Origin of the sequence: Mesorhizobium sp. M1C.F.Ca.ET.210.01.1.1 (assembly GCF_004791585.1) — a bacterium.
Lineage (GTDB): Bacteria > Pseudomonadota > Alphaproteobacteria > Rhizobiales > Rhizobiaceae > Mesorhizobium.
In genome coordinates this window covers 1-48,973 of the sequence record NZ_SRUU01000037.1, presented here as the reverse complement: position 1 = coordinate 48,973, position 48,973 = coordinate 1, and the positions used below count along the sequence as shown (strand labels likewise).

The 48,973-nt window shown below is 64.2% G+C and carries 48 protein-coding genes, 1 tRNA gene and 1 pseudogene; 21 read left to right on the top strand and 29 right to left on the bottom strand.

Annotation, left to right across the window (positions count from 1 at the left end; all coding sequences use genetic code 11):
* Positions 1-117 (top strand): annotated as a pseudogene (locus EN853_RS28910) (IS630 family transposase); the annotation flags it as partial.
* Between the two features lie 6 nt (positions 118-123).
* Here the strand turns inward: EN853_RS28910 and EN853_RS28905 are convergent.
* Positions 124-1,455, bottom strand: coding sequence for a dihydroorotase (locus EN853_RS28905; protein WP_127862413.1), 1,332 nt, complete (start codon positions 1,453-1,455; stop codon positions 124-126).
* A gap of 77 nt (positions 1,456-1,532) precedes the next feature.
* Here EN853_RS28905 and EN853_RS28900 point away from each other — a divergent pair, with 77 nt between their 5' ends.
* The 6 genes from EN853_RS28900 (at position 1,533) to EN853_RS28875 (ending at position 8,216) form a co-directional block, all read left to right on the top strand.
* Positions 1,533-2,408, top strand: coding sequence for a folate-binding protein YgfZ (locus EN853_RS28900; protein ID WP_127862414.1), 876 nt, complete (start codon positions 1,533-1,535; stop codon positions 2,406-2,408).
* Positions 2,408-3,046 carry an HD family hydrolase gene (locus tag EN853_RS28895; RefSeq protein ID WP_127862415.1) on the top strand — a complete coding sequence of 213 codons (639 nt, stop codon included), beginning with the start codon at positions 2,408-2,410 and terminating at the stop codon, positions 3,044-3,046. The genes EN853_RS28900 and EN853_RS28895 overlap by 1 nt, the downstream gene beginning before the upstream one ends.
* 170 nt (positions 3,047-3,216) lie before the next feature.
* Complete coding sequence (locus EN853_RS28890) at positions 3,217-4,047, top strand: oxidoreductase (protein ID WP_127862416.1); 831 nt, start codon at positions 3,217-3,219, stop codon at positions 4,045-4,047.
* Between the two features lie 64 nt (positions 4,048-4,111).
* Positions 4,112-5,155, top strand: coding sequence for an AraC family transcriptional regulator (locus tag EN853_RS28885; RefSeq protein WP_127862417.1), 1,044 nt, complete (start codon positions 4,112-4,114; stop codon positions 5,153-5,155).
* 167 nt (positions 5,156-5,322) lie between these two features.
* Positions 5,323-5,901, top strand: a complete 579-nt coding sequence (locus EN853_RS28880; protein ID WP_127862418.1) for a methyltransferase domain-containing protein — start codon at positions 5,323-5,325, stop codon at positions 5,899-5,901.
* A gap of 173 nt (positions 5,902-6,074) precedes the next feature.
* On the top strand, positions 6,075-8,216 hold the full coding sequence (locus EN853_RS28875; protein ID WP_127862419.1) for an EAL domain-containing protein: 2,142 nt from the start codon (positions 6,075-6,077) through the stop codon (positions 8,214-8,216).
* On the opposite strand, the gene EN853_RS28870 is transcribed toward EN853_RS28875, so the two are convergent.
* Positions 8,200-9,153: a LysR family transcriptional regulator gene (locus EN853_RS28870; RefSeq protein WP_127862420.1), complete on the bottom strand. Its 954-nt coding sequence runs from the start codon at positions 9,151-9,153 to the stop codon at positions 8,200-8,202. The two genes, EN853_RS28875 and EN853_RS28870, sit on opposite strands and share 17 nt — an antisense overlap.
* A 93-nt stretch (positions 9,154-9,246) precedes the next feature.
* Here EN853_RS28870 and EN853_RS28865 point away from each other — a divergent pair, with 93 nt between their 5' ends.
* Positions 9,247-10,002 (top strand): SDR family oxidoreductase, encoded by a 756-nt coding sequence (locus tag EN853_RS28865; RefSeq protein ID WP_127862421.1) that lies wholly within the window; start codon positions 9,247-9,249, stop codon positions 10,000-10,002.
* A gap of 56 nt (positions 10,003-10,058) precedes the next feature.
* On the opposite strand, the gene EN853_RS28860 is transcribed toward EN853_RS28865, so the two are convergent.
* The gene (locus tag EN853_RS28860; protein ID WP_127862454.1) at positions 10,059-10,949 is read right to left on the bottom strand and encodes a fatty acid desaturase family protein; all 891 of its coding nucleotides are present in this window, start codon (positions 10,947-10,949) and stop codon (positions 10,059-10,061) included.
* A gap of 113 nt (positions 10,950-11,062) precedes the next feature.
* On the opposite strand from EN853_RS28860, the gene EN853_RS28855 reads away from it, so the two are divergent.
* On the top strand, positions 11,063-11,986 hold the full coding sequence (locus EN853_RS28855; protein WP_127862422.1) for a LysR substrate-binding domain-containing protein: 924 nt from the start codon (positions 11,063-11,065) through the stop codon (positions 11,984-11,986).
* A 16-nt stretch (positions 11,987-12,002) separates the two neighbouring features.
* On the opposite strand, the gene EN853_RS28850 is transcribed toward EN853_RS28855, so the two are convergent.
* From EN853_RS28850 to EN853_RS28825, 6 genes are all read right to left on the bottom strand, one after another.
* Positions 12,003-12,275 carry a DUF3303 family protein gene (locus EN853_RS28850; RefSeq protein WP_127862423.1) on the bottom strand — a complete coding sequence of 91 codons (273 nt, stop codon included), beginning with the start codon at positions 12,273-12,275 and terminating at the stop codon, positions 12,003-12,005.
* An 18-nt stretch (positions 12,276-12,293) separates the two neighbouring features.
* Positions 12,294-13,757: a RimK family protein gene (locus EN853_RS28845; RefSeq protein ID WP_127862424.1), complete on the bottom strand. Its 1,464-nt coding sequence runs from the start codon at positions 13,755-13,757 to the stop codon at positions 12,294-12,296.
* Positions 13,758-13,761: 4 nt separating this feature from the next.
* Positions 13,762-14,859, bottom strand: a complete 1,098-nt coding sequence (locus EN853_RS28840; protein ID WP_127862425.1) for a peptidase C39 family protein — start codon at positions 14,857-14,859, stop codon at positions 13,762-13,764.
* Between the two features lie 207 nt (positions 14,860-15,066).
* Positions 15,067-15,861 carry an anti-sigma factor gene (locus EN853_RS28835; protein ID WP_127862426.1) on the bottom strand — a complete coding sequence of 265 codons (795 nt, stop codon included), beginning with the start codon at positions 15,859-15,861 and terminating at the stop codon, positions 15,067-15,069.
* Complete coding sequence (locus tag EN853_RS28830; protein WP_127862427.1) at positions 15,858-16,376, bottom strand: RNA polymerase sigma factor; 519 nt, start codon at positions 16,374-16,376, stop codon at positions 15,858-15,860. The genes EN853_RS28835 and EN853_RS28830 overlap by 4 nt, the downstream gene beginning before the upstream one ends.
* 129 nt (positions 16,377-16,505) lie before the next feature.
* Positions 16,506-19,280: a DUF2339 domain-containing protein gene (locus EN853_RS28825; RefSeq protein ID WP_127862428.1), complete on the bottom strand. Its 2,775-nt coding sequence runs from the start codon at positions 19,278-19,280 to the stop codon at positions 16,506-16,508.
* Positions 19,281-19,526: 246 nt separating this feature from the next.
* Here EN853_RS28825 and EN853_RS28820 point away from each other — a divergent pair, with 246 nt between their 5' ends.
* Positions 19,527-19,991 carry an NUDIX domain-containing protein gene (locus tag EN853_RS28820; RefSeq protein ID WP_127862429.1) on the top strand — a complete coding sequence of 155 codons (465 nt, stop codon included), beginning with the start codon at positions 19,527-19,529 and terminating at the stop codon, positions 19,989-19,991.
* A gap of 8 nt (positions 19,992-19,999) precedes the next feature.
* Here EN853_RS28820 and recO read toward each other — a convergent pair whose 3' ends face one another.
* Both recO and EN853_RS28810 read right to left on the bottom strand, forming a co-directional pair.
* A complete protein-coding gene (gene recO, locus EN853_RS28815; RefSeq protein WP_127862430.1) occupies positions 20,000-20,752 on the bottom strand; it encodes a DNA repair protein RecO in 753 nt (250 codons plus the stop codon).
* Positions 20,753-20,900: 148 nt separating this feature from the next.
* A complete protein-coding gene (locus EN853_RS28810; RefSeq protein WP_127862431.1) occupies positions 20,901-21,365 on the bottom strand; it encodes a MarR family transcriptional regulator in 465 nt (154 codons plus the stop codon).
* A gap of 268 nt (positions 21,366-21,633) precedes the next feature.
* On the opposite strand from EN853_RS28810, the gene EN853_RS28805 reads away from it, so the two are divergent.
* From EN853_RS28805 to EN853_RS28790, 4 genes are read left to right on the top strand one after another with little or no spacing between them, the layout of a single operon-like run.
* A complete protein-coding gene (locus tag EN853_RS28805; RefSeq protein WP_127862432.1) occupies positions 21,634-22,470 on the top strand; it encodes a p-hydroxycinnamoyl CoA hydratase/lyase in 837 nt (278 codons plus the stop codon).
* Positions 22,471-22,487: 17 nt separating this feature from the next.
* A complete protein-coding gene (locus EN853_RS28800; RefSeq protein WP_127862433.1) occupies positions 22,488-24,059 on the top strand; it encodes an AMP-binding protein in 1,572 nt (523 codons plus the stop codon).
* Positions 24,056-25,534 carry a benzaldehyde dehydrogenase gene (locus EN853_RS28795; RefSeq protein WP_210234819.1) on the top strand — a complete coding sequence of 493 codons (1,479 nt, stop codon included), beginning with the start codon at positions 24,056-24,058 and terminating at the stop codon, positions 25,532-25,534. Before EN853_RS28800 ends, EN853_RS28795 begins: the two co-directional genes overlap by 4 nt.
* A gap of 17 nt (positions 25,535-25,551) precedes the next feature.
* Entirely contained in the window at positions 25,552-26,322 is a 771-nt protein-coding gene (locus EN853_RS28790; RefSeq protein ID WP_210234818.1) for a coniferyl-alcohol dehydrogenase, read from the top strand.
* Between the two features lie 12 nt (positions 26,323-26,334).
* Here the strand turns inward: EN853_RS28790 and EN853_RS28785 are convergent, their stop codons facing one another.
* The 6 genes from EN853_RS28785 to EN853_RS28760 all read right to left on the bottom strand — a co-directional run bounded on the left by EN853_RS28785 (position 26,335) and on the right by EN853_RS28760 (position 30,735).
* Positions 26,335-27,228 (bottom strand): aminoglycoside phosphotransferase family protein, encoded by an 894-nt coding sequence (locus EN853_RS28785; protein ID WP_127862435.1) that lies wholly within the window; start codon positions 27,226-27,228, stop codon positions 26,335-26,337.
* A gap of 44 nt (positions 27,229-27,272) precedes the next feature.
* The gene (era, locus tag EN853_RS28780) at positions 27,273-28,205 is read right to left on the bottom strand and encodes a GTPase Era (protein ID WP_127862436.1); all 933 of its coding nucleotides are present in this window, start codon (positions 28,203-28,205) and stop codon (positions 27,273-27,275) included.
* Positions 28,190-28,906, bottom strand: a complete 717-nt coding sequence (rnc, locus tag EN853_RS28775) for a ribonuclease III (protein WP_127862437.1) — start codon at positions 28,904-28,906, stop codon at positions 28,190-28,192. Before rnc ends, era begins: the two co-directional genes overlap by 16 nt.
* Positions 28,907-28,910: 4 nt before the next feature.
* Entirely contained in the window at positions 28,911-29,660 is a 750-nt protein-coding gene (gene lepB, locus EN853_RS28770) for a signal peptidase I (RefSeq protein ID WP_127862438.1), read from the bottom strand.
* 80 nt (positions 29,661-29,740) lie between these two features.
* Positions 29,741-30,154 (bottom strand): holo-ACP synthase, encoded by a 414-nt coding sequence (gene acpS, locus EN853_RS28765; RefSeq protein ID WP_127862439.1) that lies wholly within the window; start codon positions 30,152-30,154, stop codon positions 29,741-29,743.
* Complete coding sequence (locus EN853_RS28760; protein WP_127862440.1) at positions 30,151-30,735, bottom strand: DUF2062 domain-containing protein; 585 nt, start codon at positions 30,733-30,735, stop codon at positions 30,151-30,153. The genes acpS and EN853_RS28760 overlap by 4 nt, the downstream gene beginning before the upstream one ends.
* Positions 30,736-30,945: 210 nt before the next feature.
* Here EN853_RS28760 and EN853_RS28755 point away from each other — a divergent pair, with 210 nt between their 5' ends.
* Positions 30,946-31,461, top strand: coding sequence for a GNAT family N-acetyltransferase (locus EN853_RS28755; RefSeq protein WP_127862441.1), 516 nt, complete (start codon positions 30,946-30,948; stop codon positions 31,459-31,461).
* A gap of 12 nt (positions 31,462-31,473) precedes the next feature.
* On the opposite strand, the gene EN853_RS28750 is transcribed toward EN853_RS28755, so the two are convergent.
* From EN853_RS28750 to rpoZ, 4 genes are all read right to left on the bottom strand, one after another.
* The gene (locus EN853_RS28750) at positions 31,474-31,854 is read right to left on the bottom strand and encodes a VOC family protein (protein WP_127862442.1); all 381 of its coding nucleotides are present in this window, start codon (positions 31,852-31,854) and stop codon (positions 31,474-31,476) included.
* Positions 31,855-31,934: 80 nt separating this feature from the next.
* Positions 31,935-32,513 (bottom strand): orotate phosphoribosyltransferase, encoded by a 579-nt coding sequence (pyrE, locus tag EN853_RS28745; RefSeq protein WP_127862443.1) that lies wholly within the window; start codon positions 32,511-32,513, stop codon positions 31,935-31,937.
* 133 nt (positions 32,514-32,646) lie between these two features.
* On the bottom strand, positions 32,647-34,875 hold the full coding sequence (locus EN853_RS28740) for a bifunctional (p)ppGpp synthetase/guanosine-3',5'-bis(diphosphate) 3'-pyrophosphohydrolase (protein WP_127862444.1): 2,229 nt from the start codon (positions 34,873-34,875) through the stop codon (positions 32,647-32,649).
* Between the two features lie 172 nt (positions 34,876-35,047).
* Entirely contained in the window at positions 35,048-35,452 is a 405-nt protein-coding gene (gene rpoZ, locus EN853_RS28735) for a DNA-directed RNA polymerase subunit omega (RefSeq protein ID WP_127862445.1), read from the bottom strand.
* A 294-nt stretch (positions 35,453-35,746) separates the two neighbouring features.
* Between rpoZ and EN853_RS28730 the strand changes: the two genes are divergently transcribed.
* Positions 35,747-36,328 (top strand): NYN domain-containing protein, encoded by a 582-nt coding sequence (locus tag EN853_RS28730; protein WP_059189095.1) that lies wholly within the window; start codon positions 35,747-35,749, stop codon positions 36,326-36,328.
* A gap of 11 nt (positions 36,329-36,339) precedes the next feature.
* Positions 36,340-36,996 (top strand): uracil-DNA glycosylase, encoded by a 657-nt coding sequence (locus EN853_RS28725; protein WP_127862446.1) that lies wholly within the window; start codon positions 36,340-36,342, stop codon positions 36,994-36,996.
* 18 nt (positions 36,997-37,014) lie between these two features.
* Here EN853_RS28725 and EN853_RS28720 read toward each other — a convergent pair whose 3' ends face one another.
* The gene (locus EN853_RS28720) at positions 37,015-37,503 is read right to left on the bottom strand and encodes an Lrp/AsnC ligand binding domain-containing protein (RefSeq protein ID WP_127862447.1); all 489 of its coding nucleotides are present in this window, start codon (positions 37,501-37,503) and stop codon (positions 37,015-37,017) included.
* On the opposite strand from EN853_RS28720, the gene EN853_RS28715 reads away from it, so the two are divergent.
* Positions 37,460-38,536, top strand: a complete 1,077-nt coding sequence (locus EN853_RS28715; RefSeq protein WP_245517219.1) for a DMT family transporter — start codon at positions 37,460-37,462, stop codon at positions 38,534-38,536. The two genes, EN853_RS28720 and EN853_RS28715, sit on opposite strands and share 44 nt — an antisense overlap.
* Positions 38,537-38,557: 21 nt before the next feature.
* Here EN853_RS28715 and EN853_RS28710 read toward each other — a convergent pair whose 3' ends face one another.
* From EN853_RS28710 to dapA, 3 genes are all read right to left on the bottom strand, one after another.
* Positions 38,558-39,292 carry a glycoside hydrolase family 25 protein gene (locus tag EN853_RS28710; RefSeq protein WP_245517218.1) on the bottom strand — a complete coding sequence of 245 codons (735 nt, stop codon included), beginning with the start codon at positions 39,290-39,292 and terminating at the stop codon, positions 38,558-38,560.
* 91 nt (positions 39,293-39,383) lie between these two features.
* A complete protein-coding gene (smpB, locus tag EN853_RS28705; protein ID WP_041002108.1) occupies positions 39,384-39,863 on the bottom strand; it encodes an SsrA-binding protein SmpB in 480 nt (159 codons plus the stop codon).
* Positions 39,864-39,888: 25 nt separating this feature from the next.
* Positions 39,889-40,770, bottom strand: a complete 882-nt coding sequence (gene dapA, locus EN853_RS28700; protein ID WP_127862448.1) for a 4-hydroxy-tetrahydrodipicolinate synthase — start codon at positions 40,768-40,770, stop codon at positions 39,889-39,891.
* Positions 40,771-41,026: 256 nt separating this feature from the next.
* Here dapA and EN853_RS28695 point away from each other — a divergent pair, with 256 nt between their 5' ends.
* Entirely contained in the window at positions 41,027-43,069 is a 2,043-nt protein-coding gene (locus EN853_RS28695; RefSeq protein ID WP_127862449.1) for a lytic transglycosylase domain-containing protein, read from the top strand.
* Positions 43,070-43,226: 157 nt separating this feature from the next.
* Complete coding sequence (locus EN853_RS28690; protein WP_127862450.1) at positions 43,227-44,120, top strand: alpha/beta hydrolase; 894 nt, start codon at positions 43,227-43,229, stop codon at positions 44,118-44,120.
* Positions 44,121-44,201: 81 nt separating this feature from the next.
* Here the strand turns inward: EN853_RS28690 and EN853_RS28685 are convergent, their stop codons facing one another.
* The 4 genes from EN853_RS28685 to EN853_RS35155 form a co-directional block, all read right to left on the bottom strand.
* Positions 44,202-45,275, bottom strand: a complete 1,074-nt coding sequence (locus EN853_RS28685; protein ID WP_127862451.1) for a site-specific integrase — start codon at positions 45,273-45,275, stop codon at positions 44,202-44,204.
* A 242-nt stretch (positions 45,276-45,517) separates the two neighbouring features.
* A complete protein-coding gene (locus EN853_RS28680) occupies positions 45,518-46,588 on the bottom strand; it encodes a porin (protein WP_127862452.1) in 1,071 nt (356 codons plus the stop codon).
* A 358-nt stretch (positions 46,589-46,946) separates the two neighbouring features.
* Positions 46,947-47,037 (bottom strand) — tRNA-Ser (locus tag EN853_RS28670).
* The gene (locus EN853_RS35155; RefSeq protein WP_281061515.1) at positions 46,999-47,133 is read right to left on the bottom strand and encodes a hypothetical protein; all 135 of its coding nucleotides are present in this window, start codon (positions 47,131-47,133) and stop codon (positions 46,999-47,001) included. The genes EN853_RS28670 and EN853_RS35155 overlap by 39 nt, the downstream gene beginning before the upstream one ends.
* 354 nt (positions 47,134-47,487) lie before the next feature.
* Here EN853_RS35155 and EN853_RS28665 point away from each other — a divergent pair, with 354 nt between their 5' ends.
* Positions 47,488-48,648 carry a porin gene (locus EN853_RS28665; protein WP_127862453.1) on the top strand — a complete coding sequence of 387 codons (1,161 nt, stop codon included), beginning with the start codon at positions 47,488-47,490 and terminating at the stop codon, positions 48,646-48,648.
* Positions 48,649-48,973 lie beyond the last annotated feature (325 nt).

The following is a 48,973-nucleotide window of genomic DNA, read 5'->3' as shown; positions in this document are numbered from 1 at the left end:
CAGAAGCGAACCATCGACGACACCTGGCGACACATCGGACACCTCGTCGCCACCATAGAACCCGACGAATGCTCAAACTACTTCAACAACGCCGGATACGCTTCCGTCAAAACCTGAAGCGCTCTAGGCCGGCAGCGCCTCGGAAAACTCCACCGCCCTACCCTGGGCGGGCGTAACGATCTCGCCTTCCCACATGACGCGCGTGCCGCGCAGGATGGTGCCGACCGGCCAGCCGGTGACCTCTTTGCCGTCATAGGGCGTCCAGCCGGCCCTTGAACCGGCCTGCGCGTTGGTGATGGTCTCGCGGCGCTTGAGATCGACGACAGTGAAGTCGGCATCGTAGCCGGCAGCGATGCGGCCCTTTCTCGCCATGCCGAAGATGCGTTGCGGGCCATGGCTGGAGAGATCGACGAAACGCTGCAAGGTGAGCCGGCCGGCATTGACGTGGTCGAGCATGATCGGCACCAGCGTCTGCACGCCGGTCATGCCGGACGGCGAGGCGGGATAAGGCTTTGCCTTCTCGGCCAGCGTGTGCGGCGCGTGGTCGGAGCCGAGCACGTCGACGATGCCCTGCGAAATGCCGTGCCAGACGCCGTCGCGGTGGCGCGGAGCCCGCACCGGCGGGTTCATCTGGATCAGCGTACCGAGCCGCGCGTAGTCGTCGGCCGAGAGCGTCAGGTGGTGCGGCGTCGCCTCGCAGGTGGCGACATCCTTGTGCTGTTCGACGAAGAGTATCTCCTCGGCCGTCGAGATGTGCAACACATGGATGCGGGCGCGTGTCTGTCTCGCGATGCGCACCAGGCGCTCGGTGCAGCGAAGGGCTGCGATCTCGTCGCGCCAGACCGGATGGGATGAGGGATCGCCCTCGACGCGCAGCCCAAGCCGCTCGCGCAGGCGGAACTCGTCCTCCGAATGGAAAGCGGCGCGGCGCCGTGTGTTGCGCAGGATCGAGGCGACGCCTTCGTCGTCCTCGACCAGCAGATCACCAGTGGACGAGCCCATGAAAACCTTGATCCCGGCGGCGCCCGGCAGCCGCTCCAGATCGCCGACATCGCCGGCATTGTCGCGCGTGCCGCCGACCCAGAAGGCGAAATCGCAATGCATGCGGCCCGTGGCGCGCCGCACCTTGTCGGCAAGGGCCGCCTCGCTGGTGGTCAGCGGATTGGTGTTGGGCATTTCGAAGACGGCGGTGACGCCGCCCAGCACCGCCGCGCGCGAACCGGTCTCGAGATCTTCCTTGTGCTCCAGCCCCGGCTCGCGGAAATGCACCTGGCTGTCGACGACGCCCGGCAGGATGTGCAGGCCCTTGCAGTCGATCGTTTCGCCGGCGGAAGCCTGGCCGAGATCGCCTATCGCGGCGATGCGCCCGGCCTTCACGCCGACGTCGCACCTTCCCTCGCCGTCATGGTTGACAACCGTGCCACCTGTCAGGATGAGGTCGAAGGTGGTTGCCATGGACGGGTCCAATCTCTTGCGGGGGGAGTGTGGCCGGCTTACGTAATGACCGAACATTTTGCAAGATCAGGCCGCTCATGCCCTTTGCCCTGCTGAAAGACCGCGCGCTCATTTCCGTGTCTCGCCCGGACGCCGAGCATTTCCTGCAGAATATCCTCACCACCGATCTCGATACGCTCGACCCGGGCGAGGCAAAGCCCGGCGCGCTGCTTTCGCCGCAGGGCAAGATCCTGTTCGACTTCCTGGTCTCTCGCGCCGGCGACGATGGCTTCCGCCTCGAATGCCGGGCCGATATCGCCGACGATTTCGTGCGCCGGCTGATGCTCTACCGGCTAAGGGCGAAGGCCGATATCACCAAGCACGATCAGCCGCTTGTCACGATCATGTGGGGCGATGATTCAACCGCTTCACATTTTGATTCAATCGGGGCTGATTCAACATCCCTTGTCGACGCCCGTTTCCGCGACGTGGCGGTTAGGCGATTCTACGGCGGTTCGGCTGAGGACGGCGACCTCGATGCATGGCTGGGTTTGCGCATCGCCAACGGCATTGCCGAGAGCGGCAGCGACTACGCGCTCGGCGACGCTTTCCCGCATGACGTCTTGCTCGACGAGACCGGCGGCGTCGGCTTCAAGAAAGGCTGCTATGTCGGACAGGAAGTGGTCTCGCGCATGCAGCATCGCGGCACCGCGCGGCGCCGCGTGCTGATCGCATCGGCCGATAGTCCCCTGCCCGCTCCGGGCACCGAACTCACCGTCGCCGGCCGGCCCGTCGGTGCGCTCGGCTCGGTCAGCGGCGGGCGCGGCCTCGCCATCGCTCGCATCGACCGCGTCAAGGCGGCATCCGACGCGGGCGAAATGATCATGGCCGGCGACGTCCCGGTGACGCTCGCGATTCCCGCCTGGGCTAGATTCTCCTTCCCGCAGGATGCGGTCAGCGCGGAGGAGGCCTGATGGCGGCCGACCGCGCCGGGGCGCCGCCGCGCGCCTGGCAGCGCATGCTGTCGGGGCGCCGGCTCGACCTGCTCGACCCCTCGCCGCTCGATATCGAGATTGCCGACATCGCCCACGGGCTTGCCCGCGTCGCCCGCTGGAATGGCCAGACCAGCGGCGATCACGCTTTTTCGGTGGCGCAGCATTCGCTGCTGGTCGAGGCGCTGTACGGCGAGCTGGTGCCGGCGGCTTCGGCCGAGGCGCGGCTCGCCGCGCTGCTGCACGATGCGCCCGAATATGTCATCGGCGACATGATCTCGCCGTTCAAGTCGGTGATGGGCGGCTCCTACAAGGACTGCGAACTGCGGCTGCAGCGGGCCATCCATCTGCGTTTCTCGCTGCCGGCCGAGCTCGGCGCGACATTGCGCAGGGACATCAAGCGCGCCGACCAGATCGCCGCTTATTACGAAGCAACCCTGCTCGCCGGCTTCTCGACGCCGGAAGCGACCGAGTATTTTGGAAGGCCGCGCGGCTTTTCCGCCGACCGCTTCGACTTCACGCCGCGCTCGGTGACCTGGGCGCAGGCGGCGTTTCTCAAGCGTTTCACCGCGCTCGAAGCAAAGCGCCAGTCGTTTGTTGCCGCCAACTCCACTGCGTAAAAAGCGCTAACTGATGGCGATCTCGCCGAGCGCGCGCATCAACTGTTTTTGCGGTCGCAGGCAGACCGGCGGCGCGTTTTGGCGTAATCTGCTACTGACATGGCGCGCTTCGTCAATGAATAGGCAGGGCTCCGATCCTAGATTCCGGTCAAGCAAGATGAGAGGCAATCATGTTTGACCGACAGAAAAAGACAGCCCTCGTGACCGGCGCATCGTCCGGCATGGGCAAGGAAATCGCGAAGCGCCTAATCCGGGACGGATATCAGGTCTATGTCGCCGCGCGCCAGATGGAGAAAATGGAAGATCTGGCGGCGCTGGGGGCACGTCCGCTGCGCATGGATATTTCCAAAAGCGAAGAGATCGACGCGGCCGTCGCCAGAATCCTCGCCGAAGCCGACGGTGTCGATGTCCTCGTCAACAATGCGGGTTACGGACTCTATGGGCCGGTCGAGGATATCGGCATCGATGAGGCACGTTATCAGTTCGAGGTGAACGTTTTCGGCCCGGCCCGACTGACGCAGCTCCTGCTGCCGGCGATGCGCAGGAAGAAGGCGGGCACAATCGTCAACATCACCTCGATGGGCGGCAAGATCTATACGCTGCTCGGCGCCTGGTACCATGCGACAAAGCACGCGTTGGAGGGCTGGTCGGACAGCCTCCGGCTCGAACTCGCTCCCTTCGGGATCAAGGTCGTGGTCGTCGAGCCGGGCCACATCGAAACCGGATTTGGCGATGTCGTCGCGGACGGGCTCTCGAGGCGATCCGGAAGCGGCGCCTACGCGAAGGTAACGCAGATTGTCGCGAAGACGACCCGAGCGAGCTACGGCCACGGTCGCGGCAGCGATCCGCGCGTGATCGCGGATGTGGTTTCGACTGCCGTGGGGTCGGCCAAGCCGCGGACGCGCTACGCCGCCGGCAAATATGCGAAAATGATGATCGGCGTCAGGAAGTGGTTCGGCGACCGCATGTTCGATCGCCTCATCCTGAGCATGATGAGATGATCGGCGCAAACGCAGGCGGGGAAGCGCTTCAACGGGCCGTTCAAGGACAGCGAGGGAAACCTGCATGAGCGGGGTTCCGGGCGACAAATGCAAGGTGCCACGCGCATTCTGGCGTGCCGTGGAGGGCATCGGCCTGCCGCCGCCTGCCGTGTTGCGGCAGGCCCGGCTTCCCGCCGCCCTTCATATCAACGAACACGCCTTTGTCACGACCGTTCAGTATTTCGCTCTCTGGAAGGCTCTCGAAGAACTGTCCACGGAACCGGCTCCAGGTATAAAGCTGGTCCAAGCCGCCGACACCGCGATCCATCCACCGTCGACTCTCGCCGCCTTTCACGCGCGCGACTATCGCGACGGCATCGCCCGGGTCGCACGCTTCAAGCGACTCTGCACGCCTGAGCAGCTGAATGTCGCCGAGGCGAACGGCGAATGCACGATAAGCTCCGAATGGCTTTACGCCACCGAGCCGGCTCCCGCGATCGCCACCGATGTCGCCTTTGCCTTTCTCCTCGAACTGGGCCGGCGGGGGACGGGACGGCATCTTACCCCTCGCCGCGTCGAATTCGCGCGCGCCGATCCGAAGAGCGACGTGCACCGGGACTATTTCGGATGTCCGGTCCGCTACGGAGCACCGCGCGACCTGCTCGTCCTGAGGTCCGCCGACCTCGATCGGCCGTTTCCAGGTCACAACCCCGAGCTACTCGACATCCTCACGCCCGCCCTCGCGGCCGCGCTCGGTGAACTCAACGCGCAAAGCTCGACCAGCGAACAGGTCAAGGTCGTTCTCAAGAGAAGCCTGGCGAGCGGAAGGCCAGAGCTTTCCGGCGTCGCGCGCGAGCTTGGGATGAGCGAACGCACGCTGCAGCGGCGGATAACGGAAGACGGAACGAGCTTCCGCGAGCTTCTCGTCAACGCGCGACAGGAACTCGGCCGGCAGCTCTTGTCGGATCCTTCTGCCGATATCGACGAAGTGGCCTGCCTGCTCGGTTACCAGGACGCGAGTTCCTTCTATCGTGCTTTCCGCGAGTGGGAGGGCACGACCCCCAATCGTTGGCGGGAACTCAATTTCGATGGCTTCAAGCCGGCGGCTTCAGGCAGCTTCCTGCAATAGCCAAGGCTGGCCAGCGCCGTCTCGCAAGTCCGCTCGCAATCCTGAAATGCGTTACGCCATTGGCGTTCTCCGCAAGTTCGTTGGCGCCCGCCGTTACTGCGACGCACCCTTCCCAAGCGCTATCCAAATCCCGTCGAATGCTCACTGGCCTTCTTTCGAGGAGAACGATGCAAAGCGATTTCTGGATGTTCTTTCGGTCCTGGATGACCGCGCCGCTCCGTGTGGCGGCGATCGCGCCGTCCGGCAACGCGCTGGCGAGGATCATTACACAGGACATCACGTCCAGGACGGGACATGTGATCGAGTTGGGGCCTGGTACCGGCGTCTTCACGGCAAAACTGCTTGAGCGCGGCGTGCGGCCGGAAGATCTCACCTTGGTTGAATACGGCGCGAATTTTGCGCGGCATCTCGAGCTTCGCTTTCCGCAGTCGCGCGTGATTCGAATGGACGCCGCCCGCTTAGGCGATATCGAATTCAGAAATGACGCCGAGGTCGGAGCGGTGATCAGCGGGTTGCCATTGCTCAGCATGCCCGACCAGAAGGTGACGGCGATCCTCGACGGGGCGTTCGCGCATCTGCGGCCCGGAGGGGCATTTTTCCAATTCACCTATGGTCCACGGTGTCCGGTCGCGCGGCCGATCCTTGAAGAACTGGACCTCAGCGCAACGCACATAGGGCGCACGATGCTCAATGTCCCGCCTGCGGCGGTGTACCGTATTTCGCGGCGTGAGGCGTTGCGCCGATAGCAGGATCGCTGCGGCGATAAATCGAACCAAAGGATCGGCGTTGCCGGCCGCGTGAAGGCATTCGAGTCCAAACGGCAAGCTTTTCTTGCCACAAATTCCACAATGTAAAAGAACGCTAAATTAACCGCCGGCCGCGACAGTAACGTGTTCAGTCACGGTCAGCAGGCGCGCTCATGCCCGTCGCTCATGTCAAGGCTGGTTCGGCCGCAGGCAAGCGGAAAGCAATCGGTATTGGCCCCGCCCGGCGAATAGCGGAGGAACTGCGCGCGCAAAACGATCGCTTTTCGGCCGCCGTCGAGAACATGTCGCATGGCCTGTGCATGTTCGACGCCGAAGAGCGGATGATCATCTGCAACCGGAATTACATCGACCTCTTCCGTCTCGACGCCAAGGTGATGAAACCCGGCATCCGCTTCTTCGACATCCTGCAGCACAGTGTCGACATCGGCATCGCCTCGCAAACCGCCGAGCAGCTCTATGCCGTCCGCAAGCCCTATATCGACGGCGCGAAGCCCTCGACCTATGAGGAGACGCTGGCGGACGGGCGCATCATCGTCATCTCGCACCGGCCGCTTTCTTCCGGCGGCTGGGTGTCGATCTACGAGGACGTGACGGAGCAGCGGCGCGCCGAAGGCGAATTGAAGGAACAGCACCGCCGCTTCGACGCCGCTTTGGCCAACATGTCGCAAGGGCTGCTGATGTACGACGCCGACGGCAAGATGATCGTACGCAACCAGCGTTTTCTGGAGCTCTACAAGGTCGCCGAGGCGGACTTCCCGTTTGGAACGACGCATCGCGACGCGCTCGAACGGTTGCTGGACCTCGGCATCTACACCAAGATCGACGTCGACAGCGAAGTCGCCAAGACCGAAGCCGCCCGTCGGGCGGGCATGATGCATTCGGCTTATCGATATCTTTCCGACGGCAGGACGTTTCTCGTTGTGCGCCAGCCAATGCGCGGCGGTGGCTGGGTGGTGACCTTCGACGATGTCACCGAACGGCGCCGCACCGAGGAGCGCATGACGCATCTTGCGCATCACGACACGCTGACCAACCTGCCCAACCGCTCGATGTTCCGCGAGCGGCTCGACCAGGCGCTGAGCGAGGCCAAGGCCGCGCCGCTGGCGATCCTCTCGCTCGACCTCGACCGCTTCAAGGCCGTCAACGACACCTTCGGGCACCCGGCCGGCGACTGGCTGCTGAAATGCGTGGCCGAGCGCTTGCAGCGCTGCCTGCGCGGCGAAAAGGACGTGGTGGCCCGCTTCGGCGGCGACGAATTCGCCATCATCCAGTCCAATGTCAAAGGCGCGGCCGACGCCGAAAGGCTGGCCAAGCGCATTATCGAGGTGATCGGCAGGCCCTATCGCGACAAGAGCCGTGAGATGCATATCGGGGTGAGTCTCGGCATCGCCCTCTATCCCGATGACGGGCAGGATGCCGACACGCTTTTGACCAGCGCCGACATGGCGCTCTACCGGGGCAAGAGCGAAGGGCGGAACGTCTACCGCTTCTTCGAGCCCGGCATGGACGCCATGGTGCGTGAACGACGCGCACTTGAGGTCGATCTCGAGGCGGCGCTGCCCAAACGCGAGTTCGAGCTGGACTATCAGCCGATCCTCGACATCGCTTCCGGCGACATCGTCGGCGCCGAAGCGCTGATGCGCTGGCGCTCGCCGTCGCGCGGGCGGGTATCGCCGGAGGATTTCATCGCGGCGGCCGAGGAGACAGGCCTGATCGTGCAGCTCGGCGACTGGGCGCTGCGCAAGGCCTGTGGCGTGGCGGCGGGCTGGCCGCAGGAGATGCGCATGGCGGTCAATGTCTCGGCAGCCCAGATCAAGAGCGGCGGCTTCGCCCGCAGCGTGATCTCGGCGCTAGCATTTTCCGGCCTGCCGGCCAGCCGGCTGGAGCTCGAAATCACCGAAACGGTGATGATGGATGAGAGCGATACGGTGCTGAGGACGCTCAGCCAGTTGCGCGAGCTCGGCATTCGCATCGCGCTCGACGATTTCGGCACCGGCTATTCCTCGCTCGGCTATCTGCGGCGCTTCCCGGTCGACAAGATCAAGATCGACCGTTCCTTCATCCGCGACCTCGACAGGCGCGACACGGCGGCGATCGTGCGCACGGTGATCGGGCTTGGGATCGAACTCGGCATCACCGTCACCGCCGAAGGCGTCGAGACGGAAGCGCAGCTCGATATGCTGCGCAAGGCCGGCTGCGGCGAGGCGCAAGGCTACCTGATCGGCGTGCCGGCCAAGGCATCCGATATGGGCCGACTGCTGAAAACGACCGCCGCCGTCAGGCAATCCGGTTAGGCTCAGCAGGGGTATCGCCGCTATTTGGGGGCAGCCAACCTGGGTGTGATAGATGTGCGGCCATAAAACTGGCAACCGCTTCGACCTTTGCGGGGCGCGAACGCGCCGATGGCGTGACGAAGTACAGCGCGCCCCTTGGCAAAGTCCAGTCGGTCAGGACCGCCTCCAGGCGCCCGTCGACAAGGTATTCGCTGGCAATGAATTCCGGCAGCTCGGCGATCGCGGTTCCGGCCAGCACGGTCGGAACAAGGGCGTCGGAATTGGTAACCCGCAACGGCCCCGACGGTGTGACAACCTCTTCATCACCAGCGGCATTGCTGAAACGCCAGACGTCCTGCCGTGGCCGATAGGCATAGCCAAGGCAGTGATGCGCGTCGAGGTCACGCGGCCTGCCCGGCCGGCCATTCCTAGCGAGATAGGACGGCGCCGCAACGATGAAGGGAGCGATGCCGCACAGGCGCCGGGCCACCAGCGAGGAATCCGGCAACACGGCAATCCGCAGGGCGGCATCGAACCCCTCACCGATCAGATCGACGACCGCGTCGCTCAGATGCTTATCGATCGACACGTCAGGATAGAGCTTGAAGAAATCTGGAAGCAACGGCGCCACCCACCGCAGCCCGAACGACATTGGAACGGCCAGACGTACAAGCCCGCGCGGGCTGGCGGACAGTTCTCGCGCCGCGTTCTCGGCATCCTCCGCATCGCGGTAGAGGCGCGACGCGCGCTCGGCGAGACGCTGACCAAAATCAGTGAGGGCCAGGCGCCGCGACGTCCGATTAAAAAGCCGCGCGCCAAGCCGCTCCTCCAGTCGGCTGACCCCACGTGACACCGTCGCCACCGACAGGCCGAGCACACGTGCGGCGGCGGCGAAGGATCGCTCTTCAGCGACCTTGGCGAACATGGCCAAACCTTCGAAATCCGGCACTTTTGACATCGTCAATCCTGCAATGGTTGTTTGCAAATATTGCTATTTTGAAGGGAGACGCCTGTCCATATGTCTCTGTCGCCCACAACAGGAGTGACGAAAATGACAAGGAAACTCGAAGGAAAGATCGCCTTGGTGACTGGTGCCAGCAGCGGCATCGGCCTCGGCATCGCCAAACGCTTCGCCGCCGAGGGCGCGCATGTCTATATTACCGGACGACGCAAGGCCGAGATCGACAGAGCCGTCGCTGCAATCGGGAAGAACGCCACCGGCATTCAGGCCGACTCGACCAGTTTTGCCGATCTCGACCGCCTCTATGCCCAGGTGAAAGCGGAAAGCGGCCGCATCGATGTGCTCTCGGTCAATGCGGGCGGTGGTTCCATGTTGCCGCTTGGCCAGATAGCCGAACAGCACTTTGACGAAACGTTCGACCGCAACGTCAAGGCCGTCTTGTTCACGGTGCAGAAAGCGCTCGCATTGTTGACCGACGGTGCCTCGGTGATCCTGACCGGTTCAACCGCCGGCTCCACCGGCACGGCGGCGTTCAGCGTCTACGGCGCTTCAAAAGCGGCGCTGCGTAATTTTGCCCGCAGCTGGATCATCGACCTGAAGGAGCGACAGATCCGTGTCAACATCCTTAGCCCCGGTCCAACCCGTACAACGGGCCTCGCTGAGCTTGCCGGACCCGAAGCCGAACACCAGAAGGGTTTGCTTGATTTCCTTGCTGCCCAAGTACCGATGGGCCGGCTTGGCGATCCCGACGAGATCGGCAAGGCGGCAGTGTTCCTGGCGTCGGACGATTCAAGCTTCGTCACAGGCGCCGAGCTGTTCGTCGACGGCGGCATTGCTCAGGTCTAACCATCGCACCGGTCGCCTCCTCAAGCGGAGGCGGCCGATGTGCCGACCGCGCACCGTCAGCGCAGCGTCTCGATGTATTTCTCGTGGAAGCTCACATAGCCGGGCTCGACGACCTTGAGATGGCGCTCGATCAGTCGATGGAACGCCGGCAACTGATGGAACGGCACGCCAGGATAGGCGTGGTGCTCGGCATGGTAGGGCATGTTCCAGGCGAGCTTGCGCACCAGCCAGTTGGTCAGCGTCGTCCTGGAGTTTTCCAGCATGTTGGCGACGAAAGGGCAGCGGCCGTGCTCGGCCAGCAGATAGAGCCTGAGGAACGGCTGCCCGAGCAGCGCCGGCACGATCCAGACATAAAGCAGCACGCTTGCCTTGAACCAGAGAGCGAGCGCCAGGACCACGGCATAGAAGGCGATCATCGCCCGCGCCTCGGCCTGGACTTTCGGCAGGCCTTTCGGCGGCACATAGCTGTCCCGGCAGCGGCCAATCGCATTGGTGTAGAGCGTCTTGAAGTGACCCCACCAGACCGGCAGGCCCGAGACATGGACGATGTATTGCCGCAAGGTCTCGGGCTTCGGGAAAGCCAGTTCCGGATCGTTCTCCGGATCCTGGGTGAAGCGGTGATGGGCGAAATGAAAATAACGGAACCAGTCGGCGGGCAGCGCAATCGCCAGGCTGCAGAGCCGCGCGACGGCGTCGTTCAGCCACTGCGTTTCGAAAGCCGTCCTGTGCACGGTCTCATGCAGGAGAGTGAACAGGAACACGATCAATATGCCCTGGGGCAGCATCAGAACCGGCCAGAACGGCACCTTGGCCGCAATCAGCGCGCCGAGAACGATGATGGCGCCGAGGTGGAAGGCCAACTGGATAAGGCCCGGCCCATCCGACTTGCCGGTCAGCCGGCCCCGCTCCTCATTGCCCAGCGAGGCGATGACGTCGCGGTGGCCCAGGGGTTCGGTGCGATCGATTGCGTTCATGGGATCAAAGCTACTCCGGCAAGAAACCTTTCGAAAAACGAGGATTTCTGTAAAATAGATAAGCGCAACTTATCTTTCGGGCTGCCATGGTCGCACTTCCCTCCCTGCGTGGACTTCAGGCCTTCGAGGCCGCGGCTCGCACCGGCAGCTTCGCCGCGGCCGCGGAGGAGCTGTCGGTCTCGGCGGCGGCCGTCAGCCAGCTCATCCGCACCGTGGAGGAGCAGATGGGCCGCAAGCTGTTCCACCGCGTCAACCGGCGGGTCGTGCTCACAGAGGCCGGCGTGGAAATGCTCCCCAGGCTCACCATGGCCTTCCAGGAGATCGGCAGCGTCGCGCGCGGCGGCGACGCGTTCCGGCCGAGGCTCGTCATCTCGGTGCCGCCATCGATGGCGATGGGCTGGCTCTCCGAGCGCCTCGCCGGCTTTGTCGCGAGCCACGGCGCCGCGGACATCTCGCTCAGAGGCGACGACGACCCGGTGCCGTTCGACCATGAGCTGATCGACATCCGGCTTTCCTACGGCCCGCATTATCGCGAGCACCCGACCGAGGAGATCGTCCGGGACGCCGTCTATCCCGTCTGCGCGCCGGGCCTCGCCGGCGCGATCAGGTCCGAAGACCTTGCCGGCCTGCCGCTGATCCATACCGACTGGGGACCGACCGGCGCCTCCTTTCCGTCCTGGCGCAACTGGTTCGAGGCGGCGGGCGCCGAGCCGGGGCGGGCCGGACGGCGCGGCCTCTCCGCCAACTCGTCGCGGGCAGCACTCGACCTCGCCATATCGGGACTGGGCGTGGCGCTCGCCCAAGGCATCTATTGCGCCCAGGCGCTGGAAGACGGCAGGCTGGTGCGGCCCCTCGCCCGGGCGCTGGACCTGCGCCAGCCCTATTGCCTGACGATCCCCGAGCGCAGCGCAAGGCGGGATGTGGTGGCGACGTTTCGCGAATGGCTGATCGAGGAATGCGTGCGCGCGGTCAAATCGCCGGCGCTGATCGCCCGGTCATCCCAAGGCTAGCGACGGAAGCAGCCGTTCACAGATGCCCCGCCAGCGCCTCGACCATGTCCTTGCTGGTGGCAACGGGAACGATCTCGAATTCCACCAGGTCGGCCCATTCTATGACCCAGCGCTGCAGCAGCGTGACGTCATCGGCCTCGACCAGCATGAAGCAGCGGCTCATGTCGCCGGCGATCCAGCTGTGGTGCACGACAAGCTCGTCGGGCTTCAGCCGGCCCCGGTCGCGAAAGCGGCGGTAGATATCCTTGCGGTCGCTGCCGGCAAAATCCTCAATCACGAAAAACAGCATCCTAGCCCCCAAAAACGGTTATCGGCCCGGCCGCTCCAGGCGTTCCAGGAACCATTGCGTCAGCCGCACCCAGACCTCGTCCTTCTCGCCGGAATCCTCCCAGCCATGGTCGAGATTGGGGTTGTCGTTGACCTCGATGACGAAAACGCCATCCTTGGTCTCCTTGAGGTCGACGCCATAGAGCCCGTCGCCGATGCAGCTTGCCGCCTTGACCGCGGTTTCGACGACATGCGGCGGCGTCGCCTTCAGCGTGAAGGTCTTGATGCCGCCCTGGTCAGGCTTGCCGTTGGCCTTGTGGTTGACGATCTGCCAGTGTTTTTTGGCCATCAGGTAATGGACTGCGAACAGCGGCTGGCCGCCGAGCACGCCGACGCGCCAGTCATATTCGGTCGGGATGAATTTCTGCGCGATGAGGAGATCGGAATCCTCCAGCCACTCGGTCGCGAGCTTGGTCAACTCGGCGAGGTTCTCGCATTTCTTGACGCCGCGCGAGAAGGATGAGTCCGGGATCTTCAGCACCAGCGGGAAGCCCAGCGTCTGCGCCGCGACCTCGAAATCGGAGGTGCCGGCAATCATCACCGTCGGCGGCACCGGCACCTTGTTGTAGGTCATCAGTTCGTTGAGATAGACCTTGTTGGTGCAGCGGATCATCGACAGCGGGTCGTCGATCACCGGCATGCCTTCCTGCTGGGCGCGGCGGGCGAAGCGGTAGGTGTGGTTCGAGATCGACGTCGTCTCGCGGATGAACAGCGCGTCGTAGTTGGCAAGCTTGGCCAAGTCCTTCCTGGTGATCGGCTCGACCTCGACGCCCATCTTCTCGGCGATCCTCGCCCAGTAGCGCAGCGAGGAGATCTCCGACGGCGGCAATTCCTCATGCGGATCGACCAGCGTCGCGAATGTATAGCGCGCAGGGGTGCGGCCCTTGGTGTCGCGCCATTCGCGGTTGGTGTAGGTCTCCAGGCACTGCAGGAAGGAGGCTTCTTCCTCGTCGGTCATGCGGGCGAGCGGCAGGAAGCCGATCTTGCGGATCGAGGCCCATTCAGCGCTGTCCTTGATGTGGACCTCCAGCGCCGGCGCGCGGAACCAGTCGAACAGAAGCTTGGTGAAGCGGTCCCACACTTTCGACGGCCCGATGCCGAAGAAGACGGCGACTTTCGACGGAAAGGTGCCGCCGAGATCCTTGCGGCATTTGTTGAGCGCGAGCTCGAGCTCGGGCAGCGCGTGCTCATAAAGCTTGCGCTCCGAGAGATCGATCATGGTTTCGACGGTCGGGATCACCTTGTGGCCGCGCGATCCGGCGAGCAGCGAGGCGTAGTAGCCGCGGCTCTGGTAGCCGTAATTGTTCGACAGGTTGATGACCTTCGGCCGCTGGCCGCGAAACAGCGCCGGATGCGCGAGATAGTCGCGATTGGTGATGATCTTGTGCGGCGTAGCCACCTGGTCGAGATCGTTCTGCCTGCCTGTGAGGATGACCCAGGTCATTGTTTCAGCGTTTTCCCAGAGTGATGGCGGCGCGCAACCCGTCGCGGCCGAACTGCGCCATGTTCATGAAGATGCCGTAGGGCACGGGGATGTTGGCGGCGTCGAGGATGGTTTCCTGCCTTTCGTCCTCGACCCAGGGGTCATGGATCAGGATGTGGTCGCCGTCGTCGCCGATGGCAAGCACCCAATGCGGCACCTTCTTGCCGAACATCAGGAAGCCGCTGATCAGCACCAGCACTAGCTTGCCCTCGGCAAGGGCGGTGCGGATGTCGTCGATGCCGAACGGATGGTAATTCACCGGGATGCCGTAAAGTTCCGCGCGGCGGCGAAAGTCGACCTGGGCGAGCTCCATCACCCGGCGCTTGTCCTCGCTGCGCACCGACTGCAGGAACAACGCGCCGTGGAAGGACACGAAGATCTCGGCCGCAAGCCCGCTTTCATAGCCGGCAACCGCCAGGCCGAAAGGCTCGCACCCGCCCGGCCCCGACATCATGAACACGGTGGTCGCCTCGCGCCACAGGCGTATCTCCATGACCGGATCCGGCACGAAGCCGTGGTCGAAATTGGCCATCGCCATCATCAGGCAGCACGGGCCGCAGGTGAATTCGCAGGTCTGCTGGTAGAACGGCACCCTGGTAGCGGTCGGGACATCGCCGCGCAGCGTCTTTTCATAGCGCAGCGCGGTGGCGCCGTCCTCGTAATAGTCGGGCTCGCGGCCGATCTTTCGGTAGCCAGCCTGCTCGTAGATGCGGATGGCGCGCTGGTTGTCCTCGCGCACCTCGAGCCGCAGCATCATGCGGTCGTGCTCATACGCCGCTTCCTCGGCCGCGGCGAGCAGCTGGCGGCCGATGCCGAGGTTGCCGAAAAAGGGACCGACGGCGATGGAATAGAGCCGGGCCACGCCGCTGCCCTTGCGAAACAGCACCACCGCGTAGCCGGCGACACGGCCGTCATTCTCGGCCACCAGCATCTCGGCGGTCTCGCGTTCGATGAACTGGCGGAAGGAACGGCGGGAAAGCCTATCGCCCGAAAAGACAGCCTTCTCGATGGCGGCGAGGTCATCGACGTCTGACGCGCGGGCCTTGCGGATCTCGGCAGGCATGCGGGCTTGAGAGAACCTCGATTGGATTTACGGAAAACGGCCCCGGTCACAAAGCAAACACCGGCCGAAGCGCCGGTATTCATCAAGCGCTATCGCTCCTTGATTTGGGCTGAATTGTGACAGGTTCCGCGGCGGCAAGGAAGCGCGAAGTATTTGAACAAGATCGCTGTTTGGAATGGCTGCCGGCTGCAAAAAACGCAGCCGGTTTCAGCTCGAGATGCCGGCGAGAAGCTGGCCATAGGCGATTTTCGCGACCGCCGACAGGCGCTCGGGCGGCAGCGAGCCGACGACGGCGCAGCCATAACCCTTGTCCAGCCAATAGACCGCCTCGGGCCCGTCCGCCTCAGCCGTATAGGTTCCCTTGGTGGTCTGCGACGATTCGGCGGTGACGAAGAGCGAGATGCGTTCGCCCTTGGCATCCTCGTAAAGCAGCATCGCCGCCTTGCCCTGGTCGCCAGCGGGCAGCAGCCGCCCGCCGACGAGCTCGAAGCCCTCGGCCGCGAGATCGGGCGCCACCAGCTTCAGCCCTACGCGGTTGGACAGCCAGGTCTGCAGATGGTCCTTGTCGCTTGCCGGCACCTCGACCGCATGACGCTTCTCGGCGGCGTAGATGACATGGGCGGCGATCGCCTGCTCGGCGAGCTGGTCGTCGCTGCCGTCGCTTCGGCCGATGCCGTCGATGCCGGCGACATAGCCACCGATGCCGCCGACCATCAGCACGGCGGCGGCCGCTGCCGAGAGCCACCAGCGCGAACGCCAGGCAGGCGCCCGCGCCGGCGCTTCGCCAAACACCGCCTGCCTCAGCCTTGCCGGCACGGGTTCGTCCAGCACGCCGGCCAAGGCAGCGCGAAGCGCCGCGCGGTCTGCGATATAGCGGGCGCTCTTTGCCTTCATCTCGGGGTTGGCTTCAAGCCAGGCGTCATAGGCCATGCGCTCCTCGCCCGGCAGCTCGCCATCGAGGGCCATGTGGATATCGCGTTCGGAGAAATCGCGCCGGGTCATCGTTCGACGATCCTTATCGAGCGGCGGCGCGAGGAGTCGTCCAGCAGGCCGCGCAGTTCCTCGCGGCCGCGCGCGATGCGCGACATCAGCGTGCCGGCCGGCACGCCCAGGATGTTGGCGGCCTCGGCATAGGAAAAGCCTTCGATGGCGACCATGACCAGCGCCGCGCGGCGATCAGGACTGATCGCCTGCAAGGCATCCATGATCTCGCGCGAGGCGACAGTCTCGACCTGATCGGCGGGCGCGGACTGGGCTTCGCCGGCCTCGAGCGGCAGCATCGCCGCTTCACCGCGCCGGTTCACCTTGCGCATCTGGTCGATGAACAAATGATGCATGATCGTAAACAGCCACCTCCTGGGGCTTTCTCCAGTCTGCCAGTTGTCGAGCCGCACAAGCGCGCGCTCCAGGCAGTCCTGGACGAGATCGTCGGCGGAATCGCGGTCGCGCAGCAGCGAGCGCGCATAGCGGCGCAAACGCGGTATCTCGCTCAGGATCGCTGCCTTCTTTTCGTCCATGACCGCTTTTTTCGAGGTCGTCTTCCATTTCGATTGAACGCGCCTTCCCGGCGCGGCGCAAGCAGCTAGAGCGAAGCGGCCAACCCGCTCCGGTACCCAAGCACCTTAACAACGCCGGCGAATGCCGGTTTATTCCCGGTTAGCCAGTTGTTCCTGCTGGTTTTCGACCTTTTCCCTGGCGGCCCTTGTCAGCAGCCGCTGATAGAACAGGCCGATGCCGATCAGCACGGCGCCGAGGCCGATGAACGACAACGCGCGCAGCACGCCTTCCAGCTCCGACATGTCGAAGAGGAAGACCTTCAGCACAGCGACCGCGATCAGCACGGCCGAGGCGACGCGCAGCACCTGCGACCTCAGCCAGACGCCGGCGGTGAGCAGCGCCACGCCGATGACCAGCCAGAGCGCCGAGTAGGTGTAGGTCTCGAGCTGGCCGAGCCCGCTCCACAGGCCGATGAACTCGCCCTTGAACAGGCGCCGCACCGACAGCGTCGCATAGGCGAAGGCGAGCAGCGCGGCCATCAGCGCCAGCATTGCCGCATACCATCTCGGACGCTTGTCGCGGACATAGAGCGCCAGCGCGCCGGCTGCGACGGCGGGCAGCAGGTAGGCGAGGAACAGCAGGTTGAAGAACGGAATCGTGCCGGTCGATTCGTCCGTCGCCAGCGGATTGAGCACCACGAAATGCTGGACGACGATCAAGGCCGCGGAGACCACGCCGGCGGCCATCGAGCCATAGCGCAGCACCGAGCTCGGCGAGCGCATGTCGATGGCGACGAGGATCGCGCCGGCGCCGAGCGCGATCAGCGTGTAGATCGCCTGCTCGGCAAGCGTGACCGTACCGGTGTCGATGACGCCGCCATGCATGGCATGGCGCACCAGCATCGCAATGGTGAGCAGCGCGAACAAGGCTGACGCCGCCTCCAGGGCAAGCCGCGGCCTTCCGTTGGTGGTGCGCGCGAGCTGCCAGGCGGCAAAGCCGAAGGCGAGCGCCGGCACGCCATAGCCAAGCAGCAGCCAGTTGAAGACTGGCGTTTTCGACAGCGCCGCCGCGCCGACGATGGTCGGGTCGAAGGCGACACGGCCGAGCACGGCGACCGCCGCACCGACCGCTATCCAGCCCAGCACCGGATAGGAACGCCAGCGTGTCGCCAGCGCCGGCACGACGGCGGCGGCGCCGAGCAGCACCGTCGTCCAGCCGGAGCCGAAGGCCATGTGCAGCATCAGCAACCCGGCGACGCCGGCGCCCGCGAGCGCGAAGGAGACAGCCGGGCCGCCGCCGCGAGGTGGCTCTTCGCTGCCAGCGATCCACTCGCCGCCGGCGGCAAAGACCAGCACCAGGAGCAGCCCCGGCAGCGCGTAGCCGAGATCGCGATCAATATCGCCGAAGGTGAACCACAGCGCCGTAAGCACCACCAGTGGTGCAATCACACCCCACGCCGCCCATGAGGCGGAGCGAACCGGCGCGGAAGCCGCAAAGCGGCGCGCGGCCCAGAAGCCGGCTGCGATGAAGACAAGGGCGAGCGCAATGCCGAGGCGGAAGGTCAGCGTGTCGGATGTCGCCAATGGCTCGGCGCCCAGGCCGACATCCAGCGCATCGGCGCCGATCGTGGCGGGCGGGATGATGCCGAGATAGATCAGCACCGTCGCCAGGCCGGCGGCGAAGACCAACGGCAGAGCACGCGGCCGGTAGAGCGCCACCGCCACAAGTGCTGAAAGCAGCACCGCACCGTGCAAGGCATCGCCCGCCTTGGCGAAGACCGGATCGACCGACAGCCCGAGCGCGGTCAACGCAACGAAGAAGCCGGGCGCGATCGAGGGCCAGTCGAAACTGGGCTCAGCTTCATCACGCCGACTGAGCCAGACGAAGGCGAGCACGGCAAGCTTAGCCAGGCTGATGAACATCACCGAGGCAAGGTTCACCTCGGGCGTGTCGGTCATGTAAAGGATGGTCCATATGCCGGTGCCCAAGAAAGCCGCCGCGACAAGCGCCTTCCAGTCGCGGATGCGGGCGATGGCCGCCGTGGCGGCGAGCACGACCGCCAGATAGACGAACAAGGCCCAGGGGTTGGGGGCTTCAGAGGCTACGAGCGCCGGCGTCGCCATGGCGCCGACGAGGCCGATGCCGGCCAGCGCCAGGCCGTGGACCAGCGAGGCGGCGATAGTCGCGATGCCGATTGCGCCGAGCAGCGTGAAGGCGAGCGCCGGGCCGATGAAGCCATAGATGCCGTGCGCAGCGTAAACGGTGCCGAACAGGATGAAGGCGCCGGCCGCCGTCAGGATCGACGGGATATAGGCGCTGGCCGCACCCTGCACCGGCACCCTGAAGCCGGTGCGGCGGATGAACTCGGCGCCGGCGATCAGCACCAGGCCGAGGATGCCAGCCATGGTAAGGCGCACGCCGGGGCCGAAAATGCCGGCCTCGATCGTGTAGCGGATCAGGAACAGGCCGCCCAGCGCCAGCGCGATGCCGCCGACCCACACCGCCCAGCGTGTGCCGAGCGCGGTCTCGACATCGGTCTGGCGTGCCGCCGCCGCAGGCGCTGCGGCCTCGGCCGGCGCGGCAGGTTGCGCCACTTCTGCCGGCGCCACAGGTTCGGCCGAAGTCCCCTCTCCCGCTTCGGCCGGCGCCTCGATCTTGGGAACGCCGAGCGTCGCGGCTGCCGCTTCAGCCGCTATGGCTTCGCTCGCCTGCGGGGCGGCAATGGTCGCCGCCGCGACCAGATCTTCGTCCGTGGCCCCGTCCGTGACCTGGCCCGCCTTGGGCGCTGGCTGAGGGATTGCCGACAGCACCAGGCTGCGCAACGCGCCGAGCTCTCGTTCGATCAAACCGATGCGGCTCTGCTGGCGCGAGATGATGACAAACAGCGCGATAATGGCGGCGAGGCCGATCAGGTTTTCAAACATGGCGGTTCCCCTCAAAACCGTACCAATCGTGCCCAACAAATGCGGCAATGAGACGGCTATTGAAATCAGCACCTTGCCAGCATGCAAGATCGAGCATGTTTTGGCCCTGATTGCCAGTAACCGCAGGCCTTATCCAACGGCAACACGTCTAACGGCCGGGATTAGGACGGCGAAGCCACCTGCCGCCCGCCGCGAAATACTCGTGCTATTCTCGGGCAGTCGGGGGAATTGCGACGAGGATGACCGATGCCGCAACGAAGCGCGGGCCTGCTGATCTACAGGCGAACCGCCGGTGTGTTCGAGTTCCTGCTGGTCCATCCCGGCGGACCGTTCTGGGCGAGGAAGGACGAGGGGTCGTGGTCGATCCCGAAGGGGCTGGTCGACGAGAGCGAGGATGAGCTCCAGGCTGCCCGGCGCGAGGCCGAGGAAGAACTCGGCGTCGCCATCGACGGGGACTTCCAGCCTATCGGCAGCTACAAGCAGCCGGGCGGCAAGATCGTCATCGCCTGGAGCGTCGAAGCGGACATCGACGCGGACGCCGTCAGAAGCAACATGTTCACCATGGAATGGCCGCCAAGATCGGGAACCATGAAGGAATTCCCCGAAGTCGACAAAGCCGGCTGGTTTTCACTTCCCGAAGCCGGGCTCAAGATCCTGCAAGGCCAGCGCGCCATCCTCGACGATTTTCTGGCGCGGCGGAGGGCCGATTAACGCTCGCCCTACGCGCCGGCGATCGCCTTCGCCGCTGCCTGGTGCCGGCGCAGCGCGGCGAGAAAGCCGGCGCGGGCGTCGGGTGGCTCGAGGCCGCGCGGCTCGTAGACGTGGCGGGTGAAGAAGAAGCCGGTCAGCCGGAAGGCGTCCTCGAGCGCCGCCGCATCGGCGCGCAGGCCGGAGCCGCGCTGCAGGAAGGCCGGCAGCGCCAGCATCTTGTCGCGCCAGGGCTCGCCGGCCGCGCGCGAAACCGCGCGGCCCGATTTCGGCGAGACATAGGCAAGGTCCTGCCTCGAACCAGTCGCCGCGCATTGGCTGAGATCGAGGCCGAAGCCGAGCTCGTCCAGGATGAGCAGCTCGAAGCGTGCCACCAGCTCGCCCGCGGCATCGGCATCATCGAGATGGGAGATCATCACGGCAAGAGCCTCGTAGAGGCCGCCATGGGCATCGCGCTCGGGCAGAAGCCTGAGATGTGCCGCCATGGTCTGCAGGCCGTAGACGGCGACCGCGCTGTCCACCAGCCGGGCGGCGTTCATCTCGATCGCTTCGGCCTGGAAGATGCCGAGATGCTCATCGAGGCGGGCCCGCCACAGGAGATCGACGCGGTTGCCGGGCTGCAGCACAGGCTGCTGCTTGCGCGAACGGCCGCCGCGCACGAGACCGAGATGCCGGCCATGGGCGCGCGTCATCACCTCGAGGATGGCGCTGGTTTCGCCATGCCTGCGGGTACCGAGAATGATTCCCTCGTCGCGCCATTCCATGGCCAGAGCTTTTCACCTGTTGCCAAGCGAAATCAAGATTTGGCCCGACGTGAGCAGAGAGAATGCTGCCAACAGCAAATATCGTAAGCGCCCTCTTCCGCAAACGATTGCGGCTCGCAACCGGGCGCCGCGATCTCGACCTAGACCTTCAGCCTTCCTCTCCGCTCCAGACGCGGCGCAGCAGACGCAGCAGCGTGGCGCGCTCCTTCTTCGTCAGGTCGAGAAGCACCCTCTCCTCATGCCTCAGCGCCTGCTGGCGCCATTTCGGCATGGCTTTTCGCGCCTCGGCCGTCAGGAACAGGATCTGCACCCGCTTGTCTTCTGCATGAGCGCGGCGCTCGATCAGCCCGCGCTTCTCCAGTTCCGCAATCAGCGGCGCCATGTTGGCGCTTTTGATGCCCAGCAAACGGCAAAGTTCGGCCGAACTGATGCCGGGATTCTCGTCGACCGTCGCCAGCATCGCGAAGGTCGTCGGGCGCAGCGGCACCTCGGCGAACTCGACCTCGAAATCATTGAGCATGACGACCGAGGCGCGACGCAGATTGTAACCGACCAATGTGTTGAGCGCGCCGCTCCCGGCTGCGGATTTTTCCCGAATCTCAATCTTTTCCATGCCTTACCGTTTCGCTGCAACGATGCCCCCTGTCAAGAAAAAAGACTATGACAGATAGCAATCATATGCTATGTGACATAGCAATAACGCTATTTGACATAGCGAATGGGCGCGATGGCAGGGAGGAGCCGGCGGTGCTGCATCCAGTCGACTTCCTGCGAGTTGAGGACGGGCGGTGCCCGGCCGCAGCCACTCGCGCTTTGGCAACGAACGCATTCACGAAATCGCTCCGGATGAACGGGACGGCCAGCACAGGGAAATACCCCACATGACTTCTGCCACCGAGACTGTCGCCTTCGACGTGGAAAGCGGTATCGCCTGGGTACGCTTCAATCGGCCGGAAAAGCGCAATTGCATGAGCCCGGCTCTCAATCGCCGGATGATGGAGGTTCTGGACGAACTGGAATTCCGCGACGACGTCGGCGTTCTCGTGCTTTCGGGCGAAGGAAGCGCCTGGTCGGCCGGAATGGACCTCAAGGAATATTTCCGCGAGACCGAAGCCCAGGGCTTTGGCGCGGTACGCCGGGCCCAGGCCGACGCCTATGGCTGGTGGCGGCGCCTGCGCTGGTACCAGAAGCCGACCATCGCAATGGTCAATGGCTGGTGTTTCGGCGGCGGCTATGGTCCGCTCTTTGCCTGCGATCTTGCCTTCGCCGCCGACGAGGCCCAGTTCGCCCTTTCGGAGATCAATTGGGGCATCCTGCCCGGCGGCGGCGCGACCAAGGTGGTCGTCGAGCTGCTCTCGATGCGCGACGCCATGTACCATGCGCTGACCGGCGAACTGATCGACGGCAAGAAGGCGGCGGCATGGAAGCTCGTCAATGAGAGCCTGCCCGCGGCAGACCTGAAGGCGCGCGTGAGCGCGGTGGCAAAAATGCTGCTGAACAAGAATCCGGTCGCGCTCAAGGCGACGAAGGACGCCATACGTCGCGTTGCCGAGATGACTTACGACAATGCCGAGGACTATCTCGTGCGGGCGCAGGAAGCGGCGAATTTCCACGACAACAACGGCCGCAAGGAAGGCATCCGGCAGTTCATCGACGAGAAGAGCTACAAGCCGGGGCTCGGCGCCTACGACAGGAGCCAGGCGCCCAAGCAGGACTGACCGGCACTGGGGAGGAGATGCCGATGCCACACTGGATGACCCCGGACCCGGTGGCGCTTTACGCCCGGTCGCAGCCCGATCGCGTTGCCTGCGTCGATCTCGCGACGGACCGCCGCTGGACCTATGCGGAGCTGGACGCGGCGATCCAGCGCGCCGTCACGGTCCTCACCGACGGATACGGCCTGAGGGCGGGGCAGCGGGCCGCAACGATCGCGCGCAACAGCGCGGACCTGCTGATCCTGCAACAGGCCACGATGCGGATCGGCGCAATCTTCGTACCGGTCAACTGGCGGCTCTCACCGGCCGAGCAGCAGGCCATCCTCGCCGATGGCGAGCCAGCCCTGCTTGTCCGGGACGAAGCAGCGCCACGGTCGGTGCCGCGGCAAGGTTGCGCTGCCGTCGAGGTTGGCGCCTTTGTCACCGACGTCGCTGCGGCACCGCCAGCACCTCGTCGCGCCTTGCCGTCGGGCGATGCGCCGTCGATCATCCTCTACACATCCGGCACATCGGGACGCCCAAAAGGGGTCATCCTCACCGAGCGCAATGCCTTGGCGACAGCGATCAATTTCGGCGTGCTGGGGCGGGTCGGCAATCGCAGCGTCTTTCTCTGCGATTCGCCGATGTTCCACGTGATCGGGCTGCTCACCAGCCTGCGGCCGCCCTTGCTGCAAGGGGCGACGGTGCTGATTTCCTCCGGTTTCGATGCCGGCGCGACGAACCGGCGCCTCGCCGACCCCGCCCTCGGCGTGACGCACTATTTCTGCGTGCCGCAAATGGCAAAAATGCTGCGGGAACAAGCGGATTTCGCCCCCTCCCGCTGGACATCGCTCACCGCCATCTTCACCGGCGGCGCGCCTAATCCTGCCGCCAACATTCGCTGGTGGCTCGAACAAGGCATCGCGATGGTGGACGGCTACGGCATGACGGAAGCAGGCACGGTTCTCGGCATGCCGATCGACCCGCAGGTGATCGCCGGGAAGGCCGGAGCGGCAGGCCTAGCGGCACCGCTGCTGTCGATACGCCTCGTCGGCGCGGACGAGCGCGACGTGGCGCCGGGCGAGCCGGGTGAACTCTGGATCGCGGGTCCGAACGTCACCCCCCGCTACTGGAACCGCGCGGACGAGACGGCGAACGCCTTCAGCGCCGATGGCTGGTTTCGCACCGGCGACATCGGCCGGATGGACGAGGATGGTTTCGTGACCCTCATCGACCGCCGCAAGGACATGTTCATTTCGGGTGGCGAAAATGTCTACCCGGCCGAAGCCGAGGCAGCCCTGCTCGATCATCCCGACATTGCCGAGGTTGCGGTGATCGGCGTGGCCGACGCGCAGTGGGGTGAAGTTGGCCGCGCCTATGTGGTGATGAAGCCGGGCCGTATCCTCGATGCGGCGGCGCTCGCCAGCCACTGCGCCGCGCGTATCGCCCGCTACAAGGTGCCAAAGACCTTCTGTCCGCTGGAGGCCTTGCCCCGCACGGCCTCCGGCAAGATCCAGAAACATGTGCTGCGGGCGCGGGAAGCAGCAGGGCCGGATTCCTTGCGCGTGCAGCAGGCCAGTTCCGAATGCCAGCAAGGGAGGATCAACGAGTGAACATCCAACAAAGGGAGAGCTTCATCGACGAGGCGCGGTGGACTGGCAAGGCATTTCTGGGCGGCTGGCGCGAGACGGCCGGCGGCCTCGCCGAGGTGCGCGATCCCGCCACCAACACGCTGGTGGCCTCGATCGGCATCGGCGGCGCGGTCGATATCGCGAGGGCGGCGGCCGAGGCTCGTCGCGCGCAGCCGACATGGGCAGCGACCCCGCCCGCCGAGCGCGCCGCCATATTGAACAAGGCGGCCGACATCTTGGACCACCATGGCGAAGAGCTCATCGGCTGGATCATTCGCGAATCCGGCTCCATCCGGCCCAAGGCGCAGATCGAGATCGAGCACAGCTGCGGCTTCATCCGCCATGCCGCGGCTGCCGCCATCGAGCCGAACGGCATCGTGCTCGCCACCATGGATCCCGGGCGCCAGAACTATGCGCGGCGGGTGCCGCACGGCGTCGTCGGCATTATCTCGCCCTTCAACTTTCCGCTTGTCCTGTCTGTCCGCGCGATCGTCGCCGCCCTGGCGACGGGGAACGCCGTCGTGCACAAGCCGGATCCGCGCACGCCGATTTCCGGCGGCATCATCATCGCGCGCCTCTTGGAGGAAGCAGGCCTGCCCGCGGGGGTTTTCCATGTCGTCCCCGGCGGCATTGAAGCCGGCGAGGCCCTCTGCACGGACGCCAACATCGCCATGGTCTCGTTCACCGGGTCGGCATCGGCCGGAAGCCGGGTCGGCGAACTCGCCGGCAAGCATCTGAAGAAGGTCCAGCTGGAGCTCGGCGGCAAGAATGCCCTCATCATTCTCGACGATGCCGATCTCGACGTCGCCGCGTCCAACGCTGCCTGGGGCGCCTTCCTGCATCAGGGGCAGATCTGCATGTCGACCGGTCTCGTCCTGGTCGACGAAAAGCGCGCCGATGCGATCGCTTCGCGGCTCGCCGCCAAGGCCGGGCACCTGGTTGCCGGCGATCCTTCGACCGGCCAGGTGGCGCTCGGACCGATCATCTCCGATGCCCAGGTCGAGAAGATCCAGAGCATCGTCGACGATGCCGTCGCCAAGGGCGCCAGTCTGCTCGCCGGAGGCAAGGCGAACGGCCGCTTCTATCCGGCAACGGTTCTATCCGGCGTCAAGCCTGGGATGCGTGCCTTCGAGGAGGAGATCTTCGGGCCAGTGGCCTGCATTGCCGCATTCAGCGACGAAGAGGCGGCGATCGCGCTTGCCAACAGCTCCGAATATGGCCTGGCCGCGGGTGTCATTTCCGCCTCCGTCGACCGCGCCAGGTCGGTCGGCGAAAGGCTGGAGGTCGGCCATCTGCACATCAACGACCAGACCGTCAATGCGGGGCCGCATGCGCCCTTCGGCGGCCGGCGGCGCTCGGGCAATGGCAGCCGCGTCTCGGGACCGGCGATCTGGGAGGAATTCACCCAGTGGGTCTGGGTCTCCGTGAAGGAACAGGCAACGCCCTATCCGTTCTGACCGTCAAGAAAGGTCGCATGATGAATCTCTCCGACAAACTTGTGGTCATCACCGGCGCGTCTTCCGGAATAGGAGCCGAGGTTGCCCGCCTTGCCCGCTTCCATGGCGCCAAGGTGATCGGCATTGACCGAAACGATCCCATGATCAGCCTCGACGGTTTCGTGAAGGCGGACCTTTCCAGGCCGGACGCGATCGACGAGGCCGTTTCGGCCCTGCCCGCGAAATTCGACGCCCTGGTGAACGCGGCGGGGGTACCGGGCACCGCGGACAAGGACATTGTCGCGCGCGTGAACTATCTCGGCCTGCGCCACCTGACCGAGACGGTGATATGCCGGCTTGCGCCCGGCGGGGCAGTCGTCAACTTCGCCTCGATCCTGGGCGCTGCGTGGCCGGAGCGGCTCGCCCTGCACAAGGCCCTGGCGAAGACCGAAGGCTTCCGGTCCGGTCACGACTGGCTGGTGGCGAATCCGGTGCCGCAGGAGACCTGCTATCAATACTTCAAGGAGGCCTTGATCGTCTGGACACTGACGCAGGCACAGGAACTCTTCCTGTCCCACGATGTCCGGATGAACTCTGTCGCGCCCGGCCCGGTCTTCACGCCAATCCTCGGCGACTTCATCGCGATGCTCGGCCAGGATCGCGTCCAGGCCGACGCCGGCAGGATGAAGCGGCCAGCGTTCGGAGACGAGATCGCGCCGGCTGTCGTCTTCCTGTGCTCGGATGCGGCGCGCTGGATCAATGGCGTCAACCTGCCGATCGACGGAGGGCTCGCCTCCACCTACGTCTGAGACCGGCTGCTCTCAGGTCCAGCGCCAGTGATCGGCGAGCACCTCGTCGATCACGCGGCGGGATTTTTCGGCCTCGGCCTGGTTGGCGTCGTGTCCGGCAAGGGTGATCAGCGCCTTCCACAGCGTCCAGCCGCGGCCGCGCGCCCAGGTGGCGTCGTCGACGGCGATGCGATCGCGAAACGCCTTTCGGCTTTCGCCTTCAAAAAAGGTCCAGGCGATCGCAAGATCGCAGGACGGATCGCCGACGCCCGAGGTGCCGAAGTCGATGATGGCGCTCAGGCGGCCCTCGTGGACCAAGAGATTGCCCCAGGCGACATCGCCGTGGAACCAGACGGGCGAGCCGTGCCAGGTGGCGGCAAGGGCCGCCTCCCAGACGATGGTGGCCGCTTGCGTGTCGATCTCGCCTTCGAGCGCAGCGATGGCCAGCCTCGCCTCGCCGTCATAGACCGTCAGCGGCCCACCGCGATGAAAATTGTGCTGGCCCGGCGCCGGCCCCCCGGTCGGATCGATCCGCTTCAGCGCGACCAGGAAATCGGCGAGCGAGAGCGCGAACGCGCGAAGATCCGTGATCTGTCCCGTCTTGGCCGTCTCGCCTTCGATCCAGCGGTAGACGGACCAGTGCCAGGGATAGCCAGCCGCCGGCTCGCCCATGGCGAGCGGCATCGGGATCGGCAGCGGCAGATGCGGCGCGTGTTGCGGCAGCCAGCGATGCTCCTTCTCGACCTGCAGCGAATAGGGAGCCGCGCTTGGCAGGCGCACCGTCATCTCGTCGCCGAGATGGAAGGTGCGGTTGTCCCAGCCGCCGGAGGCAACGGGGCTCACCGGCAGATGCCGCCATTCAGGAAACTGAGCATCGACCAGCCGGCGCACGAGATCGGTGTCGATACCTAGCTTAGGATTATGCATGCCGTTGTCCCAGATCGACGGGTGGCATTCCTAAACGACATGCATCAGTGAGGAAACTCCAGTCCCATCTCACGGTAGCGCTCGGGGTCGTCGCCCCAGTTCTCGCGCACCTTCACGAACAGGAAGAGGTGCACCTTCTGCTCGAGGATTTCGGCGATCTCGGTGCGCGCAGCCTGGCCGATGGCGCGGATCGTCTCGCCCTTGTGGCCGAGCACGATCTTCTTCTGGCTGTCGCGCTCGACATAGATGACCTGCTCGATGCGCACCGAGCCGTCCTTCTTCTCTTCCCATTTCTCGGTCTCGATATGCGAGGAATAGGGAAGTTCCTGATGCAGCCTGAGATAGAGTTTCTCGCGGGTGATCTCGGCTGCGAGCTGGCGCATCGGCAGGTCGGAGATCTGGTCTTCCGGATAGTACCAAGGCCCGGCGGGAAGCGTCTCGGCAAGATAGTCGAGCAGGTCCTTGCAGCCGGAGCCGGTCAGCGCCGAGACCATGAAGGTGCGCTTGAACGGCACGCGTTCGTTCGCTGCCGCGGCGAGCGCCAAAAGCGTCTCCGGCTTGACCCGATCGACCTTGTTGAGGACGAGCAGCATCGGCTGCCTGACGTCCTTCAGGCGGTCGAGGATGGCGTCCGCGTCGCCCCTGATGCCGCGCTCGGCATCGATCAGAAGCACCACGACATCGGCGTCCTTGGCGCCGCCCCAGGCCGTGGTGACCATTGCCGTGTCCAGTCGCCGCTTCGGCTTGAAGATGCCGGGCGTGTCGACGAAGACGATCTGCGCATTGTCGTGCGTTGCGATGCCGCGCACGATCGCGCGCGTCGTCTGCACCTTGTGGGTGACAATCGAGACCTTGGCGCCGACCAGCTGGTTGACCAGCGTCGACTTGCCGGCATTGGGCGCGCCGATCAGCGCGACGAAGCCGGAATGGGTGGCGGGGGTTTCGGAAGTTTCAATGCCGGTCATGCAGCGCTCCATACGCCTTCGCGCAGCAGCAGCGCCGCGGCCGCCGCCTGCTCCGCTTCGCGCTTGGACCGGCCGCTGCCGATGGCCGGCGCGAAAGCGCCGACCTTGACGCTGACGGTGAACAGCGGGTCGTGGTCAGGTCCCTCGCGGCCGTCGACCCGGTAGGCCGGGACGGCGCCCGATGCCGCCTGGTGCGCCCATTCCTGCAATTCGGTCTTGGCATCGCGGCGGGCAGCCCCTATCGCCTGCGAGCGCGGCTGCCAGTAGCGGTGGATGAACGCGCGGGCAGTCTCAAGGCCGCCATCCAGGTAAAGCACGGCTATCAGCGACTCCAGCGCGTCGGCGCGGAGGTTGGTGCGCTTGCGGCCTTCGAGGTTGCGCACGTCGGAGCCGGCGCGGACCAGTGCCGGCAAGCCGATCTCCTCGGCGATCTCGGAGAGCGCCTCGGCATTGACCAGCGCGTTGAGGCGCAGTGACAGCTCGCCCTCGGCGGCATCGGGGAAGGCGGCCAGCAGCATGTCGGCAACGACAAGGGCGAGGACACGGTCGCCCAGGAACTCGAAGCGTTCGTAGTCGACGCCAGCATGGGTCGAGCGCGCGCTGGCATGGGTCAGCGCGCGCTGCAGACGCTGGCGATCGGCGAAGGCATGGCCGGTGCGCTCGACAAGCGCTTCGGCAAGGGCATCGGCGGTCAAACGCTTGGTGGCCGCCATCGCTCTAGTGGACGAAATGGAACAGGCGCCCGACGCGCATCAGCGACGGCCACTTCCAGATTTCCAGCGGACTGGCGCCGTCGGCTATCGAGAAGAAGATGACATTGGCGCGACCGACAAGGTTCTCGGCCGGCACGAAACCGACGGTGAAGCGACTGTCGGAGGAATTGTCGCGGTTGTCGCCCATCATGAAATAGTGGCCGGGCGGCACGTCGAACTCGCGCGTGTTGTCGCCGATCGAATTGGGCGTCAGGTCGAGAGTGTCATAGGTGACGCCATTGGGCAGCGTCTCGCGATAGACGTCGACGGGACGATCGACCTCGGTGATGTCGGGATTGTCGATCTGGCCGACCTTTTCACGCGGCACGGCGGTGCCATTGATGAAGAGCTGGCCGTCCTTGACCTGGATCTTGTCGCCGGGCAGGCCGACGACGCGCTTGATGTAGTCGACGGACGGATCCGGCGGGAACTTGAACACAACGACGTCACCGCGCTTGGGCTCGGAGCCCCAGATACGGCCGGAGAAGATATCGGGACCGAACGGCAGCGAGTAGCGCGAATAGCCATAGGCCCATTTGGTGACGAACAGATAGTCGCCCTCGAGCAGAGTCGGCCGCATCGAGCCGGACGGGATGGAGAAGGGCTGGAACAGCAGCGTGCGGATCACGAGCGCGAGCAGCAGAGCCTGGATGATGACGGAGAAGGTTTCGCCAAGCCCGCCGGATTTCTTCTGCGATTTTTCAGCCACGCTCATGTCGTCCTCGATTGTGCGTTGGTTGGTATAGAGTCTCGGCGCGCGCTGGGCAACGTCATGCCGCCCGTGGTCAGATGGAATCAATGTGGCGCTTGTTCGGCGGGCACTGCCTCGATGATCACAAAGGCTTGAGCAAGCGGAAAATCGTCGGTGATGGTGAGGTGGATCAGCGCACGATGGCCCTTGGGCAGGATCTTCTCCAGCTTGGCCGCAGCGCCCCCGGTGAGTGCCATGGTCGGGGCGCCGCTGGGCAGATTGACCACGCCCATGTCGCGCCAGAACACGCCCTCGGCCATGCCGGTGCCCAACGCCTTGGCGCAGGCCTCCTTGGCGGCGAAGCGCTTGGCGTAGGAGGCGGCACGCGCTGCGCGCTTTTCCGATTTCGCCTGCTCGACCTCGGTGTAGATGCGCTGGATGAAGCGCTGGCCGTGCCGTTCCAGCGACTTCTCGATACGTCTGATGTCGATCAGGTCGCTGCCGATGCCGATGATCATTCCGCGGGAACTTCCCGTCCGCCTTGTCCCGCCTTCTTGGCTCGTTCGGCCATGCGTTTCTTGCGCTGCTCACGAAACACCGTCATGCCCCAGCGGGTGGCGCCGTAGAACAGAAGCCCGAAGATGAGGCCGAGCGGCACGGCGCCGATGAGCATCGGCTCGAGCACCGGGTGCCACAACTTGGCGAAGGAAAGTGTGTGCATCATCTCGCCGAGATGCTCGGGCGGCCCGTGCTTGGGCAGGCGCTCATGCAGGATGAGCTTGCCGGTCTCCCAGGACGCCCCCCACAGCAGTGGGAAGGTCAGCGGATTGCCGAAGAACACCGCGCCGAGCGCCGCCGCCACCAGATTGCCGGCAATGACCCAGCAGATGACGGCGGCAATGACAAAATGGAAGCCAAGCGGGAAGAAGGAGGCGAAAACGCCCGCCGCTACACCGGCCGCGACGGAATGGGGAGTCGCCTTCAGCCGCAGGATGCGCTTGGAAAAATACTGAACAGAGCGCGAGAAGGAGCGGCGCGGCCACAGGTAAGTACGCACCCGCTCCAGGAGGCCATCAGGCTCTCGGCGTCGAAAAAGCACTCTGTTTCAGTTCCTGGTCCAACACGCGCTCCCCTGCCAACCGGGTCGCGCCTACATATCTTGCGCTCCGAGGGCGCAGGAAGGCAACAAAACTTTGATATAGCGACGGCCAGGCCGCGGAACAACGAAATGTCGCCGCGATGGTCTGCCGCAGGCCGTAACAAGAGCGCCATTCTGGCGAAACTGAGGAAAAGAGCCGGAGCAAAGCCGATGATCACCATTCGACCGGCACGAGCCGACGACGCCGAGGCGATGCCGGATATCGAGCAGTCCGCCGGTCTGGCGTTCCGCGCCATTCCGGACCTCGCCTGGCTCGCCGACGGCGACAATGTCAGCGCCGAGCGGCACCATGAGTTGATCGCCAAGGGCGCATGCTGGGTTGCGGCGGACGAGCAGGATCAGCCCATCGGCTTCCTGAGCGCAGGGGTCGAAGGCGGCGCGCTGCATATCTGGGAACTCGACGTGCGCCTCGACCGACAGGGCTCAGGCATCGGCCGCGCCCTGATCGAGCGGGCAATCGAGGATGCCAAGCGGCGCGGACTGAGCACGGTGACGCTGACCACGTTTCGCGACGTCGCCTGGAATGCGCCCTTCTATCGGAAGTTCGGGTTCCGCATTCTGGAGGGGGCAGAGGTCGACGGCCGTCTCTCCGGCCTGCTCAGCGGCGAGGCCGAGCACGGCATGCCGCTGGACCGTCGCTGCGCGATGCGGCTCGACCTCGGTTGAGTGGACCCGCAGCTATTCCAGATATTCGCTGACCTCGACCAGATTGTCGTCGGGATCGCGGAAATAGACCGACATCATCCTGCCGCGGGCGCCGGTGCGCTCGACCGGCCCGACTTCAATCGTCACCCCATTCGCCGCGAGACTGGCCTGGATTTCGGCAAGGGGCGCTGCGGCAACGAGGCAGAAATCGCCGGAGCCCGGCGTCGGCGCCTTTGCCTTCGGCTCGAAGGTGCGGCCGACCTCGTGCAGGTTGATCTTCTGCGACCCGAACAGGAGCGCGGTCGGCCGGTTCGGCTCATCCAGCCGCCGCATGCCCAGCACGCGCCAGTAAAAATCGCAGGTCGCTGCGACCGAGCGGACCGTCAGCACGAAATGATCGATGCCGGCGATCATCGCGATCGCCACGTGCGTCGCTGGCAAAGAGATTCAAGCGGGGCGCTCAAGTGCCTGTTTTCATGCATTGCGAGGTCAGATCAGATATTCCGGCTTCCCGGCTTAACGGCGGGTATGGCGGCGAGTTCGGGCGGCAGGCGATCAGGCGGATAGGCCGGGACCTCATATTCGGCGAGCGCGATCAGCGGCACGCCGACATCGGTCTTGCCGGCCGAGCGGTCGATGATGCAGCCGGCCGCCACCACCTCGGCGCCGAGCTCGCGCAGGCACTCGATGGTCTCGCGGATCGACAGACCCGTGGTGACGATGTCCTCGACGATGACGACACGCGATCCTTTGGCGATCTCGAAGCGGCGGAGCCTGAACTCGCCGCCTTCCCGCTCGACCCAGATCGCCGGCGCGCCGAGATGCCGCGAGGTCTCATAGGCCGGGATCAGGCCGCCGATCGCCGGGCCGACGACGTAATCGATCCTGCCCGGCACACCTTCCCGGATCTTCTGCGCCAGCGCCTTGCACAGGCGCTCGGTCTTGTCGGCATGCATGAAGACGCGCGCCTTCTGCAGGAAGATCGGGCTGCGCAGACCGGACGTCAGGATGAAATGGCCTTCGAGAACCGCGCCGGCCTCGCGGAAAATGCCCAGCACTTCGTCGGTGTTCATTTCTACCTGTCCCAGTTCTTCCTTCGGACCATGATCTTATCCGCAAACCGGTTCCCACTTTGCGGGATCATGGTCTTGTTCCTTCAGACCATGATCTTGCCCGCAAACCGGTTCCCACTTTGCGGGATCATGGTCAACCATTGACGCGCCGCGCATCGCTGACGCTCGAATTGTCCTTGAGCTGCGAGAGCAGCCGGTTGAGGTGCTTCAGGTCCCAGACTTCGAGGTCGATCAGCATCTCGGTGAAATCGGGCGCGGTGCGCACCATCGACAGCGTGTGGATGTTGGCGTCGTTGGACGCAACGACCTGGGCGATGTCTGCCAACGAACCGGGCGCATTGATGGCGGTGACCGAAATGCGCGCCGGGAAGCGCTCCTTGGTGCTCTCGTCGATGTCCCAGCGCACGTCGATCCAGCGCTCGGGCTGGTCGTCGAACGCCTGCAGTGCCGGCGACTGGATCGGATAGATGGTGATGCCGGTCCCCGGCTGGATGATGCCGACGATGCGATCTCCGGGCACCGCCCCTTCCGGCGCGAAGCGCACCGGCAGGTCGCCGCCTACGCCGCGGATCGGCACAGCGCCGTCGCGCTGCTGGTCCTTGTCCTTGCGCGCGGCGCGGCCGGGCATCTGGAACAGCATGCCGGCGGCGTTGCGGATCTTCGACCAGCCCTCCTCGCGCTGCTTGGCCGCCGCGACAGTGACGCGCTCGTCCTTGTAGTCGGGGAAGACCGCCTTCATGACGTCGGTCGATGCGAGCTCGCCGCGTCCAACGGAGGCCAGCACGTCCTCGATGTCCTTGCGCGCCAGCCGGTGCAGCACCGGCTTCAGGTTCTCCTTGGCAAAGCTCTTGCCGGCGCGCTCGAAAGCGCGTTCCAGGATGCGGGCGCCGAGCCCGGAATATTGCTTGCGGATGGCGTTCTTGGTGGCGCGGCGGATGGCGGCGCGCGCCTTGCCGGTGACGACGACCGATTCCCAGGCGGCCGGCGGCACCTGCGCCTTCGAACGGATGATCTCGACCTCGTCGCCGTTCTTCAGTTCCGTCATCAGCGGCATGATGCGGCCGTTGACCTTGGCGCCGACGCAGGTGTCGCCGACATCGGTGTGGACGGCATAGGCAAAGTCGATCGGGGTGGCGCCGCGCGGCAGCGCGATCAGCATGCCCTTGGGCGTAAAGCAGAACACCTGGTCCTGGAACAGCTCCAGCTTGGTGTTTTCCAGGAAATCCTCGGGGTTGTCGCCCTCGGCCAGCTGCTCGATGGTGCGGCGTAGCCAGGCATAGGCGTTGGTCTCCTTGGAGATCGCGTGCGCGGCGCCATTCGCCTTGCCGCCCGTGTCCTTGTAGATCGAATGCGCGGCGACGCCGTATTCGGCGATCTTGTTCATCTCGCGGGTGCGGATCTGCAGTTCGACGCGCTGGCGCGACGGACCGACGATGGTGGTGTGGATCGAGCGGTAGTCGTTCTGCTTCGGCGTCGAGATGTAGTCCTTGAAGCGGCCAGGCACCATCGACCAGGTGGTGTGGATGGCGCCAAGCGCGCGGTAGCAATCCTCGACCGTATCGACGACGACACGGAAGCCGAAGATGTCGGAGAGCTGCTCGAAGGAGAGCGCCTTGGCCTCCATCTTGCGGAACACCGACCACGGCTTCTTCTGCCGGCTTTTGACGCTGGCCTTGATCGCATGCTTTTCGAACAGGCCGGACAGCGCCTTCTCGATCTCGCCCAGCACACCCTTGTTGCGCTCGAAGATTTCGGCCAGCCGCGCGGTGACGGCGCGATAGGCTTCCGGATTGATGTAGCGGAAGGCGATCTCTTCCAATTCCTCGCGCATGCCCTGCATGCCCATGCGGCCGGCGAGCGGCGCATAGATGTCCATCGTCTCCTCGGCGATGCGCAGGCGCTTGGACTCGGGCATATGGTCGAGCGTGCGCATGTTGTGCAGGCGGTCGGCGAGCTTGACCAGGAGAACGCGGATGTCCTCGGAGATCGCGAGCAGCAGCTTGCGCAGGTTCTCGGCCTGCTCGGCCTTCTTGGAGACGAGGTCGAGCTTCTTCAACTTGGTCAGGCCCTCGACCAGCTTGCCCATTTCGGGCCCGAACAGCTCGTCGATCTCGGCCCGGGTCGCGGTCGTGTCCTCGATCGTGTCGTGCAAAAGGGCAACCGCGATGGTCGCCTCGTCCATATGCATCTCGGTAAGGATGGCGGCGACTTCGAGCGGGTGCGAGAAATAGGGATCGCCCGAGGCGCGCTTCTGGTGGCCATGCTTCTGCATGGCGTAGACATAGGCCTTGTTGAGCAGCGCCTCGTTGACGTCAGGCTTGTAGCGCTGCACGCGCTCGACAAGCTCATACTGACGCATCATGGGCGGGATCTCGCGGTGCAGAAATGAATCATGCGCCGCAGTTGCTTGCGGCGCATGCCATAGATAGCCACGAAACTGACGATACGGAAGTGCCGGATGCTTGATCCAGGCGACCTCTGGAGCTTTTCAGATTCCACTCAGAGACCGGGCTGAGTGGAATTGTCAAAAGCTCTTAGTAATCGTCGCTCTTTTCCGGCGGCACCAGGCCCTCGATGCCGGCGAGCAGATCTTCCTCGCTCATGCGGTCGAAGGCGATGTTCTCCTCGGCGTCGTCCGTGTCTGCGGCAGCGGTGGCGGCGCCGGTCGTCTGGTCGGCGATAGCCTCGCCGTCGGCCTCTGGCTCGTCGACCTCGACATGCTTCTGCAGCGAGTGGATCAGGTCTTCCTTGAGGTCGTCCGGCGACAGCGTCTCCTCGGCGATCTCGCGCAGCGCGATGACCGGGTTCTTGTCGTTGTCGCGGGGAACGGTGATCTGCGCGCCCTGGCTGATCTGGCGGGCGCGGTGGCCGGCGAGCAGCACGAGCTCGAAACGGTTATCGACCTTGTCGATGCAATCTTCAACGGTTACGCGGGCCATGGACTGCCCCTTTCATGCGTGGATTTGATGGAAAACTGGCGGGCTCCATAACAAGGACGCCGCCGAAATACAAGCTTTATGGCGCCAGCGGCCAAAGCTTGCCCGGCTCAACAACCCGACATTGCCCTGCCACTCGCATAGTGCCGATCACAATTGCTTGCAATCCGCCCCCACGCCCTTGGATATCCATAAATCTGGCGCTATCTCGAAGGAGACGACAAAGAGGGACCATTTTCGGCCCGGCCCGTCACGCGCATTTTGGACGACAGCAATTTTCGAAAGGGGTTTTTTTCAATGTTCGATCCCCGTGAAAAGATCGCTCTTTTCATCGACGGCGCCAATCTCTACGCCACCTCGCGGGCGCTGGGCTTCGACATTGACTACCGCAAGCTGCTTTCGAGCTTCCAGAAGCGCGGCTACCTGCTCAGGGCCTACTACTACACCGCGCTGGTCGAGGATCAGGAATATTCCTCGATCCGGCCGCTGATCGACTGGCTCGACTACAACGGCTTCAAGGTGGTGACCAAGCCCGCCAAGGAGTTCACCGACTCGACCGGCCGGCGCAAGATCAAGGGCAACATGGATATCGAGTTGACCGTCGATGCGCTGGAGCTCGCCGATGTCGTCGACCACTATGTCATCTTCTCCGGCGACGGCGACTTCCGCACGCTGGTCGAGGCGCTGCAGCGGCGCGGCCGCAAGGTGTCGATCATCTCGACGATGGCCTCGCAGCCGCCGATGATCTCGGACGACCTGCGCCGCCAGGCCGATCACTTCATCGACCTGATGACGTTGAAGAACGAGGTGGGCCGCGATCCATCCGAGCGTCCGGTCCGCCGGCCCGAGCCTGCCGAAGTCGACGAGGACGATTATTGAGAGCGGCGGCCTTGAGCGCCGCGTCCCCACCCGAGCCAGATCGCGACTGTCCGCTCTGTCCGCGGCTGCATGACTTCATCGCAAGCTGGCGTGAGCGCGAGCCGGGCTGGTTCAATGCGCCGGTGCCGACCTTCCTGCCGCCGGAGGGCGAGGGCTCGGTCAAGCTTTTGATCGTCGGGCTGGCGCCCGGCCTGCGCGGCGCCAACCGCACCGGGCGTCCCTTCACCGGCGACTATGCCGGCGACCTGCTCTACGGCACGCTGATCGCCCAGGGCCTGGCGCGCGGGGAATTCAAGGCGAGGCCCGATGACGGGCTGGAACTCGTCGGCACCGCGATCACCAATGCGGTGCGCTGCGTGCCCCCGGAGAACAAACCGGTCGGCGCCGAGATCGCCACCTGCCGCTCCTTCCTCAAGCCGACCATCGCGCGCTTTGCCAATTTGCGCGCCATCCTGACGCTGGGCTCGATCGCGCACCAGTCGACGGTGCGGGCGCTGGGCGGACGCGTCGCCGCCCTTCCGTTCCGCCATGGCGGACGGCAGGAGGCCGGCGGCATCACACTGTTTTCCAGCTATCACTGCTCTCGCTACAACACCAACACCGGTGTGCTGACGGAAGAGATGTTCGTCAACGTCTTCAAGGAAATCGCCGCGTTCCTGCAAGGCTGACAAGACGGCCGGCTGGCTTCATACCGGCAACAACGCATGAGGCTTTACGTCGCCGATCGAAGCATAGGTGTGCGTCTCCTTCACCCCCGGCAGCGGCAGGATGACCCGCGTCAGAAAATCCTGATAGGCGCCCATTTCCGCGATGCGGGCCTTCACCAGATAGTCGAAGCCGCCGACGACCATGTGGCATTCCAGAACTTCGGGCGCCTTGATCACTGCCTCGGCAAAGCGATCGAAAATATGCGGTGCTGTGTGATCGAGCCGCACCTCGATGAACACAAGGGTGCCGTGGCCGATCTTTCGCGGATCGAGCACGGCCCTGACCGCGGTGATGAAGCCCTCACGAAACAGACGCTTCACCCGCTGACTGGCGCCGGTCGGCGACAGGCCTACCCGGGCAGCGAGATCGAGGGTCGTGCGACGCCCGTCCTCCTGCAGCAGCCGAAGAAGGCTGCGGTCGATATTGTCGAGATCGCCCTCTTCAGAATTCACGCCGGGAATGCCCATTCTTAGTCAATTTCACTTGAATATTGCGAAAACAGCGTATTTTGTCACGGATTTTTCCCCAATAGCCTGTGCTTTACCAAGCGAGGCCGAGGCAGTTTCCCTCGTCCAGCGAGAACGACGGGCGGGTAGGAAAGTGCCACAGGACCGCAATACGAGGCTGGCGATCATCGCCGGCTTGGCCATGATCGGCATCTACGCCGTGCAATTTGTGGCCGCTCGCTTCAGTCTCAGGGAACATCTGACGTCAACCGACTTGGCAACCCTGCGTTTTGCCGGCGCCGGAATGATCCTGCTGCCGGTTTCCTGTCGAAGCGGCATGGCGGCAATGCAGACGTTGGGCTGGAAGCGCGCCCTGGCGCTGGCGGCCTTGGCCGGATTGCCATATCCGATCATCATCAACTGGGGGCTGACCTATGCGCCGGCCGCACATGGCGCGGCGCTCTGTCCGGCGTCGATCGTCTTCTTCTCGTACCTTCTGTCGCAGTTCGCCGCTGCCGACAGAGCCTCGCGTCAGCGAACCATCGGCGTCGTCGCGATCATCACGGGCCTGGTGCTGTTCATCTCGCCAACGCATGCAGGCGCCGGCATGACGGACCTTTTCTTCGGCGACCTCTTCTTCGTCGGATCGGGTGCAATGTTTGCCAGCTACGCCGTGCTCGTGCGGCGATGGCACGTCGATCCGGTGACGGCGACGGGCAGCGTCGTGCTTCTGTCATGCCTGCCGCTGCCGCTGGTCTATCTGTTTGCGCCGACCGGCCTTCATGCGGCGCCGGCCGCCGAAATCGCCAGCCAGATCGTCATTCAAGGATTTCTGGCAGGCGCGGCTGCCATGTTTCTCTACACCTTTATCGTCCGGCAGTTGGGATCGCAGACAGCGTCGCTGTTCATGCCCTGCGTGCCGATGGTGACCGTCATCATCGGCATGGCGGTGCTCAATGAAACGCCGACAGGCATCCAGCTCGCTGCTATCGCAATCATGGCGGCAGGCATGGCATTGTCGGCTTTGGCCAAACCCATGGCCAAAGCCGCCTGACCGCGAAGCCCGTCCAGGCGATCACGGCGTTGCTGAAGAGCTGGATTGAGGCGCCGGCGCAAACAATTCCGTGAGTCTCGCCGGTCCGCCCTTCAGGACATTCAGGTCGACATCGCCATCGATGCCGTCGACACGGCCGGTGTCGAGATATTGCCAATAGACCCAGTCGTCTTCGTTGAGCGGCCCGCGCACGGAGCGCAACCAGCGCTGGCGAACCGCCAGATGAGCGGAATAGGTCGGCGCCATCTCGTCGGTGATGTAGATGATGACCGGTTTGCCGTAGGCCGCCTCGACCGGGCCCAGGAATGCAAGCAGCTCCGTGTTCAGCTCGGCGGGCGAAGGACGCCGCGGACAATTGCCGTGGAACTCGATGTCGACCACCGGCGGCAAGAGCTGCCCGCCAGTCGGTACCGCCGAGATGAAGTTCCTGGCCTGATCGGCGCCCGGACGGCAGAAGGTGAAGAAATGATAGGCGCCAACGGCGAGGCCCGCCGCGCGAGCCTGGCGCAAATTCTCGGCAAAAGCGTCATCGACATAATCGCCGCCTTCCGTCGCCTTGATCATGGCGAAAGCGACGTCGTCGGCCGCGACGCGCGGCCAGTCGACCTTGCCCTGATGGTGCGAAACATCGATGCCCCTTATGGGGAATTCGCCGCGATCCGGCGGGAAGGCGCGGGGCCGGAAAAAGCCTTCCGGCCAGATGGCAAGCGCCAGAAAGACGAAAGCCAGGGCCAGGACAATCAAGCGGTTCCTCAAGCCTCGGTTCCCATGCCCGCCTGCCATTGTCGGCATTTTGTTGTACGCAATTCCGGACGGAAAACCGCTATGCACTTGCCCTGGAATTGCTCTAGCCGCGCTCCTTGAGGAGCCGCCCCTTCTCGCGCGACCAGTCGCGCTGCTTTTCGGTCTCACGCTTGTCGTGCAGCTTCTTGCCGCGGGCAATGGCGAGCAGCAGCTTGGCGCGGCCGCGGTCGTTGAAATAGATTTTCAGCGGCACCAGCGTCATGCCCTCGCGCTCGACGCTCTGCGAGAGCTTGGCCATCTCGCGCTTGCTGACGAGCAACTTGCGACGCCGGCGCGGCTCGTGGTTGAAGCGGTTGGCCTGCAGATATTCCGGCAGATAGGAATTGATCAGCCAGATTTCGCCGCCTTCGGCCGAGGCGTAGCTTTCCTGGATGTTGGCCTGCCCCTGGCGCAGCGACTTGACCTCGGTGCCGGTCAGCACCAAGCCGGTCTCGATCGTGTCGAGCACCTCGTAGGAGAAGCGCGCCTTGCGGTTTTCGGCGACCGTCCTGTTGTTGGGGTCGGCTTTCTTGACTTGATTCATAATGCGGAGAGGTGGCGCCTCATCCCTAATTTATCAAGCCGGCGTGCTTCATCGCCTGATCGATCTTTTCGGCGGTCGACGCCTCGATCGTCACCAGCGGCAAGCGCACCACGTTCTCGACCTTGCCCAGCTTCGACAGCGCGTATTTGGCGCCGCACAGGCCAGGTTCGATGAAGATCGCCTTGTGCAACGGTAGCAAGCGGTCCTGCAGGTCGAGCGCCTTGGCGCTGTCGCCCGAAAGGGTCGCCTCCTGGAACTCCGCGCAGAGCCTGGGCGCGACATTCGAGGTCACCGAGATGCAGCCGACGCCGCCATGCGCGTTGAAGCCAAGTGCCGAGGCATCCTCGCCGGAGAGCTGGATGAAATCCTTGCCGCAGGTCAAGCGCTGCTCCGAGACCCGCTCGACCTTGCCGGTCGCGTCCTTGACACCGACGATGTTCTTGAAGTCGTGGGCAAGCCTGCCCATCGTCTCCGGTGTCATGTCGATCACCGAACGCGGCGGGATGTTGTAGATGATGATCGGCAGCCTGGTCGCCCGGGCGACGGCGGCGAAATGCTCGTAGAGGCCGCCCTGGGTCGGCTTGTTGTAATAGGGCGTGACGACCAGGGCCGCATCGGCGCCGGCCTTTTCGGCATACTGAACCAGCCCGACGGCTTCCTCGGTGTTGTTGGAGCCGGCACCCGCGACGACCGGCACCCTGCCCTTGGCCACGTCGATGCAGACCTTGACGACATTGCGGTGCTCGTCATGGGACAGTGTCGGCGACTCACCGGTGGTGCCGACCGGGACGAGGCCCTTGGTGCCCTCGGCGATCTGCCATTCGACAAACGCGCGAAAGGCTTTCTCGTCGAAACGCCCGCTCTTTTCGAACGGTGTGACGAGCGCAGTCAGCGAGCCTCTCAGCATATTGTCCAAACTCCTTCGGGACTTGGTCGGGGAACTCTTCAGGTTCGCCGATCGGTATACTTGCGCGCCTTCTAACCGAAAGCGAAGCCGCGCACCATAGTCTCGACACGGTTAAGCGGCAAGCATCGCCATAGAGCCAGCATGCGCAATTCGAACGGCCTCAATAACCTTTGTTCACGAGCCTTTCACGACCGAAGTTTAGGCTCCGGACCGGCCTCAGGGTCACTGCCTGCTGACAATGTGCTAGGGTGGAACAATGCCGACGGGGCGGCCTCATCTCTTCGCGCTTTTCAGCGCGGTTGTCGCGCTGATGCCGGGGATGGCAATCGGCGGCGGCGTTGAAGCGCGCGCGACGGCGGCGATCCCGGCGCCTGCAACGCCCCAGGCTCCCGGCCAGGCACAGCCTTCCCCACCCCCGGCCGACATAGCCCCGTTGAAGAGCGGCCTCGATGCGCTCGCCGACAACGACATCGCCAGCGCGCGCAATGCACGCGACTCATTGCCCGCAACATCGCTCGACCGGCATATCCTCGCCTGGGCGATCGCGCTCTATGGCGGCGACAAGGTGCCGAGCGGCGAGATTGCCGACGCGGCAAAAATGCTGCCTGGATGGCCGGGCACGATCGCGCTGCGCAAGAACAGCGAGCGCGCGCTATATCGCGAGAACCCGCCGGCGCAAGTGGTGGTGCAGGCCTTCGGCCGCAGCCAGCCGCTGACGCCGGAGGGCGTGATGATCCTTGCCCGCTCACAAGTGGCACTGGGCAACGTCGCGGCGGCGCGCGCCGTGCTGGTGCCCTTCTGGCGCACCGAGAAGCTGGAGGCGAAGGACGAGGGCGCCTTCATCAAGGAATTCGGCTCGCTGATCCCGGCGGCCGACCATCGCTACCGCATGGAGCGCATGTTCTATGCCGGCAGGCCGGACTCGGCACTGCGCGTCGCCGGCTTTGCCGAGGCGCAGCAACTGGCGGATGCCTGGGCCGCTGCCGACAGGGGCGACAAGAACGCGGCCAAGCTGCTCAAGGCGGTGCCCGCGGCCCAGCGGTCGGCCGGCTATTTCTTGGCCGAGGCCGAATATCTGCGCAAGCAGCAGAAGTTTGCCGATGCCGCGGCCGTCGTGATGAAGGCGCCTACCGATCGCGACGCTCTGGTCGATCCTGACGCATGGTGGGTGGAGCGTCGCGTTCTTTCGCGCGAGCTGGTCGACCAGGGCGACATGAAGGCGGCCTACAGAATCGTTTCCTTGCATGCTGCCGAAAGTCCGGCCAGCGCAGCCGAGGCCGAGTTCCATGCCGGCTGGTATGCGCTGCGCGGTCTGAACGATCCGGCGACCGCGGCCGCGCATTTCTCGCGCATCGCCGACCTGGCGCAAGGGCCGGTGTTGCTGTCGCGCGCCTATTACTGGCTCGGCCGCGCCGCGGAAGTCGGCGGTCCAGGCAATGCGAAGGACTACTTCACCCGCGCCGCGGCCTATGGCACGACCTTTTATGGCCAGCTCGCCGGCGAGCGCGTGGGCTTGAGGATCCTGAACATCGTCTATCCGAAACCGAGCGCGGCCGACCGCCAGAGTTTTGAAGGCCGCGAGGCGGTGAGCGCGATCAAGCGGCTGCAGGAAGCGGGCTACGACCGCTATGCCGAAACGCTCTACCGCGACCTGGCGGGGCAGTTGACCAGCCCGGGCGAGCTCGCCCTGCTTGCCGTTCTTGCCGAAAAGCAGGGCAACCATTTCATGGCGCTGAAAGTCGGCAAGATCGCCGCCCAGCGCGGCATCGATGTCGGCGCGCTGTCGCACCCGCTGGGCGTCATCCCCGATTCGGCCAACATCTCCGGCTCCGGCAAGGCGCTAGCCTATGCCATTGCCCGCCAGGAGAGCGAGTTCAATGTCGGGGCGATTTCCAGCGCCGGCGCGCGCGGCCTTTTGCAACTAATGCCGGGCACCGCCAGGCAACTGGCGAAGAAAGCCGGCATGACCTTCTCGCAGACGCGGCTGACAACCGACGCGGGCTATAATGCCACACTTGGTTCGGCCTTCCTCGGAGAGCAGCTCGACCGCTTCAACGGCTCCTATGTGCTGACCTTCGCCGGCTACAATGCCGGCCCCAATCGCGCCGCCCAGTGGGTGGCCAAATACGGCGACCCGCGCGGCAAGGACGTGGACGCCGTTGTCGACTGGATCGAGAGGATTCCCTACACGGAAACAAGAAGTTACGTGCAGCGCGTCATGGAGAATTACGAAGTCTACAAGATGCGCATTTCCGGTAAATACGACATCATCGGAGATCTGGTGAACGGGCGGAGTTGAGGACAGTACCATCGTCACAAAGGCTGGCGTTCCTTCACCCCCTGTGTCCCGCCGAAATCTCCGAGATTCCCAACCTTCCACGCCTGAGATTTGACCGCCCGTGCCCTCGCCTGTAGCACTCGCAGACGATCCGACGATGGCGAGGAATCGACTCCGCATGCCAAACGACCAAGGCTTCTCCGACTTCTTCTACGCCGCGCCCGATGGTCTGAAACTTCATGCCCGGATCTATGGCGAGGCCAATTCCAGCCATTGGCCCGTCGTCTGCCTGCCCGGCCTCACGCGCAATGCGCGCGACTTCCACGAGCTCGCGCTCCATCTTTCCAGCAAGGCTCGGGGACCGCGCAGAGTCATCGCCTTCGATTATCGCGGCCGTGGCCAATCAGACTATGATCCTGACATCAGCCACTACAATGTCGGCGTCGAGGCCGGCGACGTGCTCGCCGGCTTGGCGGAACTGGGCATCGCAGAGGCTGCCTTCATCGGCACCTCGCGCGGCGGACTGATCATCCACGTGCTCGGTGCACTCAAGCCGGCGGTGCTTAAGGCCATCGTTCTCAACGACATCGGCCCGGTGATCGAGGCAAAGGGCCTGGCTCATATCCGTTCCTACCTCGACCGGTCGCCGAAGCCGAAGACATTTGGCGAGGCGGTTGCGGCCCAGCGCCATGTGCATGGCGCTGACTTTCCGGTGCTCACAGACACCGACTGGGCGCGCATGGTGGGCGCGATCTGTCGCGAGACGGGTGCCGGCTTCGTACCCGATTTCGATCCCACGCTGATCGACACGCTGGCCGGCGCCGACTTGAGCAAGCCGCTGCCGGATCTGTGGCCGCAGTTCGACGCGCTTGCTGCGGTGCCGATGGTCACCATTCGCGGCGGCAATTCGAAGCTGCTGTCCGCAACGACGCTTGACGAGATGAAAAGCCGGCACCCCGGCATGGAGGCTATCACGATCGAAGGCCAGGGACACGCGCCCTTCCTGGAAACCGGCATCCTGCCGCAACAGATCGCGTCATTTCTCGATAGGGCGGAGGGCAAGTCGTCTTAAAGCAATGCCTGGGACTAAGCAGGTCCCGGGCCAATCAAGACAGTATAGATTCGCGCTTTGCGAACCGGGCTTGGCGTGCGCCTATTTCCCCTTCGAGCTCTCGCGGCGTGCCTTTGCCGGCTCCGATCGGCCCTCTTTACGGGCGGCTTTGGCGGGCGACGGCGTGGTCAACGGAGAGGCAAAGACGGAATTCTCCGCCGGGCGCGGCGCCCCATCGGCGCGCGGCTTCTCGAGCACGACGACGCAGCCATCCAGGTCGTTGGTGGCCAGATGCGCGTAGCGCATGGTCATCGACAGCGTCTGGTGGCCGAGCCACATCTGGACACGCCTGATGTCGATGCCGCCCTGGACGAGGCGAGAGGCGCAGGTGTGGCGCAGGATGTGCGGCACCACCTGCTCGTCGGCGCCGAGACCGACCTCGGTCTTCGCCTCGTTCCAGATGGCGCGATACTGCGCCTGGGTCAGCATGGCAAATGGCCCCTTTGGCCGGCGGCCTTCGGTGGTCGGCGGCAGCTTGATCATTTCCTTGGCCCGTTCGGTCATCGGAATGGTGCGGCTGCGGCCGGACTTGGTGATCCAGAAGCTGACGCGATGCTCCTGGATGTCGTTCCAGATCAGGCCGAGCGCCTCGCCGAGACGGCAGCCGGCGTCGACCAGGAAGACGGAAAGCCTGTAAGCATCCTCGCTGCGGCTCCTGATGGCGGCGAACAGCCTCGCCTCTTCGTCCCTCTCGAGGAAACGAATCCGCCCCGCCCGCTCCTTCTGGCGGCGGAACTCCGGCAGGCTGTGGATATCCCCCATCTTGTGAGCCTTACGCAGCAATTTGCTGAGAGCAGCCATCTTGCGATTGATGGTTGCGTTGCTGTTCCCGCGCTGGCGCAAGGTACCGATCAGATTGTCCAGGGTATTCTGGTCAAAGGTGCTGAAACGCTCTCCCAGAAGGATCTCGTCTATTTCACCGATGAAAGAGCTTACATTGTATTTATGCCGCCCATCATCCCAAAGTATGTCCCGGTATGCTGCAAAGAGCTCACTGAGCCTGTGCGACTTTACTTCTCTTATCTTGTTATATGTGTACCTAAACTTCGAGTTCTGAGAAGAAAAAACCGCAAAAAGACCAGAGGGCTCACCCCCTTGAATCGCTTCGTTTGTCATTTATTGACCACGTCCCCCGAGTGGATAGGCAAGCCCTAGCCGCTCGGAAGCGTCCTTTCAAGAGTTTTTTGTCTGACAAATCGGCTTCATCCGCCATTGGCGGATCCCACGAAACCGTCCGCAGACTTCAGCTACCAGTACCCCCCTTTTCCTTTTTTGGCTCGCCCTTGCCCAGTCACGAAGACAAAACAGCCCGGACGTTGATGCGCCCGGGCTGGATTTCACCTGTGTAGTTCCAGCCCTTAGAACGAGCGCTGGAAGCGGAGGTGGGCACCCCAGAAGTCATCGCTGACGGGGTGGTAGTCGCTCGAGCCCTGGTTGACATAATCAACCTCGCCCGTGATCGTGAAGCCGGGCACGATGTCGTATGCGACGTTGGCGGCCAGGCCGAAGGTCTTACCTTCATCATAGGAAAGCTGCGCGTTGAACGAGGTCTTCTCGTTGAACTTGTAGGTGCCACCGCCATAGACGGCCCAGTTGCCCTCCCAGTTCTTGAAGAAGTTGTGGACGACGTTCTTCTCCGTGCCGTAGGTCGCCATGGCCCACAGCGAGATCGCATCGGTGGCGTTCACGTCGAGACGAACTTTGCCGGCCCACTCTTCGTAATTGCTGTCATATGCGACGGTACCGCTGACCCCACCCCAGCCCTGCGTGTACTTCACGCCGCCGACCATGTGCGGAATATAGCTGTCGATCGTGTTGGCGCCGTCGCCGTCTTCCAGCGAGACCACGGCCGAGAAGCCGTTGCCGGCGTCGAAGGTGTACTGGATGAGGTTGGTGTCGAAATCGCCACCGTAGCCGACCAGCGAATCCTCGATGACACTGCCGGCATAGCCGCTGAACGTATCCCACGCCGTTTCGTCCTTACCGACGCGGAACCCACCGAGCTGGATCCAGGCGAAATTCAGCGACCATTGGCTGCCGGAATCCTCTTCATCCCAACCATCCCTGAAGTTGAAGCGGTTCTCGGTATAGGTCCTCAACGTGCCGAGCTCGGTTTCCTGGCCGGTCCAGGTCTTCAGCGTGAAGCGAGCCAGCTTATGATAAGTGTCGTGGGTGCCGTCGCCCATGCGGTCGGGCACATCCTGGTGGCCGGCAATGTCGCCGAAGCCGATGTCGTAACGGATATAGCCGCCGATGCGCAGGCAGGTCTCGGTGCCGGGGATGTAGAAGTAGCCCGAGCCGTACACGTCGCAGATCTTGACGTATTCAGCCGGTTCCGGCTCGGCGACGGTCACCGCGTCGGCGGCGCGGGCGCCCGAAACTGCGATCAGGGCCGCAGCTGAGCCGAGAAGAAGGCTCTTGATGTTCATTTTCTGACCTCCAGTCAGAATCGGGGATGGAGGTCGAGGAAAAGCAACTTATCGAGCCGTTTTCCTTTTAGTTTCAAACGGATAAAGCATAACCGATCAGCAAGGCCTCGTTCGCAGAAAACGCTTGTTGGCAAAGGCCTTGCCGGATCCGGTCTTGAAATATTGCTCGAGTTGGCGCGCGTTGGCCTTCGGTTTCGACCCCGATGTAGGCCTTCAAGGTGACAGGCAAATAAGCCTTGGTCGAAGTCACCTGTCCTGATTGATGCGATTCGAAACGGCGTCAAAGACCGTTTGTCGATCCGACATAGACATCGCCGCTATGGAGCTGCAGAAAACCCGAAGCCCGCAGGGCGTAGGGTGGCGGAGAGGATGGGATTCGAACCCACGAGAAGCTTTTGACCTCTACTCCCTTAGCAGGGGAGCGCCTTCGACCACTCGGCCACCTCTCCGTCGCGCCGCTGGATAAAGAAAAGCGTCGGCACAATCAACAAGCCGGCGGCATAATCGCTGAAAAAACAGCGGATCAGCCCGGCCGAGCGCCGCATGAGGCGATTCTGCGGCGGCAACTGGGGCCGCCGACTCGCCACTGCGCCGCATTTCTGTCCCGCCGTCGCCGGATTCGGCCGGATTCACGGCCACGCAGCCCTTAATGGTTAATGAGAACTTTCGGAGTGAGGCCAAATCGTGTCATTTGTGCAACAACGTCCAGGGATAGCGTCCGGCTAGGGCTCCAGCCGATGCGATCGTGGTTGAACGGCGCCGCCGCCTGGGTAAAGGTCTGGTTCGAAGGAGCGGCGCGGTGCGCATCTTTTTCGGTAAGTGGGGATGGGGCAGGGAACGCTGTCCTTCAGCAAAAAATACCCAGACCCGTTTTTTAACTTTTGACTGGAGGTCAGAAAATGAACATCAAGAGCCTTCTTCTCGGCTCAGCTGCGGCCCTGATCGCAGTTTCGGGCGCCCGCGCCGCCGACGCGGTGACCGTCGCCGAGCCGGAACCGGCTGAATACGTCAAGATCTGCGACGTATACGGCTCGGGCTACTTCTACATCCCCGGCACCGAGACCTGCCTGCGCATCGGCGGCTATGTCCGTTACGACATCGGCGTGGGTGACGTCGGCTCGTTCGACGGCGCTGAGTCGGTCGACCACGAAGATGGTGACGTGCAAGATACGTTCTACAAGAACGCCCGCTTCACGCTGAAGACCTGGACCGGCCAGGAAACCGAACTCGGCACCTTGAAGACCTACACCGAGACCCGTTTCAACTTCGGCAATAACAATCGGCACGCCTTCTTCAACTCGACGGACAGCTTCGATAGCAATCCGGCCGGCGGCAAGGGCGTTTCGTTGAACTTCGCCTGGATCCAGCTCGGTGGCCTTCGCGTCGGTAAGGACGAATCGGCCTTCAATACGTTCATCGGCTACGCCGGCAACGTCATCCAGGATACGCTGGTTCCCTACGGCGATTTCGACACCAACGTCGTCCAGTACTACTTCGACGCCGGCAACGGCTTCTCGGCGGTTCTCTCGCTCGAAGAAGGCTCCGGCATCAAGGGCACGATCGACAGCTACGTTCCGCATGTCGTCGGCGGCTTGAAGTGGACCCAGGGCTGGGGCGCCATCACCGGCGTCATCGCCTACGACAGCAACTACGAAGAAGTTGCGGGCAAGGTTCGCTTGGACGTGAATGTCAACGACGCGATCTCGCTGTTCATCATGGCCGGTTACGGCACCGACGACAATCTGTCGGATCCGACCTGGGCTATCCCGGGCAATGGCCGCGGCTTCTACAAGCAGTGGGGCGGCAACTGGGCTGTGTGGGGCGGCGGCACCTACAAGTTCAACGAGAAGACCTCGTTCAACATCCAGGCGTCGACCGACGACGAAAAGAATGTCGGCCTGGCGGCCAACATTGCTTACGATGTCGTTCCCGGCTTCACGGTCACTGCCGAAGTGGACTGGTCGCACTACGGTGGCGAGGGCATCAACTGGACCGACAGCTCTGCCGTCGCCAAGAAGAACGCCGTCGGTGGTCTCCTCCGCTTCCAGCGCTCCTTCTAGTAGACTTCGCTCCGGCGAAATTGGAACCCGGCGGGCAACCGCCGGGTTTTCTCTTAAGATCAAGCTTGAATCGGCGTATGCGGCATCCATTGCCGGTCCCGGCGGCCGGGTATTGTCAGATAGCGTTGTCGCAATTCCAGACGGGCATGCGACAAATCGACGGCGGCGACCTCTGCACCGCCGCTTGGGAATCCCTAGGTGTCTAGTCCCGGAGTGTGGGGGAATCAGTCAAGCTGATCCTTCATTCAGGGATAAGCTATGGGACAGATACTCCACGGCAGCGCCACGACCACGCACGCCATCCGAGCAGCGATACAGCGATCGA

What these genes read in the sequence shown, in the direction of transcription:
- EN853_RS28875 (WP_127862419.1), top strand. Translation starts at nt 6,075, where the DNA reads ATGCCCGTCGCTCATGTCAAGGCTGGTTCGGCCGCAGGCAAGCGGAAA.
- EN853_RS28730 (WP_059189095.1), top strand. Translation starts at nt 35,747, where the DNA reads ATGTTCGATCCCCGTGAAAAGATCGCTCTTTTCATCGACGGCGCCAAT.
- EN853_RS28695 (WP_127862449.1), top strand. Translation starts at nt 41,027, where the DNA reads ATGCCGACGGGGCGGCCTCATCTCTTCGCGCTTTTCAGCGCGGTTGTC.
- EN853_RS28680 (WP_127862452.1), bottom strand. Translation starts at nt 46,588, where the DNA reads ATGAACATCAAGAGCCTTCTTCTCGGCTCAGCTGCGGCCCTGATCGCA.
- EN853_RS28905 (WP_127862413.1), bottom strand. Translation starts at nt 1,455, where the DNA reads ATGGCAACCACCTTCGACCTCATCCTGACAGGTGGCACGGTTGTCAAC.
- rnc (WP_127862437.1), bottom strand. Translation starts at nt 28,906, where the DNA reads ATGGCGGCCACCAAGCGTTTGACCGCCGATGCCCTTGCCGAAGCGCTT.
- EN853_RS28890 (WP_127862416.1), top strand. Translation starts at nt 3,217, where the DNA reads ATGTTTGACCGACAGAAAAAGACAGCCCTCGTGACCGGCGCATCGTCC.
- EN853_RS28820 (WP_127862429.1), top strand. Translation starts at nt 19,527, where the DNA reads ATGCCGCAACGAAGCGCGGGCCTGCTGATCTACAGGCGAACCGCCGGT.
- EN853_RS28690 (WP_127862450.1), top strand. Translation starts at nt 43,227, where the DNA reads ATGCCAAACGACCAAGGCTTCTCCGACTTCTTCTACGCCGCGCCCGAT.
- EN853_RS28810 (WP_127862431.1), bottom strand. Translation starts at nt 21,365, where the DNA reads ATGGAAAAGATTGAGATTCGGGAAAAATCCGCAGCCGGGAGCGGCGCG.
- EN853_RS28720 (WP_127862447.1), bottom strand. Translation starts at nt 37,503, where the DNA reads ATGGGCATTCCCGGCGTGAATTCTGAAGAGGGCGATCTCGACAATATC.
- EN853_RS28865 (WP_127862421.1), top strand. Translation starts at nt 9,247, where the DNA reads ATGACAAGGAAACTCGAAGGAAAGATCGCCTTGGTGACTGGTGCCAGC.
- EN853_RS28785 (WP_127862435.1), bottom strand. Translation starts at nt 27,228, where the DNA reads ATGCATAATCCTAAGCTAGGTATCGACACCGATCTCGTGCGCCGGCTG.
- EN853_RS28880 (WP_127862418.1), top strand. Translation starts at nt 5,323, where the DNA reads ATGCAAAGCGATTTCTGGATGTTCTTTCGGTCCTGGATGACCGCGCCG.
- EN853_RS28740 (WP_127862444.1), bottom strand. Translation starts at nt 34,875, where the DNA reads ATGATGCGTCAGTATGAGCTTGTCGAGCGCGTGCAGCGCTACAAGCCT.
- EN853_RS28855 (WP_127862422.1), top strand. Translation starts at nt 11,063, where the DNA reads ATGGTCGCACTTCCCTCCCTGCGTGGACTTCAGGCCTTCGAGGCCGCG.
- smpB (WP_041002108.1), bottom strand. Translation starts at nt 39,863, where the DNA reads ATGAATCAAGTCAAGAAAGCCGACCCCAACAACAGGACGGTCGCCGAA.
- EN853_RS28870 (WP_127862420.1), bottom strand. Translation starts at nt 9,153, where the DNA reads ATGTCAAAAGTGCCGGATTTCGAAGGTTTGGCCATGTTCGCCAAGGTC.
- EN853_RS28850 (WP_127862423.1), bottom strand. Translation starts at nt 12,275, where the DNA reads ATGCTGTTTTTCGTGATTGAGGATTTTGCCGGCAGCGACCGCAAGGAT.
- EN853_RS35155 (WP_281061515.1), bottom strand. Translation starts at nt 47,133, where the DNA reads ATGCGGCGCTCGGCCGGGCTGATCCGCTGTTTTTTCAGCGATTATGCC.
- EN853_RS28805 (WP_127862432.1), top strand. Translation starts at nt 21,634, where the DNA reads ATGACTTCTGCCACCGAGACTGTCGCCTTCGACGTGGAAAGCGGTATC.
- EN853_RS28845 (WP_127862424.1), bottom strand. Translation starts at nt 13,757, where the DNA reads ATGACCTGGGTCATCCTCACAGGCAGGCAGAACGATCTCGACCAGGTG.
- EN853_RS28755 (WP_127862441.1), top strand. Translation starts at nt 30,946, where the DNA reads ATGATCACCATTCGACCGGCACGAGCCGACGACGCCGAGGCGATGCCG.
- EN853_RS28895 (WP_127862415.1), top strand. Translation starts at nt 2,408, where the DNA reads ATGGCGGCCGACCGCGCCGGGGCGCCGCCGCGCGCCTGGCAGCGCATG.
- EN853_RS28900 (WP_127862414.1), top strand. Translation starts at nt 1,533, where the DNA reads ATGCCCTTTGCCCTGCTGAAAGACCGCGCGCTCATTTCCGTGTCTCGC.
- rpoZ (WP_127862445.1), bottom strand. Translation starts at nt 35,452, where the DNA reads ATGGCCCGCGTAACCGTTGAAGATTGCATCGACAAGGTCGATAACCGT.
- EN853_RS28750 (WP_127862442.1), bottom strand. Translation starts at nt 31,854, where the DNA reads ATGATCGCCGGCATCGATCATTTCGTGCTGACGGTCCGCTCGGTCGCA.
- recO (WP_127862430.1), bottom strand. Translation starts at nt 20,752, where the DNA reads ATGGAATGGCGCGACGAGGGAATCATTCTCGGTACCCGCAGGCATGGC.
- EN853_RS28685 (WP_127862451.1), bottom strand. Translation starts at nt 45,275, where the DNA reads ATGACAAACGAAGCGATTCAAGGGGGTGAGCCCTCTGGTCTTTTTGCG.
- EN853_RS28835 (WP_127862426.1), bottom strand. Translation starts at nt 15,861, where the DNA reads ATGACCCGGCGCGATTTCTCCGAACGCGATATCCACATGGCCCTCGAT.
- lepB (WP_127862438.1), bottom strand. Translation starts at nt 29,660, where the DNA reads ATGAGCGTGGCTGAAAAATCGCAGAAGAAATCCGGCGGGCTTGGCGAA.
- EN853_RS28885 (WP_127862417.1), top strand. Translation starts at nt 4,112, where the DNA reads ATGAGCGGGGTTCCGGGCGACAAATGCAAGGTGCCACGCGCATTCTGG.
- acpS (WP_127862439.1), bottom strand. Translation starts at nt 30,154, where the DNA reads ATGATCATCGGCATCGGCAGCGACCTGATCGACATCAGACGTATCGAG.
- pyrE (WP_127862443.1), bottom strand. Translation starts at nt 32,513, where the DNA reads ATGAACACCGACGAAGTGCTGGGCATTTTCCGCGAGGCCGGCGCGGTT.
- EN853_RS28825 (WP_127862428.1), bottom strand. Translation starts at nt 19,280, where the DNA reads ATGTTTGAAAACCTGATCGGCCTCGCCGCCATTATCGCGCTGTTTGTC.
- dapA (WP_127862448.1), bottom strand. Translation starts at nt 40,770, where the DNA reads ATGCTGAGAGGCTCGCTGACTGCGCTCGTCACACCGTTCGAAAAGAGC.
- EN853_RS28800 (WP_127862433.1), top strand. Translation starts at nt 22,488, where the DNA reads ATGCCGATGCCACACTGGATGACCCCGGACCCGGTGGCGCTTTACGCC.
- EN853_RS28840 (WP_127862425.1), bottom strand. Translation starts at nt 14,859, where the DNA reads ATGCCTGCCGAGATCCGCAAGGCCCGCGCGTCAGACGTCGATGACCTC.
- EN853_RS28665 (WP_127862453.1), top strand. Translation starts at nt 47,488, where the DNA reads ATGAACATCAAGAGCCTTCTTCTCGGCTCAGCTGCGGCCCTGATCGCA.
- era (WP_127862436.1), bottom strand. Translation starts at nt 28,205, where the DNA reads ATGGAGCGCTGCATGACCGGCATTGAAACTTCCGAAACCCCCGCCACC.
- EN853_RS28830 (WP_127862427.1), bottom strand. Translation starts at nt 16,376, where the DNA reads ATGGACGAAAAGAAGGCAGCGATCCTGAGCGAGATACCGCGTTTGCGC.
- EN853_RS28790 (WP_210234818.1), top strand. Translation starts at nt 25,552, where the DNA reads ATGATGAATCTCTCCGACAAACTTGTGGTCATCACCGGCGCGTCTTCC.